Origin of the sequence: Paracoccus homiensis (assembly GCF_900111675.1) — a bacterium.
Taxonomy (GTDB): domain Bacteria; phylum Pseudomonadota; class Alphaproteobacteria; order Rhodobacterales; family Rhodobacteraceae; genus Paracoccus; species Paracoccus homiensis.
Window position 1 is genome coordinate 1 of the sequence record NZ_FOHO01000019.1, and the last position, 55225, is coordinate 55225.

Consider the following 55225-nt stretch of genomic DNA (forward strand, 5'->3'; position numbering starts at 1 on the left):
TGTGAAGGTGTTCTTCGAACTGAACGGCCAGCCGCGCTCGATCCGGGTGCCCAACCGCAAGGTCAAGGCCGAAACGGTGGCCCGCCCCAAGGCCGACCCGTCCAACCCCGCCCATATCGGCGCCCCGATGCCCGGCGTCGTGGCCTCGGTCGCGGTCACCCAGGGCCAGGCCGTGAAACAGGGCGACATGCTGCTGACCATCGAGGCCATGAAAATGGAAACCGGCATCCACGCCGACCGCGACGGAACCGTCAAAAAACTCCACGTCACCCCAGGCGCACAACTCGACGCAAAAGACCTCATGATCGAAATCGAGTGAAAGCTCTTCCCCCGGCGTCTTCGCCGCCGGGGGAACGGGCCGGGACGAGATGTCACATTCATCCCCACCCCTGCCGGCGCTAACATCTTTCAACCTATATATGTCGGCAGCGGGGCGCGCCCTGATTGCGCTGGTTGCGTCGCGGCCTGGGGCAGGGTGTGCCAAGCCGGGTGCAAGGGATCCGGGCAGGGCGTGGAAATCGCGGGCTTCTGGCGGTTTGCGGCATATTGCCGCCCGTTGACCCCGCAAGCCGTCAGGTCTAAACCGAGCCTAGCCAACCCGTCGCGGGTAGCCACGATACCCCGCGACCCATAAGGGGGTGTTGCCCGTGGAACCATTGTTGCAGGAATATCTGCCGATTCTCGTCTTTGCAGGGATGGCTTCGGCCCTTGCGCTGGTGTTGATTCTGGCCGCCGTGGTCGTTGCGGTGCGCAACCCCGATCCCGAAAAGGTCAGCGCCTATGAATGCGGCTTCAACGCGTTCGACGATGCGCGGATGAAATTCGATGTCAGATTCTATCTGGTCTCGATCCTGTTCATCATCTTCGACCTTGAAGTGGCCTTCCTGTTCCCCTGGGCGGTGAATTTCGCCGGGCTCAGCGATGTGGCCTTCTGGTCGATGATGTTCTTTCTGGGCGTTCTGACAGTCGGCTTTGCCTATGAATGGAAGAAGGGGGCGCTGGAATGGGCGTGATGACCGGGGCGAACACGGCCGGGGCCGATCGTGAGTTCGCAACCAAGGCCCTGAATGCGGAACTGCAGGACAAGGGGTTCCTGCTGACCACGACCGAGGACATCATCAACTGGGCCCGCAATGGCAGCCTGCACTGGATGACCTTCGGCCTTGCCTGCTGCGCGGTCGAGATGATGCAGGTGTCGATGCCGCGCTATGACGTGGAACGCTTTGGCACCGCGCCGCGGGCCAGCCCGCGCCAGTCGGACCTGATGATCGTCGCCGGCACGCTGACCAACAAGATGGCACCAGCGCTGCGCAAGGTCTATGACCAGATGCCCGAGCCGCGTTACGTCATCAGCATGGGCAGCTGCGCCAATGGCGGCGGGTATTACCATTACAGCTATTCGGTCGTGCGCGGCTGCGATCGGGTCGTACCGGTGGATATCTATGTTCCCGGCTGCCCGCCGACCGCCGAGGCGCTGCTTTACGGTATTCTGCAACTTCAGCGTCGCATCCGGCGCACCGGCACGCTGGTGAGGTAAGACATGGCTCTTTATCCCGATCTCGATGCGCTGGAACAGCTGGGCGAACATATCGGCTTTCGCCGCTCGGACGCGGTGCTGGACACCTCGATCGAATTCGAGGAACTGACGGTCAGTGCGACCCTGACCGGGATCATCGACCTGATCGAGTTTCTGCGCACCGATTCCAGCTGTCGTTTCTCGACCCTGGTTGACATCACCGCCGTCGATCACCCGGAACGCCCGGCGCGCTTCGATGTGGTCTGGCACTTCCTGTCGATGTATCAGAACCAGCGCGTCCGCGTGAAGGTCGCCATCCGCGAGGATGAGATCGTGCCCTCGCTGACAGGGATCTTTCCCAGCGCCAACTGGTTCGAACGCGAGATATTCGACATGTTCGGCATCATGTTCTCGGGGCATCCGGACCTGCGCCGCCTGCTGACCGATTACGGCTTTCGCGGCTTTCCGCTGCGCAAGGATTTCCCGACCACGGGCTATGTCGAGGTCCGCTATGACGAGGCCGAAAAACGCGTTGTCTATGAACCGGTGAAGCTGGTGCAGGAATACCGCCAGTTCGATTTCCTGTCTCCGTGGGAAGGTGCGAAATACGTGCTGCCCGGCGATGAGAAGAAGGACGCGCAATGAGCACATATGACGCCTCCTGCCTTTGCGGTGCCTGCAAGATGACGGTGCAGACCGACCCGCACCCCGAAGCCGGCGCATGCCATTGCGGCAAGTGCCGCAAATGGAGCGGCGGGATCTTTCTGGCGGTAGAGTGCAGCAAACCGGTCATCTTCAATGACGACGCGCCGATCGGCGTCTATGGGTCCTCGGAATGGGGCGAGCGGGTCTTTTGCAGGATCTGTGGCAGTTCGCTTGTCTGGCGTTCGCTCGATGGCGCGCATAGCGCCGTCGCCCTGCAGGCGTTCGATGATCCCGAAAGCATCCCCGTGACCACCGAGATCTTTACCGATTGCAAGCCGGGCAACTATGCTTTGTCCGGGCAGCTTTGCGGTATGACCGAGGCCGAATTCATGGCCCAGTTCACCCCGCAACAGGAGGGTTGATGATGGACGGCGATATCCGCAACAACCAGTATGATGATGGCAGCTTCGACGCCTTGACCGGCGAACAGCGCATCCGCAATTTCAACATCAACTTCGGTCCTCAGCACCCGGCGGCGCATGGTGTGCTGCGGATGGTGCTGGAACTGGATGGCGAGGTCGTGGAGCGCTGCGATCCCCATATCGGCCTGCTGCATCGCGGCACCGAAAAGCTGATGGAAAGCCGCACCTATCTGCAGAACCTGCCCTATCTGGATCGTCTGGATTACGTGGCACCGATGAACCAGGAACATGCCTGGTGCATGGCGATCGAAAAGCTGACCGGCACCGTCGTGCCGCGTCGCGCCAGCCTGATCCGGGTGCTGTATTCGGAAATCGGCAGGATCCTGAACCATCTGCTGAACGTGACCACACAGGCCATGGATGTCGGCGCGCTGACGCCGCCGCTGTGGGGCTTCGAGGAACGCGAAAAGCTGATGGTGTTCTATGAACGCGCCTGCGGGGCGCGTCTGCACGCCGCCTATTTCCGTCCCGGCGGCGTTCATCAGGATCTGCCGCCCGATCTGCTGGACGATATCGAGGCGTGGTGCGATCCGTTCCTGAAGGTCGTCGACGATCTGGATGGCCTGCTGACCGAAAACCGGATCTTCAAGCAGCGCAATGTCGATATCGGCATCGTCAAGGAACAGGATATTCTGGACTGGGGCTATTCCGGCGTGATGGTCCGTGGCTCGGGCCTGGCGTGGGATCTGCGGCGCAGCCAGCCCTATGAATGCTATGACGAATTCGAGTTTCAGGTCCCGGTCGGCAAGAACGGCGACTGCTACGATCGCTATCTGTGCCGCATGGAAGAGATGCGCCAGTCGGTCAGCATCATGCGTCAGGCGATCACCAAGCTGCGTGCGCCCGAAGGGCAGGGCGATGTTCTGGCCCGTGGCAAGCTGACCCCGCCCAAGCGTGGCGACATGAAGCGCGACATGGAAAGCCTGATCCATCACTTCAAACTGTATACCGAGGGTTTCAAGGTCCCCGCGGGCGAGGTCTATGCCGCGGTCGAGGCGCCCAAGGGCGAGTTCGGCGTCTATATGGTCAGCGACGGAACCAACAAACCCTACCGCGCCAAGCTGCGGGCGCCGGGTTTCCTGCACCTGCAATCCATCGACTGGATGGCCAAGGGGCACATGCTGGCAGATGTTTCGGCCATCATCGGCACCATGGATATCGTGTTCGGTGAGGTGGACCGCTGATGGTCTGTCGCGCGAACAACCGGGACGGGGGGACAAGGTGCTGTCTGGTCTGATCGCGCTGTTCGGTTGGATCGCGACGGCGGCGCTGGTCGCCGTTAGCCTGTTGCTGGCGTTCAATCGCCAGACCGGTCTGCGCCTTTTGCAGCACCGCGCCGATATGCTGCCGCAGGCCATGCTGGTCCGCTATGCGGGACTGGCCGTGCTTGCACTTGTGGCATCCTGGATCAATGCGCCGCGCGTCCTGTTCGGGATGCTGCTGGCGATGGCCGTGATCGGCCTTGGGGATGCCTTTATCTACCGCCGTGCGGGTCATCCGTTCTGGCTTCATCTGGCGGTCGGGGTCGCTGCGGCTTTCGCGGCGCTTCTGTCGCTTCTTGCGATGAACTGAGGGTTACATGCTTCGTCGTCTTTCACCCGTCCAGCCGGACAGCTTCCAGTTCTCGCCCGCGAACCTTGAATGGGCGCAGGCGCAGATGACCAAATATCCCGAAGGGCGTCAGCAATCGGCGATCATCCCGGTCCTTTGGCGCGCGCAGGAACAGGAAGGCTGGCTGTCGCGCCCGGCCATCGAATACTGCGCCGAACTTCTGGGCATGCCCTATATCCGGGCGCTGGAAGTGGCGACATTCTACTTTATGTTCCAGCTGCAACCGGTTGGTTCAATTGCAAATATCCAGATTTGTGGCACGACCAGCTGCATGATTTGCGGGGCCGAGGACCTGATCGAGGTCTGCAAGCGCAAGATCGCATCGACCCCGCATACCGTGTCGGCGGACGGCAAGTTCAGCTGGGAAGAGGTCGAATGTCTGGGCGCCTGTGCCAACGCGCCCATGGCGCAGATCGGCAAGGATTACTACGAAGATCTGACCCCGCAAAAGCTTGAGGCTTTGATCGATGCGATGTCGGCGGGTCAGGTGCCGTTGCCGGGTCCGCAGAATGGACGCTTTGCGTCCGAGCCGGCATCGGGGCTGACCTCGCTGGCCGACCTGAAAGGGCAGGGCGATGCCCTGAACGCCAGTGCGTCGCTGGCCAGGGAACATGGCGAAACGCTGAAACGGATCGACGGGACCGAGGCGCCGATCCTGACCAAATGGCTGCGCCAGCCACAGCCCGATGCCGCCCCGGATCAGCAAGAGGGTCAGAACGGCACGCCCGAGGAAGAGCCGCGTCCGGCCAGCGGCCAGCCCGCCGATGAAACCGGCGTGACCGAACAGGAGGCCGAGGCAAGCTCGGCCGCGCGACCGCGTTCTGATCGCGAACCTGCCGGATCCCGGGCCGCCGAGGCCGCAGCCGATGACGCCGCTGGGGCCCGCAAGGGTGACGCCGCCACAGGCGTCTCCGCGGATGCGGGCCGCCGTCCCGAGGGGCTCGATGCCCCGAGGGACGGCTCCGCCGACGATCTGAAGATGATCAAGGGAATCGGCCCCAAGCTGGAACAGATGCTGAATGGCATGGGCTTCTGGCATTTCGATCAGCTTGCCGGCTGGGGCAGCGAAGAGCTTGCCTGGGTTGACGAAAACCTGGAAGGTTTCAAGGGTCGGGCCACGCGCGACGAATGGGTCGCGCAGGCCAGGGTACTGTCCACCGGCGGCGAGACCGATTTCTCGCGCGATGCGGCGGCGGACGGGCGCTACGACGAAGAGGAGTGATCTGACACTCGGCGGAAGGGGGAAGTGACGGATGCCGAACGCTGACTGCACAAGAAACTGCTGGATCGCAGGGGGGCTTACCGGCCTGCTGGTCCTGATCTTCACCTCCGTGATCGGACCGCTGCGGTGGTTCGAGGGATTGGTTCTTGGTCTTGTCGCTTTCGGGATCATGGGCGCGTTTCTGGTGTGGCTGATCTGTCGGGGACGACCGGCCGAGGACGCCGCCGGCTGGCATCCGGCCCATCACGACACCACCCCTGCCGAGGATATGCAGTTGCAGCCACGTGGTATCCGGTCGCAGGCCGCGGAAGGGTTTCTGGGCGCGGCGCAATCGGCACCGACACCGCGCGTGGCACCTTCGGGCGATGCGCAGCCTGTGCCGCCCGCCTTGCGGACCGACTCGGGGCGCAATGACATCTATGGTGGTTCTGACGATGCCGGGCAGGCCGACGATCTGAAGCAGATCAAGGGCGTCGGCCCGAAACTGGAAGAGCTGCTGCACGACAATGGCGTCACCCGTTTTGACCAGATCGCGGGCTGGGGCGACGCCGAGATCGATCACTTTGCCGATCTGATCGGCCGCATGGGCGGGCGCATCCGCTCGGACGACTGGGTCGCGCAGGCCCGGGCCCTGGCACGGGGCGAAGACACCGAATTTTCGAAGCGCGTCGAGGAAGGCAGCGTATATTGATGAGCAGGCCCAATGCACAGGACAGCGCCCAGATGCGGCTGGCAGCGGTGGTGATCGCCGTCGCGATGGTCGCGTGGCTGGCCGTGCAATGGCTGGGTGCGCAATATGGCTGGGCGGGGAAATGGGCCTATCTGGCCGATCTTGCCGCAATCGGCGCTTTTGTCTGGTCGCTGCTTGTGACCTGGCGTATCTGGCGGCGCAGAAATGATGCGTAACGCCCGGATGATGAGGATCGAGAGTTAGATGCTGAAAGACCAGGATCGCATTTTTACCAACCTTTACGGCATGGGCGATCGCAGCCTGAATGGCGCGAAAAAGCGCGGCCATTGGGATGGCACCGCCGAGATCATCGGCCGCGGGCGTGACAAGATCATCGATCAGGTCAAGGCGTCCGGGCTGCGTGGCCGGGGTGGCGCGGGCTTTCCGACCGGTCTGAAATGGTCCTTCATGCCCAAGGAATCGGATGGCCGCCCGGCCTATCTGGTCATCAATGCCGACGAATCCGAACCCGCGACCTGCAAGGACCGCGAGATCATGCGTCACGATCCGCACACGCTGATCGAAGGGGCGCTGATCGCCAGTTTCGCGATGAACGCGCATGCCTGCTATATCTATCTGCGCGGCGAATATATCCGCGAACGCGAGGCGCTGCAGTCGGCCATCGACGAATGTTATGACGCGGGCCTTCTGGGCGCGAACGCGGCGGGGTCGGGCTGGGATTTCGACCTGTATCTGCACCATGGCGCAGGCGCCTATATCTGTGGCGAGGAAACGGCGCTTCTGGAAAGCCTTGAAGGCAAGAAGGGCATGCCGCGGATGAAGCCGCCCTTCCCGGCAGGGGCGGGTCTTTATGGCTGCCCGACCACGGTGAACAACGTCGAATCCATCGCTGTCGTTCCGACGATCCTGCGTCGCGGCGCCGAATGGTTCGCGGGCTTCGGCCGTCCCAACAATGCGGGCGTCAAGCTGTATGGCCTGACCGGGCATCTGAACAATCCCTGCGTCGTCGAAGAGGCCATGTCGATCAGCATGAAAGAGCTGATCGAAAAGCATGGCGGCGGCGTGCGCGGCGGCTGGAAAAACCTCAAGGCGGTGATTCCGGGCGGGGCATCCTGCCCGATTCTGACCGCCGAGCAGTGCGAAACCGCGATCATGGATTACGACGGGATGCGGGATCTGCGGTCCAGCTTTGGCACCGCCTGCATGATCGTGATGGACAAGGACACCGATGTCATCAAGGCCGTGTGGCGCCTGTCCAAATTCTTCAAGCATGAAAGCTGCGGGCAGTGTACGCCCTGCCGCGAAGGCACCGGCTGGATGATGCGGGTGATGGAACGTCTGGTCACCGGCGAAGCCGAGGTTGAGGAAATCGACATGCTGCTGGACGTCACCAAGCAGGTCGAGGGGCACACGATCTGCGCCCTTGGCGATGCCGCCGCATGGCCCATCCAGGGCCTGATCCGAAATTTCCGAGAAGAGATCGAGGACCGTATCAAGGCCAAGCGCACCGGCCGCATGGGCGCCATGGCCGCCGAATAAGGGGATATGCCGATGTCACGAATGACCCTTACGATCCTGCTTGTGACCGCCGGTCTGGGACTGGCGGCCTGCAGCAGCGGCGGGGATGATCGGGTGCCGCTGCTGCGGGCCGACAAGGTCTATATCGTGACCGGCGATGACCGGAACCCCGGCGATATCGTCGTGACGGGACGCGGTGGTGCCAGCCTGACACAGGCGGATGGTCCGGGCGCCGATGCAGCCTTCGCCGAATTCTGCCGCACGCAGGGCCACGAAGGCGGCACGCCGGGCAGTTACGTGACGAATGGGACCACGGGATATTGGCACTACAAGGCGTGCAGCGCATGAGCCTCACGGCTTTCTTACCCTGTGTTGCCGGGAAAACGCCCGGCGTCTGTGCTAGGGCTGGGCGCCCAAGCACAGGAAAGGGACCTGCCGTGACCGCACGCCGACTGATGATGATCGCCGCCCTGGCACTGACCGCGTCGCCCGCCGCCGCGCTAGAGCCGCTGAGCCAGGAAAAATACATCAACGACCGCCTTATCGCGGCCCGGATCGCCGATCGTATCCGCCGCGAATGCCCGACCATCGACGCCCGGCTGGTCTTTGCCTTCATGCAGGCCCGCAAGCTAAAAAGCTATGCTCAGGACAAGGGCTACAGCGAGGACCAGATCGAGGCCTTTCTGGACAGCAAGCCCGACAAGGCCCGCATCTATGCCGTGGCCGAGGATTACATGAGCCGCAATGGCGTGACGGCGGGCGATGCCGAAAGCTTTTGCCGCCTCGGGCGGGACGAAATCGCACGGAAGACGGTCACCGGATCGCTTCTGAGTGCCAAGTAAGGAATGCAGTGATGGCCGATTTGCGGACAATCAAGATTGATGACAACGAGATCGAAGTCGATCCCAATCTGACCCTGATTCAGGCCTGCGAGCAGGCCGGGATCGAAATTCCGCGTTTCTGCTATCACGAACGCCTGTCGATCGCGGGCAATTGCCGGATGTGTCTGGTCGAGGTCGTGGGCGGCCCGCCCAAACCCGCCGCGTCCTGCGCCATGCAGGTCAAGGATCTGCGCCCCGGACCCGAAGGCGCCCCGCCCGAGGTCCGCACCAACAGCCCGATGGTCAAGAAGGCCCGCGAGGGCGTGATGGAATTCCTGCTGATCAACCACCCGCTGGACTGCCCGATCTGCGATCAGGGCGGCGAGTGTGATCTGCAGGATCAGGCGATGGCCTATGGCGTGGATTTCAGCCGCTATCGCGAACCGAAACGCGCCGCCGAGGAGTTGAACCTTGGCCCGCTGGTCGAAACCCACATGACCCGCTGTATCAGCTGCACTCGCTGCGTGCGCTTCACCACCGAGGTCGCGGGCATCAGCCAGATGGGGCAGACCGGCCGTGGCGAGGACAGCGAGATCACCAGCTATCTCAACGAGACGCTGGCCTCGAACCTGCAAGGCAACATCATCGACCTGTGCCCGGTCGGCGCGCTGGTCAGCAAGCCCTATGCCTTTACCGCCCGCCCGTGGGAACTGACCAAGACCGAGACCATCGACGTGATGGACGCGCTTGGCAGCAATATCCGCGTGGACACCAAGGGCCGCGAAGTCATGCGCATCATGCCGCGCAACCATGACGGCGTGAACGAGGAATGGATCAGCGACAAGACGCGCTTCGTCTGGGACGGCCTGCGCCGTCAGCGTCTGGACAAGCCGTATATTCGCGAGAACGGCAAGCTGCGCCCCGCCACCTGGCCCGAGGCGCTGACCGCCGCCGCCCGCGCGATGACCGGCAAGAAGGTTGCGGGTCTGGTCGGCGATCTGGCCCCGGTCGAGGCCGCCTATAGCCTAAAGACCCTGATCGAGGGCATGGATGGCAAGGTCGAATGCCGCACTGATGGCGCGCGCCTGCCCATCGGCAATCGCAGCGCCTATGTCGGCACCGCCGCGATCGAGGATATCGACAGCGCCCAGTTCATTCAGCTGATCGGCACCAACCCGCGCGAAGAAGCGCCGGTGCTGAACGCCCGTCTGCGCAAGGCCTGGGCGCGTGGTGCCCAGATCGGTCTGGTGGGCGAGGCGGTCGATCTGACCTTTGATTACGCCCATGTCGGCACCGATCGCGCCGCGCTGGAAAGCCTGTCCGCCCGCGAGATCAGCGATGAGACACGCGAAGCGCCCTCGCTGGTGATCGTGGGGCAGGGTGCCATCCGCGAAGCCGATGGCGAGGCGGTTCTGGCCCATGCGATGAAACTGGCCGAAAACAGCAACTCGAAACTGCTGATCCTGCACAGCGCCGCGTCGCGCGTGGGGGCGATGGATGTCGGTGCCGTGACGGAAGGTGGCCTGACCGCCGCCATCGACGGGGCCGAGGTGATCTATAACCTTGGGGCCGACGAGGTCGAAATCGACGCCGGTGCCTTCGTGATTTATCAGGGCAGCCATGGCGACCGTGGCGCCCATCGCGCCGACATCATCCTGCCCGGTGCCTGCTATACCGAGGAAAACGGCCTGTTCGTGAATACCGAAGGCCGCCCGCAACTGGCGATGCGGGCCAATTTCGCGCCGGGCGAAGCCAAGGAAAACTGGGCCATCCTGCGCGCCCTGTCGGCGGAACTGGGCAGTCAGCTGCCTTGGGACAGCCTTGCACAATTGCGCGCCAGGCTGATCGCCGATGTCCCGCATCTGAAGCAGATCGACCAGGTGCCGCAGAACGCGTGGCAGCCGCTGGAATTGCGCGATATGGGCAAGGCGGGCTTCGTCAACCCGGTCAAGGATTTCTACCTGACCAACCCGATCGCACGGTCGTCGCCGCTGATGGGGGAATTGTCGCGGATGGCCGCGACGCGTCAGACCAGCGCAATCGCAGCGGAGTAAGCATTCATGCGGCCAGCCCTTTGCCAGCCCCTCAAGATCGGTGCCGTCCTGATTGGACTGGCGGCTCTGGCGGGCTGTGCGCAGGACGGTGCCGATGCGCGTCCGCCCGCGAAACCGGGTGAATTGACGGCGCGTGTCGCCAGCGGCGATGCGAATGCGCCGCTGACGCTGGCCCGTGTGTCCACCAAATCCGGCGAGATCCTGATTCTGGAACCCGACGGGCAGGTCACGACGATGAATCTCGACTCGCCCGAAGGGCAGGACGCCTTTGCCGTGACCGAGGCCGATCTGCTGGCCCTGAACGCCAATCTGGATCTGGACCTGTCGGGTCTGGTCGCCCCCAATGTCCTGCCACCGCGGGAAACCGCGCAGGACAAGGCGCTGAAGGAATTCGCGGCCCGTACACAGCCCGCCCTGCCGAACTGGCAGGACGATCTTGAATTGCGGGACGACATGTTCATCGGCAGCCGGGTCGTGCGGCTGGGCGAAGGCAAGGGCAAATCCGGCGATCTGGTTGAAGTGACGGCCAATCTGCGCGAGGGGGTGGACGCCGATATCGCCTTTTCGTATGCCACCTGCGCATTGGCCGGGTGGGCGAAGGCCGAAGGGGTCGATTACGGTCGGCATATCCGAACCCTGCAGAACACCCGCGATGGCAAGCTGCTGGTCGGCGCTGCGTTCACGATTTCGGACAGCAAGCCGTTGGGGCTGCGGGTGATGGAAACCAATGAGACCTTGCGCGAATGCAAGGCACGCGGCATTCCCGCGGCGTAACGAAGAGGGACAGGCGACATGTCTGAATTCTGGGGATCCACACTGGGCATCGCGATCATCCTGCTGGGGCAGGGGCTTGCGCTGATCGCCTTCGTGATGCTGTCGCTGATCTATCTGGTCTATGGCGACCGCAAGGTCTGGGCGGCGGTCCAGATGCGCCGTGGCCCGAACGTCGTGGGCCCCTGGGGGCTGTTGCAGACCTTCGCCGACGCGCTGAAATATGTCGTCAAGGAAATCGTGATTCCCGCCGGCGCGGACAAGTTCGTCTTCTTCCTTGCGCCTTTCCTGTCAATGACGCTTGCCCTGCTGGCTTTCGTGGCGATTCCCTTTGCGCCGGGCTGGGTGATGGCCGACATCAATGTGGGCATCCTGTTCATCTTCGCGGTATCCTCGCTTGAGGTGTATGGCGTGATCATGGGGGGCTGGGCGTCGAACTCGAAATACCCGTTCCTCGGCTCGCTGCGTTCGGCGGCACAGATGATTTCCTACGAGGTCAGCCTGGGTCTGATCATCATCGGCATCATCATCTCGACCGGGTCGATGAACCTGACCGCCATCGTCGAGGCGCAGCGCGGCGCGGGGCTGCTGTCGTGGTACTGGCTGCCGCATCTGCCGATGCTGGTGCTGTTTTTTGTCAGCGCATTGGCCGAAACGAACCGCCCGCCCTTCGACCTTCCCGAGGCGGAATCGGAACTGGTCGCGGGGTTCATGGTCGAATACTCCTCGACCCCCTACCTGCTGTTCATGGCGGGCGAATATATCGCCATGTGGCTGATGTGTGCGCTGATCAGCCTGCTGTTCTTCGGCGGCTGGCTGTCGCCCATCCCCGGCATTCCCGACGGCGCGCTGTGGATGTTCGTGAAGATGGCCTTCTGGTTCTTCATGTTCGCCATGGTCAAGGCCATCGTGCCGCGCTATCGCTATGACCAGTTGATGCGGATCGGCTGGAAGGTGTTCCTGCCACTGTCGCTGGCCTGGGTCGTGATCGTTGCCTTCCTTGCGAAATTCGAAGTGTTCGGGACCTTCTGGGCCCGTTGGGCGGGGATGTGATCGCAATGAGCTATTCCAACAAGATCGCCGAGCTGCTGGCCCGCGCCTCTGAAACCGACAAGGTCGAGTTCGCGCATTTCCTGGCCAACAACCTGGACAGCGACGATCACGCCCATGACAGCGCCAGGGTTCGCGAATATGTCGCGGCGTTCGACCGCTTCGCCGCACCCAAGCAAGGGGAGCAATTCTGATGGCCTTCGACATCGTCCGCGCCACCAAGTATTTCCTGATGATGGATTTCATCAAAGGGTTCGGCCTGGGCATGCGCTATTTCTTCGCGCCCAAGGCGACGCTGAACTACCCGCATGAAAAAGGTCCGCTAAGCCCCCGTTTTCGCGGTGAACATGCGCTGCGCCGCTATCCCAATGGCGAGGAACGCTGCATCGCCTGCAAACTGTGCGAGGCGATCTGCCCCGCACAGGCGATCACCATCGATGCCGAGCCGCGCGAAGATGGCAGTCGCCGCACCACGCGCTATGACATCGACATGACGAAATGCATCTATTGCGGGTTCTGCCAAGAGGCGTGCCCGGTCGATGCCATCGTCGAAGGCCCGAATTTCGAATTTGCCACCGAGACGCGCGAAGAACTGTTCTATGACAAGCAGAAACTGCTTGATAACGGCGCCCGCTGGGAAGCCGAGATCGCCCGCAACCTTGCCATCGACGCGCCTTACAGATGACCGATGCCTTCCAGAAGATGTTTCAGCAGATGCTGCAATCCGGGCAAGAGATGGCGCGCGCCTTCAACCCGGCGCTGGAACATGTGGACACCAAGGCCTTTGAAAAGCTGATCCCGACCATGCCGTCGGACATGCTGGAAATGTGGTTCGGCAAGACCTTCAACCGTGATGGTCTGGACGCGCGGACCCGGCTTCTGGTGACCCTGGCGGCGATGACGGTTCAGGGGGCCCATGCGGAACCGCAGCTGCGCATGACAATTCGCCACGCGATCGCGGCAGGGGCCACCCCGCGCGAAATCGCCGAGGTGATCTATCAGATGGGGATGTTCGGCGGCATCCCGGCGATGCAGAAGGCGCTGGAAATCGCCCAGGGCGTCTTTACCGAATCCGAGGGGAACGAGACCGAATGATCACCTTTGCATTCTACCTGTTCGCGATCTCTGTCTGCATTGCCGGCTTCATGGTCGTGATCTCGCGCAACCCGGTGCATTCGGTGTTGTGGCTGATCCTTGCCTTTCTGTCGGCGGCGGGGCTGTTCGTGTTGCAGGGCGCGGAATTCGTCGCGATGCTGCTGATCATCGTCTATGTCGGCGCGGTGGCGGTTCTGTTCCTGTTCGTCGTCATGATGCTGGATGTCGATTTCGCGGAACTGAAGGGCGAATTCGCCCGCTATCTGCCGCTTGGCGGGCTGATCGCGCTTGTGCTGCTGGCGCAGCTGGCGATCGGCTTTGGCGCCTGGGAAAGTGCCGAACAGGCCGAGGCGCTGCGTGCGGTGCCGATGACCGGCGAGGCGATGAATACCCATCTGATCGGTTCGGTTCTGTATGACCGCTATCTGCTGCCCTTCCAGTTGTCGGGCCTGATCCTGCTGGTGGCGATGATCGGCGCGATCACCCTGACCATGCGCCATCGCCGCGACATCAAGCGGCAGGACGTCGTGGCGCAGATGCATCGCGATCCGGCCAAGACGATGGAACTGCGGGACGTGAAGCCCGGTCAGGGGCTTTGATCGCCGCGGGCTGACCCGCGGTGGCCATACGGGATTGCGACGGCGGTTTCGGTGGCGAACGGATATTTCAACGGGTGAATGACCCGGAGGGACAAGGACGATGATTGGACTGACGCATTATCTGGTGGTGGGGGCGATCCTGTTCGTCACCGGCATTTTCGGGATCTTCGTGAACCGAAAGAACGTCATCGTCATCCTGATGTCGATCGAACTGATGCTGTTGGCGGTGAATATCAACTTCGTCGCCTTCTCGACGCATCTGGGCGATGTCGCGGGGCAGGTCTTTACCATGTTCGTGCTGACCGTGGCCGCGGCCGAGGCCGCGATCGGCCTGGCGATCCTGGTCGTATTCTTCCGCAACCGCGGCTCGATCGCGGTGGAAGATGTCAACGTGATGAAGGGGTAAGGGATCATGGCTTCTTTCATTCTCTTTGCCCCGCTGCTGGGCGCGATCATCGCCGGCTTCGGCTGGCGCGTGATCGGCGAACAGGCGGCACAATATCTGACGACCGGCATCCTGTTTCTTGCCGCCTTCTTCAGCTGGATCATCTTTCTGGGCTTCAGCGGCGACGTGCAGCACATCACCGTGTTCGACTGGGTGGTCTCGGGTGATTTCGCGGCGGAATGGGCGATCCGTCTGGATCGGTTGACCGCGATCATGCTGATCGTGGTGACGACCGTCTCGGCCTTGGTGCATCTGTATTCGATGGGCTACATGGCCCATGACGACAACTTCACCCATGACGAGAATTACAAGGCGCGCTTCTTCGCCTATCTGTCCTTCTTCACCTTCGCCATGCTGATGCTGGTGACCGCCGACAACCTGCTGCAGATGTTCTTCGGCTGGGAAGGGGTGGGCGTCGCGTCCTATCTGCTGATCGGCTTCTACTACAAGAAACAGTCGGCGGGCGCGGCGGCGATGAAGGCCTTCATCGTCAACCGTGTCGGCGATTTCGGATTTCTGCTGGGCATTTTCGGCCTGTTCTGGCTGACCGGCTCGATCCAGTTCGACGCGATCTTCCAGCAGGTGCCCGATCTGGCGCAAAGCCAGATGCATTTCCTGTGGCGCGACTGGAACGCGGCCGAGGTTCTGGCCTTCCTGCTGTTCATCGGCGCGATGGGTAAATCGGCGCAGCTTCTGCTGCACACATGGTTGCCCGACGCGATGGAGGGGCCGACGCCGGTGTCCGCCCTGATCCACGCCGCGACGATGGTGACGGCCGGCGTGTTCCTGGTCTGCCGGATGTCGCCCCTGTATGAATTCGCACCCGACGCCAAGACCTTCATCACCATCATCGGCGCGACCACGGCCTTCTTTGCCGCGACCGTCGGTCTGGTGCAGAACGACATCAAGCGCGTCATCGCCTATTCGACCTGCTCGCAGCTGGGCTACATGTTCGTCGCGGCGGGCGTCGGTGTCTATTCGGTCGCGATGTTCCACCTGCTGACCCACGCCTTTTTCAAGGCGATGCTGTTCCTTGGCGCCGGTTCGGTCATCCACGCGATGCACCACGAACAGGATATGCGCAATTACGGCGGGCTGCGCAAAAAGGTGCCGCTGACCTTCTGGGCGATGATGATCGGCACGCTGGCCATCACCGGCGTCGGCATTCCGCTGACCCATATCGGTTTTGCGGGCTTCCTGTCCAAGGATGCCGCCATCGAAAGCGCCTGGGCCGGGAACACCTATGCGTTCTGGATGCTGGTCATCGCCGCGGCCTTCACCAGCTTTTACAGCTGGCGTCTGATGTTCCTGACCTTCTTTGGCAAGCCGCGCGGCGATCATCACACGCATGAACATGCCCATGAAAGCCCGCGCGTCATGACCGTGCCGCTTGGCGTGCTGGCGGTCGGCGCCGTGTTTGCCGGGATGGTCTGGTATGGCCCGTTCTTCGGCAGCCACGACAAGGTCGCGCAGTTCTTCCACATGGGACATGGCGAGGCCCATGCCAGCGCGGATGCCGGTCACGGCACGGATGGTCACGCCGACGAAGCCCATGGCGAGGATGCCGCCCATGGCGATACGAACCATGGCGACGCGGGGCAGGGCGGTGAAGGTCACGGCCTGAATACCGATGTCCCGGCACCTGTCGGCGGTGCGATCTACATGCATCCCGACAACCACATCCTGGACGAGGCGCACCACGCCCCCAAATGGGTCAAGGCCTCGCCCTTCTTTGCGATGCTTGGCGGGCTTCTTCTGGCATGGATCTTCTATATCCGCAGTCCCGACGCCCCGCGCAAACTGGCCGAACAGCAGCCCGTCCTGTACCGCTTCTTGCTGAACAAGTGGTATTTCGACGAAATCTACAACTTCGTCTTCGTGCGTCCCGCCAATTGGCTGGGCCGCGCCCTGTGGACGCGTGGCGACGGAGCCGTTATCGACGGCGCCATCAACGGTGTGGCGATGGGAATCATCCCGCGCCTGACCCGCTTCGCCGGCAGGGTGCAGTCGGGCTATCTGTTCCACTATGCCTTCGCGATGGTGCTGGGCATCGTGGGCTTGCTGATCTGGGTGATGATGCGGAGCGCGCACTGACATGACGAACCTACTCTCGATCATCACGTTCCTGCCCATCGTCGCGGCGGCCATTCTGGCGCTGTTCCTGCGGGGCGAGGATGCGGCGGCGCAGAAGAATGCCAAATGGCTGGCGCTGATCGCGACCAGCGCGACCTTCCTGATCTCGCTGTTCCTGCTGACGGGCTTCAACCCTGCCGATACGGGGTTCCAGTTTGTCGAGGATCACGCATGGATCATGGGCCTGCGCTACAAGATGGGCGTGGACGGCATCTCGATCCTGTTCGTTCTGCTGACGACCTTCCTGATGCCGCTGACCATCCTGTCCACATGGGAGGTGAAGACCCGGGTCAAGGAATACATGATCGCCTTTCTGGTGCTGGAAGGGCTGATGATCGGCGTGTTCACCGCGCTGGATCTGTTCCTTTTCTACCTGTTCTTCGAGGCGGGCCTGATCCCGATGTTCCTGATCATCGGCATCTGGGGCGGGCAGAACCGCATCTATGCCGCGTTCAAGTTCTTTCTGTATACCTTCCTTGGATCGGTCCTGATGCTGGTGGCGATGGTCGCCATGGCCTGGACCGCGGGCACGACCGATATCGTGCAGCTGTTGCAGTTCGACTTCCCCTCGGAAACCACGCGGGTGCTGGGCTTTACCGTGATCGGCGGCATGCAGACGCTGCTGTTCCTGGCCTTCTTTGCCAGCTTCGCGGTCAAGATGCCGATGTGGCCGGTGCATACCTGGTTGCCGGATGCCCACGTTCAGGCGCCGACCGCAGGGTCGGTCGTGCTGGCCGCTGTTCTGCTGAAGATGGGCGGCTATGGCTTCCTGCGCTTCAGCCTGCCTATGTTCCCGGTCGCCTCGGATCTGTTCCAGCCGCTGGTTTTCTGGATGTCGGCCATCGCGATCGTCTACACCTCGTTGGTGGCGCTGGCACAAAGCGACATGAAGAAGCTGATCGCCTATTCGTCGGTCGCGCATATGGGCTATGTGACCATGGGCGTGTTTGCCGCGAACCAGCAAGGCGTCGATGGTGCGATCTTCCAGATGCTGAGCCACGGCTTCATCTCGGGCGCGCTGTTCCTGTGCGTCGGCGTCATCTATGACCGGATGCACACGCGCGAAATCGACGCCTATGGCGGTCTGGTCAACCGGATGCCGAAATACGCGCTGATCTTCATGTTCTTCACCATGGCCAATGTCGGTCTGCCGGGCACCTCGGGCTTTGTCGGGGAATTCCTGACGCTGCTGGGTGTGTTCAAGGCCAACACCTGGGTCGGCTTTGTCGCGGCGACCGGGGTGATCCTGTCGGCGGCCTATGCGCTGTGGCTGTATCGCCGGGTGACGCTGGGATCGTTGATCAAGGAAAGCCTGAAGACCATCACCGACATGACCCCGCGCGAAAAATGGATCTTCGCGCCGCTGGTCGCGATGACGCTGTTGCTGGGCGTCTATCCGCGACTGGTTACCGATGTCACCGGCCCTTCGGTCGAAGCCATGCTGGCCGGTGTCCATAACGCATTGCCGCATGAACCGGCAGACGGGCTGGCGCCGATGGCTGCCGCCGCTGCCGAAGCAAGCCATTGAGGAAAGCCAGATGACCGCGCTTGATTTCTCGACAATCCTGCCCGAGTTCCTGCTGGCGCTTTTTGCGATGGGGGCTTTGCTGGCTGGGGCCTATTTCGGCAAGGACGCGATTTCCAAGCCTATCCTGTGGATTTCCGTCGCGGCGCTACTGATCATCGGGCTGTTCGTCGGCTTTGCCGACCGCCCCGATCAGGCCGTGTTCAGCGGCATGTTCATCGACGACGCCTTTGCGCGCTTTGCCAAGGTCACGATCCTGATCTCTGCCGCCGCCGTTCTGGCGATGAGCGCCGAATATCTGCACCGGCAGGGCCTGTTGCGGTTTGAATATCCGATCCTGATCGTGCTGGCGTCGATCGGCATGATGATCATGGTGTCGGCGGGCGATCTGCTGTCGCTGTATATGGGGTTGGAACTGCAGTCGCTGGCCCTGTATGTCGTCGCGGCGATGCGTCGTGAAAGTGCCAAATCCTCAGAGGCCGGACTGAAATATTTCGTGCTGGGCGCGCTTAGCAGCGGTCTTCTGCTGTTCGGGGCATCGCTGGTCTACGGATTTGCCGGCACGACGAATTTCGCCGGGATCGTCAGCACGGTCAACGCGGGCGAATTGTCGATGGGCCTGCTGTTCGGCATGGTCTTCCTGATGGTGGGGCTTGCGTTCAAGGTGTCTGCGGTGCCCTTCCACATGTGGACGCCGGATGTCTACGAAGGCTCGCCCACGCCGGTAACGGCCTTCTTTGCGACCGCGCCCAAGGTCGCCGCGATGGCGCTGATCGCGCGGCTGCTGCATGGCGCATTCGGCACCGTGCCTGCCGATTGGGGGCAGATCGTCGCCGCGCTGGCGGTGCTGTCGATGTTCCTTGGGTCCATCGCCGGGATCGGGCAGACCAATATCAAGCGCCTGATGGCCTATTCCTCGATCGCGCATATGGGTTTTGCGCTGGTCGGTCTGGCCTCGGGGACGGCATTTGGCGTCCAGTCGATGCTGATGTATATGGCGATCTACGCGGTGATGAATGTCGGCACCTTTGCCTTCATCCTGTCGCTGGAACGCGATGGACGTCCGGTCACCGATCTGGCCAGCCTGAACCGCTTTGCCTCGGCCGAGCCGCTGAAGGCCTTTGCCGTGCTGTTCCTGATGTTCAGCCTTGCAGGCGTGCCGCCTTTCCTTGGCTTCTTTGCCAAGCTGGGCGTGCTGACCGCCGCGGTGAATGGCGGCATGGCATGGTTGGCGGTCATGGGCGTGATCGCTTCGGTCATCGGGGCGTTCTATTACCTGCGCATCGTCTATTACATGTTCTTCGGCGCCGAGACCGACGGCGTGGAAAGCCATATGAGCGCGGCGCAGTATTTGGCGCTGATCCTGCCCGCCGCCGTTCTTCTGATCGGTGCGGTGACCATGTGGGGCGTGGACGAAGCCGCCGCGACGGCCGCGCAATCGCTGGTCGGGCCTGAAATCACCGCAGCCGAGATGGGCGCCCAGGCCGGCGGCCCGCAGGTGTCGGGCGAAGCCCCGGCCGAGCCTTCTGGTGAGTGATCGGGGCGCATGGACCTGGCCCGAGGGCGTGGGGCGCCACGTCCTTGACCGGGTGGACAGCACCAATGCCGAAGCCTTTCGTCTGGCCCCGCATCTGTCGGGGCCGGCCTGGATCATGGCCCGCCGTCAAGAGGCGGGCCGTGGTCGTCGTGGCCGTGCCTGGACGGACCCACCGGGGAACTTCGCCGCGACGCTGCTGACGCGGCCAGCCAATGGGCCGGCGGCCGCCGCGCAACTGTCCTTCATCGCCGCGCTGGCAGTGCATGAGGCGCTGATCCGGTTATGCGGGCCGACGCTGCCCGTGGCGCTGAAATGGCCGAATGACGTGCTGCTGAATGGCGGCAAAATGTCGGGGATCTTGCTGGAAAGCACCGGGTCGGGCGGCCATGTGGCGGCCTTGGCGATCGGCATCGGAGTCAATCTGGCCGCCGCGCCCGATCTGGGTCAGCTGGAGCCGCAGGCGACGCGCCCGGTCAGCCTGAAAGGGGAAACCGGTCTTTCCGTCAGCCCCGACGATTTCCTGGACGCGCTGGCCGCCGCCTTTGACCAGTGGCAGCGCCAGTTCAACGCCTATGGCTTTTCCCCGATCCGCAACGCCTGGATGGCGCGGGCGGCCCGGTTGGGCGAGACATTGACCGCCCGCACCGGCAGCAGCGAGACCGTCGGTCGTTTCGAGGGCATCGACGAGACCGGCTCGCTGATCCTGACGACGCCCAGGGGCCGACAGGTCATTCCGGCGGCCGATATCTATTTCAGCGGGGCATAGCCATGCTTCTGTGCATTGATACCGGCAACACGAACACCGTGTTCTCGATCTGGGACGGCACGCGTTTTCTGGCGCATTGGCGGATCGCGACCGATCACCGCCGCACCGCGGATGAATATTTCGTCTGGTTGTCAACGCTGATCCAGTTGCAGAAATTCGAGCTGGAGATCGGTGCCTGCATCATCAGTTCGACCGCACCGCGGGTGGTGTTCAACCTGCGTGTGCTGTGCAATCGCTATTTCAACACCCGCCCGCTGGTCGTGGGCAAGCCCGATTGCCTGCTGCCGGTGCCGCCGCGCGTGGATGATGGCACCACGGTCGGGCCGGACCGTCTGGTCAATACCGTTGCCGCCTTTGACCGGCATGGGCCCGACCTGATCGTCGTGGATTTCGGCACGGCGACGACCTTCGATGTGGTCGATATCGACGGCGCCTATATCGGTGGCGTGATCTCGCCGGGGGTGAACCTGTCGCTGGAGGCGCTGCATATGGGCGCGGCCAGCCTGCCGCATGTCGATGTGACGATGCCCGCGAAGGTCATCGGCACCAATACGGTTGCCTGTATCCAGTCGGGGATCTTCTGGGGTTACACCGGACTGGTTCAGGGAATTGTCCAGCAGATCCGGGCCGAACGCGACCGCCCGATGAAGGTGATCGGAACCGGCGGGCTGGCCCCGCTGTTCGATCAAGGATTTGACGTCTTCGATGCGATCGAGGACGATCTGACGATGCATGGATTAAGATTGATACACGATTACAACAAGGAGATGGGCAATGGCTGACCGCCTGATCTATCTGCCGCTTGGCGGCGCGGGCGAAATCGGCATGAACGCCTATGTCTATGGCTATGGCGCGCCGGGCAAGGAACGACTGATCCTTGTCGATATGGGCGTGACCTTCGGCGATATGGATTCGACCCCGGGCATCGACCTGATCATGCCCGATCTGGTCTGGCTGCGGGAAAACAGCCATCGGCTGGAGGGCATCTTCATCACCCATGGTCACGAGGACCACCTGGGTGCGGTCGGCCATCTGTGGGAACAGCTGGGCGTGCCGATTTATGCCCGGCAGTTCACCGGCGCGCTGTGCCGTCTGAAGCTGGAAGAGATGGGCCATTCCGCCGATATCGTGCGGATCACCGGGCCGCGCCCCGAGGTGACGCAGCTGGGTCCGTTCAATGTGCAGTTCGTGCCGGTCAGCCACTCGATCCCCGAAAGTGCGGCGCTGGTGATCGACACGCCTGCCGGCCGGATCGTGCATACCGGCGATTTCAAGCTGGACGGAACGCCTGTGGTGGGCGACCCCTTCGACCCGATGACCTGGCACGACATCGCCAGCGAAGGGCGTGGGGTCAAGGTTCTGACCTGCGATTCCACCAACATCTTCTCGACCCACCCGGGCCGATCCGAGGCGTTGTTGGCCAACCCGATCCTTGAATGGGTCATGGCGCAGAAGAACATGGTCGTCGCGACCACCTTTGCCAGCAATATCGCGCGTCTGCGCACGCTGGCGGATGCCGCGATCGCGGCGGATCGCAAGGTCTGCCTTCTGGGGCGGGCGATGCGGCGCATGGTCTCGGTCGGGCTGGAAACCGGCGTGCTGACGGATTTTCCGGATACGATCGGCCCCGACGAAGCCGCGAACATGCCGCGCAACAAGGTCATGCTGCTGGTCACCGGCAGCCAGGGCGAGCGCCGCGCCGCCAGTGCGCAGCTGTCGCGCGGGCGCTATCTGGGTCTGTCCCTGAAAGAGGGCGACAGCTTCCTGTTCAGTTCGAAGACCATTCCGGGCAACGAACGCAGCGTCGGCCGCATCATGAATGCGCTGAGCGAGATGGGCGTCGATGTCTATGATGCGGATGACGGGCTGTATCACGTTTCGGGCCATGCCAATCGCCCCGATATCGAGGCGATGCACGATCTTCTGAAACCCGCGACCGTGATCCCGATGCATGGCGAACATCTGCATCTGCGCGAGCATGTGCTGCTGGCGCGGGCCAAGGGCATGACCGCCGAAATCGCGACGAATGGCACGATGCTGGACCTGACCGGCGAGACGCCGAAAATCGTCGACCAGATCGAAACCGGGCGGATCTATCTGGATGGCACGGTCAAGATCGGTGCCATGGACGGGGTCGTCCGCGACCGGATCCGCATGGCGCTGAACGGGCATGCGTTGGTCAGCGTCATCGTGGATGAGGAAGACAACGCCCTGCCGGATGCCTGGGTCGAGTTGATGGGCCTGCCCGGGCGGACACGCAACGGCGATGATCTGGGGCAACATATCGAGGGCGAACTGGCTGAATTCCTGGAAGGCGCCGACAATCGCACCGTGCGCGACGATCGCAAGATGGAAGAGGCGATCCGCAAGATAACCCGCCAGGTGGCCATGGAAGAGATCGGCAAGAAGCCCGAGGTGACGGTGATCATCAGCCGGCTGATGGCCGACTGATCCTTGCGTCCCGCGACGGCCGGGGGGCCAGCCCCCCGGACCCCCCGCCCATATCGCCCTATAAGCAGGCGAATCGAAGAGCCTTGGGATCTTGACCTGATGCCGGGCTTGCGGCAGATGCCTTCGCCATGAGCGACGATCAGAAATCAGCATTCGACCCGAACCCGCCCCGGCGCAACTTTTACGGCCGGCGCCACGGCAAGACCCTGCGCCAAAGCCAGAAGGGCTATCTGTCCGAGGATCTGGGCGATCTGCGGCCACGCGGGATCACCGTTCAGGACAATCCTGACCGCAAGCCGATCAACCCGGCCGATATTTTCGGCGATGACCGTCCGGTCTGGATGGAGGTCGGCTTTGGCGGTGGCGAGCATATGGTCCACATGGCCCATCGCTATCCCGAGATCGGGATCATCGGCTGCGAACCCTTCATCAACGGCGTCGCCATGCTGTTGGGCAAGATCCGCGCGGCTGGCGTGCAGAATGTCAGCGTGCATCCCGGCGATGCCCGCGACCTGATGGATGTGCTGCCCGAAGCCAGCCTGTCGCGCGCCTTTCTGATGTATCCCGATCCCTGGCCGAAGGCACGGCATCACCGGCGCCGTTTCGTCACGCCCGAACATCTGCTGCCGCTGGCCCGGGTGATGAAGCCGGGTGGCGAGTTCCGCGTCGCGACCGATATTCCCGACTATGTCCGCCAGACCCTGGAAGAGGTGCCGCCGGCGGGGTTCGACCTGATTTCGGAAACAGGCATGCCCTGGGATGACTGGATCAGCACGCGTTATGAACAGAAGGCGCTGCGCGAGGGCAGGGTGCCCCATTACGTGACCTTCCGCCGCAAGGCGTGAAAAAAGGCCCCTTGCGGGGCCTTTTCCTACTCGACAGTCACCGATTTCGCCAGATTGCGGGGCTGGTCCACATCGGTGCCCTTGGCCACGGCGGTATGATAGGCCAGATACTGCATCGGCACCGCGTAAAGGATCGGCTGGAACGCGCCGCCGCCGGTGGGCAGTTGCAGCGTCGCGTGCACGCCATCGCCGCCCGCGGCGATGCCCGCCTCGTCCGACAGCAGCAGGATCTGGCCGTGGCGGGCCATCACCTCTTGCATGTTCGAGATGGTCTTTTCAAACAGGTGGTCATGCGGGGCCAGAACGATCACCGGCACGTCGCGGTCGATCAGCGCGATGGGGCCGTGCTTCAATTCGCCCGAGGCATAACCCTCGGCGTGGATATAGCTGAGTTCCTTCAGCTTCAGCGCGCCTTCCAGCGCCACGGGATACAGCGCCCCGCGACCCAGATACAGCACATCCTGCGCCTGGCTCAGCCATTCGGACAGAACGCGGCAGCCGTCGGACAGGTTCAGCGATTGTTGCAGCAGACCCGGCACCTTGCGCAGATCGGACAGGTGCTGGGCCAGCCCCGCATCGTCCAGGCGCCCGCGATCATGCGCGGCCTTCAGGGCAAGGATCGCCAGAACGGTCAGCTGGCAGGTGAATGCCTTGGACGACGCCACGCTGACCTCGATTCCGGCCATCGTCGGCAAGGCGGCATCGCTGTCGCGGGCAATGGCCGAGGTGCCGACATTCACCAGCCCGACCGTGCGCGCGACCTTGGATTTCGCATAATGCAGCGCGGCCAGCGTATCGGCGGTTTCGCCCGACTGGCTGATCGCGATGAACCAGCTGTTGGGCGACAGGGGCGGTTCACGATAGCGGAATTCTGACGCGACATCGATATCGCAGGGCAGGCCCGCGATCTGTTCGAACCAGTATTTCGCGACATGGCCTGCCAGATGCGCCGTCCCGCACCCCACCAGAGAGATGCGGTCCACGGCGGTGAAATCCATCCCCTCGGGCAGAACGATCCGGTCATCCTTGACGTAATGGGACAGGACATCGCCGATGACGACGGGCTGTTCTGCGATTTCCTTGGCCATGAAGTGCCGGTATCCGCCACGGTCGATCGCGGTGGCCCCGATGTCGATGCGGCTTTGGGTGCGGATCACGGGCTGGCCGGTCAGGTCGAACACATCGACCCCGGCGCGGGTCAGGACGGCGTGATCGCCATCTTCCAGATAGGTTATGCGGTCGGTGAACGGCGCCAGCGCAACCGCGTCCGAGCCGATGAACATTTCGCCCTCACCGTGGCCGATTGCCAGCGGACTGCCCTTGCGGGCGGCGATCATCAGGTCGGCTTCGCCCTCGAACAGGAAGGCCAGGGCAAAGGCACCGTGCAGCCGGGCGAGGGTGGCGCGGGCGGCCTCGATCGGACTGTAGCCCTGATCCAGATGATAGCCGGTCCACAGGGCGACGGTTTCGGTGTCGGTCTGCGATTGCGGCTGGATGCCCAGACCGATCAGTTCCTGACGCAGCTCGCGGAAGTTCTCGATGATGCCGTTATGCACGACGGCGACGCGCCCATAGCGGTGGGGATGTGCGTTATCCTCGGTCGCGGCGCCGTGGGTTGCCCACCGGGTATGGCCGATCCCGGCATGGCCGCGCAGGGGTTCATGGACCAGCCGATCCGACAGGTTCACCAGCTTGCCGACGGCGCGGCGACGGTCCAGACGACCGCCATCATCGACGGTGGCGACGCCCGCGCTGTCATAGCCGCGATATTCCAGCCGACGCAGTGCATCGACCAGTTGGGGCGACACCTCATGCTTGCCCAGAATGCCGATAATGCCGCACATCAACGGTTCTCCTTCTTGGCGCGCAGGGCCTGCATCATGCGGATGGCGAGGCCGGGCTTGACGGTCTGACGGGCGCGGCCGATCGCCATTGCGCCATCGGGCACGTCCTGCGTGATGACCGAGCCCGAGCCGGTCATCGCCTCGGACCCGACGCGCACCGGTGCGACCAGCATGGTGTCGCTGCCGATGAAGGCGCGGGCCCCGATCTGCGTGCGGTGCTTCATCACGCCATCGTAATTGCAGGTGATGGTGCCCGCACCGATATTCGTATGCTCGCCGATATGGGCATCGCCAAGATAGGTCAGGTGGCCGACCTTCACGCCTTCGTCCAGCACGGCATTCTTGATCTCGACGAAATTGCCGACATGGGCATCGCCGCCCAGTTCCGCGCCGGGGCGCAGGCGGGCAAAGGGGCCGACCGTCGCCCCGGACGAGATATGGCAGCCTTCCAGATGGCAGAAGGGCAGGATCTCGGCGCCGGATTCGATGGTGACACCGGGGCCGAACACGACATTCTGCCCGATGATCGCATCGCGCCCGATGCAGGTGTCCAGCGAGAACCAGACCGTTGCCGGGTCCGACAGGGTGACGCCGTTGTCCAATGCCTCGCTGCGGGCGCGGGTCTGAAAGGCGGCCTCGGCAGCGGCCAGTTCGGCGCGGGTGTTGATGCCCAGGGTTTCTTCTTCGTCGCAGGTCACGACATCGGCGCTGCGTCCCTCGGCGCGGGCCAGTTCGACCAGATCGGTCAGGTAATATTCGCCCGAAGCGTTATCATTCGACAGCCGCACGACCAATTGCCGCAGCAGCGCCGCGTCCAGCGCCATCACGCCCGAATTGCACAGCGCGATCTGCCGGGTGGCGGTGTCGGCGTCCTTGAATTCGACGATCCGTTCCAGCCCGCGATCGGTGACGACCAGCCGGCCATAGCGGCCCGGATCCTCGGCCTCGAAGCCCAGCACGACCAGATCCGCGGTATGGCTGGCCAGCGCGGCCAGCGTGTCTTCGCCGATAAAGGGGGTGTCGCCGTAAAGCACGATCACCTTGCCCTCGAACCCTTCCAGATCGGGCAGGGCCTGACGCACGGCATGGCCGGTGCCAAGCTGTTCTTCCTGCAGGACGATGCGTGCATCCGGGTTCAGCCGTGCCACGGCCTTGCGGACCTGATCGGCCCCGTGACCGGCGACGACGATGACCTGATCGGGGTCCAGCGTGCGCGCCGCCGCCAGCGCGTGCCCGACCAGCGGTACACCGCCCAACCGATGCAGCACCTTCGGCAGATCGGACTGCATCCGACTGCCTTGCCCCGCTGCCAGGACCACCACAGCTATCGGATTATCTGACATGCCCGCCTCTTCGCCTGTTCAATTTCGTTGCTGCGCGTTCTAATCGGGGTCGGGCGCACAGGAAAGGGTCTGTGCCATCACCTTTGTTTTCGAAACATTACGTCAGGAGATTTCGGCATGGCAGGCACAGTGGTTTTCGATCTGGACGGCACGCTGGCCGACACCTCGGGCGATCTGATCGCGGCGGCCAATGCCTGCTTTCAGGCGCGCGGGCTGGGCGATCTGCTGGACCCGGTCGATGACGCGCTGATCGCCTTTCACGGCGGTCGGGCGATGCTGCGCGCGGGTTACGCGCGGATGCCCGCAGACATGCTGTTGCCGCCCGCCGCTGAGGACGAGGATTATCCCCGGCTGCTGGATCATTACGGTCAGAACATCGCCTGCCATACGCGGCTGTATCCGGGCGTGGAAACCGCGCTGGAAACCTTGGCGGGGGCAGGGCACAGGCTGGCCGTCTGCACCAACAAGCCCGAAGGGCTGGCCGAGGCCCTGTTGCGCGAACTGGGTATCCGGCAGGCTTTTGGCGCGATGATCGGGGCCGACACACTGCCGGTCCGCAAGCCCGATCCGCGCCCCTATCAGGCGGCGGTGCGGGCGGCCGGTGGCGAGGTGACGCGATCCTTCCTGATCGGCGACACCGAAACCGACCGCAAGACCGCAGCCGCGGCAGGCGTGCGCGTGGCGCTTGTCAGTTTCGGCCCCGAGGGGCAGGCGATCTCTCGTCTGGCCCCCGAGGCGTTGCTGCATCATTTCGATGAGCTGCCCGAACTGGCTCGGGACTGGCTGGCCTGATCGCGGGCCGCGCGCGCCAACAGCGCAAGGCCAAGCCCGGTCGCCGCCGCCATATCCTGCACCGAAATCCATTCCAGGGGGCCGTGGATGTTCTGCATCCCGGTGAACAGGTTGGGGCAGGGCACGCCCATTTCGGTCAGGCGCGACCCGTCCGTGCCGCCGCGGATGGGCACCGACACCGGATCAAGACCCAGATCGCGGCAAGCGTCGCGGGCCAGATCCACCGGCGTCATGTCCTGTTCCAGCCAATAGCGCATGTTGCGGTATTGCGGGCGGATGTCGCAGGTGATCCTGGCCCGTGGTTCGCTGATCTGAACCGCATCGCAGATGCCGCGCAGGATCTGGCGCTGCCGTTCCAGCCCGTCCAGTTCGAAATCGCGCAGGATCAGCCTGATCTTCATTTCGGATGATCCGCCGGTCATGTCGGTCGCGTGGATGAACCCGTCACGATCGGCCGCGACCTCTGGTGTCATCACGGTCTGCGGCAGCATGGCGATGATCTTGCTGGCGAGGGTGATCGCATTGACCATCTTGCCCTGCGCATAACCGGGATGGATCGAAACCCCGGTGACAGTCACCTCGGCCCCGTCGGCGGAAAAGCTTTCATATTCGATTTCGCCCAGACGACCACCATCGAAGGTAAAGGCGAAATCCGCGCCCAGATCGTCGGGCAGGCGCGGGTCGACGCCGCGACCGATTTCCTCATCCGGGGTAAAGGCGATGCGGACAGGCCCGTGCCGCAGATCGGGTTGGGTCAGAAGATGCTGCGACATCGTCATGATGATCGCGACGCCCGCCTTGTCATCGGCCCCCAGCAGCGTCGCCCCCGAGGCGGTGATGATGTCCTGCCCCTGCTTTTGCGCCAGATAGGGAAAGCGGTCGGGGTCCAGCGACAGGGCCGGATCGTCGGGATAGGTGATCACGCTGCCGTCGTAATCGACGATCACACGCGGCTTTACCCCGGCTGCTGCGAATTGCGGCGCGGTATCGACATGGGCCAGAAAACCGATGGTCGGTGCCGGAACAGTGCCGGGAATGGTGGCCAGAACGACGCCGTAATCCGTCAGCGTCACATCCGCCGCCCCCATCTGTTGCAGCTCGTCGCGCAGCAGATGCAGCATGTCGAACTGGCAGGCGGTGCTGGGCGCGCTGGCGCTGTCGGCATCGCTTTGGCTGTCGATGGCGGTGTAGCGCAGCAGGCGGTCCTGAAGCTGGGCGTCGAATTCGGTGCGCATGATGGGGTCCTGACTGGCAGATGAAAGACGGGCGCGGGGTGGCTTCCCCGCGCCCGTCAGATGTTCTGGATCGGCAAGATCACTCGGCTTCGTCGGCCGGTTTCGCGTTCAGATGGCCGTAATTCTGTGCGCCGATCGTGTCGAACAGTTCGATCTGGGTTTCGAGGAAGTCGATATGGCCTTCCTCATCCGCGATCAGATCCTCGAACAGGTTCTTGCTGACGTAATCGCCGACCTTGTCGCAGTGATCGCGCGCCTCGATATACAGGGTGCGGGCGTCATGTTCGCCGGCCAGATCGGCCTCCAGCGTTTCCTTCAGGTTCTGACCGATGCGCAGCGGGTCCAGCTTTTGCAGATTCGGATGGCCTTCCAGAAAGATGATGCGCTGAATCAGCCGGTCGGCGTGGTTCATCTCTTCGATGGATTCGGCGCGGGACTTGTTCGCGATACGCCCGTAGCCCCAATCCTCCTGAAGCCGGTAATGCAGCCAGTACTGGCTGACTGCGGTCAGTTCAGACCGCAGCGCGGCGTTTAGATACTCGATGACCTTGGCGTCGCCCTTCATGCGTCGGCTCCCCTGCAGATGTTGTTTTCGCGCGCAAAATCGGCGGCGCGATTCCCAGACTATCTGATTGACGCATGGTGTCCAGAAACAGCGGCATGCAACCGCCGCAATCGGCCCGCTTGCCAAGGGCGTGGTAGATCTTGCCGGGGGTGATGATCGTCCGGGGATCGGCGGCGCGCATCCAGTCGATGGCGGCGCGGATGTCGTGATCGGAAATCTGGGTGCAGTGGCAGACGATCATTGGGGCCTCCGGTTCCTGCCGCAAGACTTAGCAAAAGACTTGGAAAATGGAAACCTGATAAAAGTCGTGGGATTTCAATTGCGCGTGTCTGGCTTGACCAGAACGCGCGTCCGGCGCAGAAGCCAAGCCATGAAACTGACCGATTTCGATTTCGACCTGCCCGAACGCCTGATCGCGACGCGCCCTGCGCGGCCGCGCAGTTCCGCGCGCCTGCTTCTAGCCCAGAACGGCGGCATCGCGGACAGGCATGTTCATGACCTGCCGCAGATCTTGCAGCCCGGCGATCTGCTGGTGCTGAACGACACCAAGGTGATTCCCGCGCGTCTGAACGGGACGCGCAGTCGCCAGACCGGCCAGGGCGAGGTCACCGCCAGGATCGAGGTCACGCTGCTGGAACCCGCCGCCGATGGCTGGCAGGCGCTGGCAAAACCGCTGCGCAAGCTGCGCGAGGGCGAGGTGATCCGCTTTGGCGAGGCGCTGTCCGCCGAGGTTGTGCAGATCGGCGATGGCGGGCTGCGGCTGCGTTTCGACGCGACCGGCGATGCCTTTGACGCGGCGCTTCGGCAGGTCGGTGCGATGCCGCTGCCGCCCTATATCGCCAGCCTGCGCGCGCCTGATGAACAGGACCATCAGGATTACCAGACCGTCTGGGCCGAACGTCAGGGCGCGGTCGCCGCCCCCACGGCCAGCCTGCATTTCGATGCGCCGCTGCTGGATGCGCTGGCCGATCGCGGGGTCGAATTCGTCCATGTCACCCTGCATGTCGGTGCGGGCACCTTTCTGCCCGTCAAGGTCGAGGATGTGACGACCCACCGGATGCATGCCGAATGGGGCGAGGTCACCCCCGAGGCCGCCGCCCGGATCAACCGCGCCAAGGCCGAGGGGCGGCGTGTGATTCCCGTCGGCACCACCGCGTTGCGGCTGATCGAATCGGCGGCGACCGAGGATGGCCGGATGCAGGCCTTTGCCGACACGACCGACATCTTCATCTATCCCGGCTATCAATTCCGGGTGACCGACGGGCTGATGACGAATTTCCACCTGCCGAAATCGACCCTGCTGATGCTGGTCTCGGCGCTGATGGGCGTGCAGCGCATCAAGGATATCTACGATCACGCGCTGGACCGGGAATATCGCTTCTTCAGCTATGGCGACGCGTCGCTTCTGCTGCCCTGAGGTCGGATTCCGGCTGGCATCTGCGCGCCATCGGCACTAGGCCCGACATAATCGGCCCCGATCGAAACGACGACCAGACACGAGGTTCACATGACGTCCGTGGTGCGCACCACTTGGCCGCTGCTTCTTGGGATTCTGTTGCTGATGGTCGGCAACGGGATGCAAGGGACCCTGCTGGGGATCCGTGGCGGCATCGAAGGCATTCCGACCTTCCTGATGTCGATCGTCATGTCCGCCTATTTCGGCGGCTTCCTGTTGGGCAGCCTTGTCGTGCCGCGGATGATCCAAAGCGTGGGCCATGTGCGGGTCTTTGCGGCGCTGGGATCGCTGATTTCCGCCGTGCTGGTCCTTTACGCGGTCGCACCCGATTGGGTGTTCTGGGCCGCGATGCGCTTTGTCATCGGGTTTTCGTTCTGTGGTGTGTATATCACCGCGGAAAGCTGGCTGAATGCCAGCGCCACGAACGAGACGCGCGGACAGGCGCTGGCCGCCTATATGATCGTGCAGATGCTGGGCATCATCGTGGCGCAGTTCCTGCTGAACACGGGCGATCCCGCGGGGTTCCTGCTGTTCATCATCCCGTCGGTTCTCGTGTCGCTGTCCTTCACGCCGATCCTGCTGACGGCCCAGCAGGCCCCGGCATTCGAAACCATCAAGCGCATGTCCTTTGGCCGCCTGTACCGGGCATCGCCGTTGGGATGTATCGGGATCTTCCTGATGGGGGGCGTCTTTTCGGCGTTGTTCGGGATGTCCTCGGTCTGGGGTTCGGCCACGGGCATGAGTGTGCGCGATATCTCGGTCTTTGTGGCCGCGATCTATGTCGGCGGGCTGTTGCTGCAATTTCCCATCGGTTGGCTGTCGGACCGCTATGATCGCCGGAAACTGGTTCTGCTGCTGTCGGTCGTGGGCACCGTGGTCACCGCCGCCGCGGTCATGTTGCAGCCGGGCATTCTGGGCCTGATTCTGGTCGGGGCCATCGTGGGCGGTGTCGCCAACCCGGTCTATGCGCTGTTGCTGGCCTATACCAACGACTATCTGGATCAGTCGGACATGGCCGCCGCCTCGGCGGGGTTGCTGTTCATCAACGGGCTTGGCTCGATGGCGGGGCCGCTGATCACCGGCTGGTTGATGGGGCTGATCGGGCCGGATGGGTTCTGGGTCTATATGGGTGTCCTTCTGGCCGCGCTAAGCCTTTATGCCGGTTGGCGGATGACGCGCCGCCCCAGCCTGACCGTGGACGAGCAGGGCAGCTTTGCCGTCATCACCCCCAGCGCCACCGTTCTTGCGGTCGAGGCGGCGCTGGACGAGGCGCAGTCCTCATCCGATCCGGATGAGGCGGCAATCGACCCGACCGACCTTGACGGCGATGCGCCGGACGGTGAGGCTGACCCGGATGACACGCCGCCCGCCAACGGCTAGGCCACGGGACTGTCCCCTGCTTGCCGATGTCGGGCAGATGGTTTAACGCTGAACTATCTTCAGCAACCGGGGGATCCTATGGCCCAGAGTTTTGACATGGTGGTGATCGGCGCCGGACCTGGCGGCTATGTCGCCGCGATCCGGGGCGCGCAATTGGGCCTGAAAGTGGCCTGTATCGAACGCGAACATCTGGGCGGTATCTGCCTGAACTGGGGCTGCATCCCCACCAAGGCCCTGCTGCGCAGCGCCGAGGTCTTTCACCTGATGGAACGGGCCAAGGATTTCGGCCTCAGCGCCGACAAGATCGGCTACGATCTGGGCAAGGTCGTCGACCGTTCGCGCGGCGTGGCCAAACAGCTTAGCGGTGGCGTCGGCCATCTGCTGAAAAAGAACAAGGTCACGACCATCATGGGCGAGGCCAAGCTGACCGGCAAAGGCAAGATCACGGTCAAGACCGACAAGGGCAGCGAAGAAATCACCGCCAAGAACATCGTTCTGGCCACCGGTGCCCGCGCCCGCGAATTGCCGGGTCTGGAACCTGACGGCAAGCTGGTCTGGAACTACAAGCATGCGCTGAAGCCGCCGCATATGCCGAAAAAGCTGCTGGTCATCGGTTCGGGTGCCATCGGCATCGAATTCGCCAGCTTTTTCAACACGCTGGGGGCCGATACGACCGTGGTCGAGGTCATGGACCGCGTGTTGCCGGTCGAGGATGCCGAAATCAGCGCCTTTGCCAAGAAGCAGTTCGAAAAGCAGGGCATGAAGATCATGGAAAAGGCCGCGGTCAAGAAGCTGGACCGCAAGGGCCAGACCGTGACCGCCCATATCGAAAAGGACGGCAAGACCCAGACGATGGATTTCGATGCCGTGATCTCGGCCGTGGGGATCGTCGGCAATGTCGAGAATCTGGGTCTGGAAGAGCTGGGCGTGAAGATCGACCGCACGCATGTCGTGACCGATGAATATTGCCGCACGGGCGTCTATGGGCTGTTCGCCATCGGCGACGTGGCCGGCGCGCCCTGGCTGGCGCACAAGGCCAGCCATGAAGGCGTGATGGTCGCAGAGCTGGTCGCGGGCGGGCATCCGCATCCGATCAAGCCGGGCAGCATCGCGGGCTGCACCTATTGCCATCCGCAGGTCGCCTCGGTCGGGATGACCGAAGCCAAGGCCAAGGAAGCGGGCCACGAGATCAAGGTCGGCAAGTTCCCCTTCATCGGCAATGGCAAGGCGATCGCGCTTGGCGAATCCGAGGGGCTGGTCAAGACCATCTTCGACGCCAAGACCGGCGAATTGCTGGGCGCGCATATGGTTGGTGCCGAAGTGACCGAACTGATTCAGGGCTATGTCGTGGGCCGTCAGCTGGAAACGACGGAACAGGATCTGATGGAAACCGTGTTCCCGCACCCGACCCTGTCCGAGATGATGCACGAATCCGTGCTGGACGCCTATGGCCGTGCGATCCATTTCTGATCGCCGCGCCAGATAAGGCCGCGACAGGCAAGCATCAAACCCGCGAGGTCGCCTCGCGGGTTTTTTCGTGATCCGTCAGGGCGCGGGCGTCAGGCGGGTGATGCCGACGGCGGCCGCGCGCGCCAGGTCCGGGTCCAGCGACATGCGGACATATTCGCCCCGCCGCCACAGCCCCGCCAGATCGTCATAATGGCGCGAAAAAGGGTGGCCCGACTGGCCTGTGGCGATCACGAAGACCGAATTGTCGGGATCGGCCAGATCATAGACGCCGCGATAGCCCGCGCCTGTCACCGCCTCGTAGGGATCGGCGCCGCAGCCCAGCAGACCGCTTTCGGCGACGGTGAAGCTGCCACCGGAAACCGGCTGGGTCAGGTTCATGATCCAGCCAAGCCCGGCGACCTGTCCCAGGGCCGGGTGGTCCTGCTGGGCCTGATGCATGTCGCCCCAGCGCCAACTGGTCACATCGGGGCCGAAACGGTCGCCCAGTTCCAGCAATGCGCGATCAAGCGATTGCCGGGCGATGGTATCGCAATCCTCGGTCGGGGCGCTTTGAACGATGTCACACCACCGGCCCGCGCCATTCCGGTTGCGGAATACGGCCTCGATAAATCCGGGATAAAGGCGGCTGATATCATCGGCCAGCGGGCCCAGTTCGTCGCGGATCAGCCGATCCTGCAGGGCGCGCATCCATGCGGCATAGATCAGCGGCTCGGGCAGATGCTCGCTCATGTCGCCGTCCCATTCGGCCAATAGGCCAAGCGCATCCTGTCGCTGCCGTTCGGGGGTGCCCTTCGCGGCGGGCTCGCCGGTGAACCACAGATTCGCCCCCACGACCGGCAGCAGGGCGCGTGCAGCAGGGCTGACCACATCCAGCTGAACCGAGATGAAACTGTCGCGGCTATGCACCTCGCGGCCGTCCAGCAACCGGTCCAGACGGCCGCGACGGGGCATGGCGCCATCCTCGTCGGTGGCGATGATCATGGTGTCGGCAGATATGTCCTGCGTTGCGGCGGCGGTCGCGATGCCGGTCCAGCGGCCTTCGGGCAGCCATCCCGGCGTCGGCATGCTGCCCTTGGTCGGGCTATCGTCGGTGCGCTGGGGTAGGGCGCCCACGGTCAGCGCCTGCACGCCATCGGTATCGGCCAGCGTCACCTGCAGGGCGGGCGCCATGATCCGCGTCGCGGCCCGCGCGGCGTCATCGCGCGATGCCGCACGCATCAGCCCCATCAGCCCCGACATCGTCTGATCCTGTCCCGACAACCCGGTCCAGCGCAGCGCGGCGACATGGCCCAGGGGCACGACATCGGGCAGGCCGGGAACCAGATTGGACACGATCGGTCCATTTTCGGTTTCGCGCAGCACGATGGTCTGATCGGGCGCGTCCAGCACGCGGATCACCTCGGTCCGGGTGTCGAACTGCGTCCAGCCGCGCAGCCCGCGATAGCGGTCGGCATTTCCGGGCTGAACCTCTTCGATATACAGGTCCGAATCGTCGATACGCGCCGGGGTCACGCCCCATGCCAGTTGCGGGGTGCGGCCACTGAAGACGACGGGCATGCCGGGAATGGTGGCCCCGATCGCGCCGCCCGATTGCAGTTGCAGACGGGCCAAGTAATACAGCGATGGCACGGTCAGCGTGGTGTGCGGGTCGTTGGCCAGCAGGCTGCCATGCGCAGCGGTCCGGTCGGCGCCCGCGGCAAAGCTGTTGGCACCCATGCCTGCGCCGGGGCGCAGGAAGGCCGTCAGCGGCAGGGGCCCTTCCGGGTCGCGCCGCGCCTCGGGGACGGGCAGGCGCAGGCCGGGGAACTGATCGGCATAGCGGGGCTGATCCCCGGATCCCGGGATCGCGGGACCCAGAATTTCCGGGCCATGTTCGGGCCAGGCCAGCGACAGGCGCGCGCGAAACACCTCGGCTGCGGCGGCGTTCGTGGTACTGGCCGCCAGCAGTTTCAGGATGGCAAGGGAATCGGCGGGCTGCCAATAGGCGATCTGCTGCGGAAACAGGAAGAATTCCGGCGCGCCACGCCCCATCGCGCCTTCATTGACCTGCGCGATCCATTCATTGACCCCTGCGGAATAGGCGCGCAGCGCCTCTTGCGTTTCAGGGTCCTGCGCTTCCAGCGATTGCGCGCCATGGCGGAACAGGCCCAGCCGTCGCGCCAGATCATCGGCGGGCAGCGCCGCGGCGCCATAGACCTCGGCCAGCCGTCCCTGTGCCGCGCGGCGCAGCATCGTCATCTGGAACAACCGGTCCTGCGCATGGGCGACGCCAAGTGCAAAGAACACATCGTGGTCCGTCGCGCCGAAGATATGGGGCACATTCTCGGTCGAGCGGACGATCTCGACCGGGGCGGTCAGGCCGCGCATCGGGTAATCGGCGTTGTAGTCGGGCAGCGACCGGACGGCGAAATACCAGGCAAGGATCCCGGCGATTACCGAAAGGGCGATCAGGGCGACAGTCAGCCTGAGAAGCCAGCGGAAAAGTATCAGCATGAAAGAAGGTGGTCCATTCGGCGGCTTGATCCGGGCTGTCGTTGATTGACCCTTGGGCGCTTGACCATTCAACGCCAAGGTGTTGCTGTGCTGCATAAGCCAGCCGCTCGGGCATTTCAACGTCGCAGCGCCGCTATCGCAGCGACACGACCCGCGGAATTTTCAGCAGGAGGGATCATGGCAAAGACGGCGTTTCTGGGATTGGGCGTGATGGGTTATCCGATGGCGGGGCACCTGCAAGCCGCCGGGCATCAGGTCACGGTTTTCAACCGCACGGCGACCAAGGCCCGCGAATGGGCGGATCAGCATGGCGGCGGTCACGCCGCCACCCCGCGCGAGGCTGCGTCCGGTGCGGAATTCGTCATGGCCTGCGTCGGCAATGATGATGACCTGCGCTCGGTCTGTCTGGGCGAGGATGGGGCCTTTCAGGGCATGGCCAAGGGGGCGGTCTTTGTCGATCACACCACGGTCTCGGCGGCAGTGACGCGCGAATTGGCCCAGGCGGCCAAGGCTGCGGGCATCGGTTATGTCGATGCGCCGATTTCGGGCGGGCAGGCCGGGGCCGAGAACGGGCAGCTGTCGGTGATGTGCGGTGGCGAGCAGGCCGATTTCGACCGCGCCGCACCGGTGATCGACGCCTATGCCAAGATCTGTCGCCGGTTGGGCGATGTCGGCGCCGGGCAGATGACCAAGATGTGCAACCAGATCGCGATTGCCGGGCTGGTTCAGGCACTGTCTGAATCGCTGGCTTTTGCGCAGAAGGCCGGACTGGATGTCGAAAAGGTGGTCGAGGTCATCAGCCAGGGCGCGGCAGGCAGCTGGCAGATGGTCAATCGCCACAAGACCATGGACGCCGGGGAATTCGAACATGGCTTCGCCATCGACTGGATGCGCAAGGATCTGGGCATCTGTCTGGACGCCGCCGATGAGGTCGGTGCCTCGCTGCCGGTCACCGCGCTGGTCGATCAGTTCTACAAGGAAGTGCAGGGCATGGGCGGGGGACGCTGGGACACCTCGGCGCTGATCGCACGTCTGACCCGTCAGCCGGGCTGACGTGGGGTCGCTGCTTGTCACGGGACGGGCAGCCCCGCAATCTGAGCGGCACCAGGGAAGGGGAGGAATGATGGAAGGACTGATGATGCACCGCCCGCTGTTGCAGGGCGGGCTGCTGGATTTCGCGGCGGAAAGCTTTCCAGATGCGCAGGTCGTCTCGCGCCGGGTCGAGGGCGACACGACGCGCCACGGCTGGGCGCAATTGCGTGAACGCGCGGCGCAGCTGTCCTTCGCGCTGCGGGATATGGGGATCGGATCCGGCGACCGGGTCGCGACCCTGGCCTGGAACGGGCATCGCCATCTGGAACTGTATTACGCGGTTCCGGGGATCGGTGCGGTGTGCCACACGATCAATCCACGCCTGTCGGCCGAGCAGATGATCTATATCTGCCACCATGCGGGCGACAAGGTGCTGTTCACCGATCTGACCTTCGTGCCGTTGCTGGAAAAGTTGAAGGATCAACTGCCGCCGATGCGCTATGTGATCATGACCGATCGCGCGCATATGCCCGACAGCACCCTTGATGCGCTGTGCTACGAGGATGTGCTGCAAGGGCATCCGACCCGTCGCGACTGGGACGATCTGGACGAAAACACGGCATCGGGCATGTGCTATACCTCGGGGACGACGGGGGACCCCAAGGGTGTGGTCTATAGCCACCGGTCCAATGTTCTGCATGCGATGGCGACCTCGGCCGTGCTGGGTCCGGATCTGGGTCCGCAGCCGCGCATCCTGCCGGTCGTGCCGCTGTTTCATGTCAATGCCTGGGGGCTGCCGTTTTCCGGCCCGCTGATGGGGGCGAGCCTGATCATGCCAGGGCCGCATCTGGACGGCGCCAGCCTGTGGGATCTGTGTCAGGACGAAGCCGTCGAAAGCGCCTGGGGCGTGCCGACGATCTGGCAGGGGCTGTTCGCCGAGATCCGGAAGCGCGGGGCTAAGCCCGCGGCCCTGCGTCACATCGTTGTCGGCGGCAGCGCGATGCCGCGTAGCCTGACCGAGGGTTTCGAAAAGCTGGGCATCGACGTGAACCACGCATGGGGCATGACCGAAACCTCGCCCTTGGGCAGCCAGGGTTCGCTGACCCCGCGTCAGCGCGAATTGCCCTTTGATGACCGCATGACGCTGAAGGCCACGCAGGGGCGGCGTGTCTACGGGGTCGAGATGAAGATCGTCGACGAGAACGGTCAGCGCCAACCCCATGACGGAGTGGCGATGGGTGAGTTGCATGTGCGCGGCAATTTCGTCGCGGCGGGCTATTTCCAGAACGAGGACGCATCGCGCAAGGCGATGGATGCCGAAGGCTGGTTCTGCACGGGCGATGTCGCCTCGATCGACCGCGAAAACCGGCTGACGTTGCGCGACCGGTCCAAGGATCTGATCAAGTCGGGGGGCGAGTGGATCAGTTCGATCGATCTGGAAAACGCGGCGCTGGCCCATCCCAAGGTTGCGCAATGCGCGGTGATCGCGGTGCCGCATCCGAAATGGGACGAACGCCCGCTGTTGATCGTGAAGCCGCAATCGGACACGGATCGCCCGACACTGGATGATCTGTGCGCAGTGCTGGCGCCGCATTTCGCCAAATGGCAGATGCCTGACGACCTTGTCTTTGTCGAGGACATGCCGATGACCGCGACGGGCAAGATCAGCAAGCTGACCCTGCGCAAACGCTTTGGCGATCATGTGCTTCCGGATCTGAAATCCGCCTAAGGGGCTATGCGGGCAGGTCGGCCCACCAGACCGGCTCTGCCCGCAGCTTCTGCCAGGCTTTCTGCGATTGCTGCCGGGCCTTGGCCTCGATCCGGTCGGCGTCGTCGGGCAGGGCCATGCCGTCCTGGTGCTGCCGGGCCTTCATCACCTGAAGGTCGTTCACGATCCCCAGCGCGTCCTGCATCTTTGCCATGCGCTTCATCATGTGATCGGGCTTTTCGGTGAACAGCGTTCCGAAGAATTCGGTCAGATAGCGCATGTCCTTGGCGCGTTTGCGGAATTCATGCAGATCATCGGGCGACAGCCGGTTCAGATCAGCGCCAAAGCTTAGCAGTTCGGTCCATGCGACATGCAGCGCGCGCGAGGCGATGACACCGACCGGCCCCTGCGCCAGCCGTTGACGGCGGTCGCCGCGGATCGCGGTCCCGGTGTCATGCAGGATGGTCTCGATCTGCATTTTCAGGGACAGGCCGGTATCTTCAGCCAGATCGTCGCGCAGCGCCTGCCGCAATTCGGCTGCGGTGGCGGCGGCCTTGTCGGATTGCGGCTGGCCGGCCAGCGCCTCGGCATGGACATCGGCGTCACGCAGCGGTCCCAGCGCCTTGAAGCGGTCCTTCAGAAGCTTGCCGATCCTGCGCTGCGTTTTCGGTGACAGCATGTCGCCAAAGCCACGGATCAGCGTCCGCATGCGGCGCAGGGCAACGCGGGCCTGATGCACATGTTCGGGGTCATCCTCGGTCAGGATCGCGCCGCGATGGGTTTCGTGGATCGTCGCGCTTTCGCGCAACAGGCGCCGCAAGGCGTCCAGGGCTTGTGTATCGCGCCCGATCCCGGCGGATTTGGCCAGCTTGGCGGCTTTGGATTTCTTGGCCATCTTTCCTCCGGGCGCGACGCGGTGAAAACAGTTAATCCGGAATTGGGCGCTGGCGCCAGCCTGTCACAAGGTCAACTGTTCCAGTGCCTTGCGCTGATCGGCGGGCGTCGGGGTCGGGCGATGGGTGCGACTGTCCACGGTGACCAGCACGAAATGCGCCTGTGCGCTTTCGCGATCCTCGCCTTCGCGGAACAGGCCCATCTCCAACCGGATCGAGCTGTTGCCCATTGCCGCCACGCGCAATCCGACCTGCAACAGATCGGGATAGCTGACTTCGCTGAAATAGGTGCAGCCGTTTTCCACCACGACCTGAATCGGCGCGCCGCTGCGGTGGTTCAGCATCCCGCGCGCGCCAAGGCTGCGATTCATCGCCTCGTCGAACAGTTCGTGATAGGTGACGTTATAGAGATGCCCGAACTGGTCATTGTCGTTCCAGCGCGTCTGCAACGTCTGAAATTCGGCATAGGCATCGCGGCTGCGGGGGGATCTGCGCTCACTCATCGGTCGGATCGTCTTTCTTCTGCGTCTCGGACAGGACGAACAGGCGCAGGGCAGTGGCCAGTCCGACCTCGGGCGGGCGGGCGTGGTCGATGCGCCCGATCAGCGCCGCGCGGGTTTCCTGTCGCGCCCTGGCTGCCTGACCCAATGCCTGCCAGAACGCATCCTCCAGCGAAACCGAGGTGCGGTGTCCGTCGATGGTGACCGAGCGTTTGACGGGCGGCGTCATCCGCGGCAGGTCACTCATCTTTCTTGTGGGCCTGATGGATACGTTCGGCGCGGTCGGCTTCGGCCTGACGGGTCAGGCGTTCCGACCGCGCCTCGCCGAATCTGGCCGCATTGGCATCGCCCTTGGCGCGCTTGTCGTCGCGGGCACGCTGTTTGCGCGCCTGTCGCAGATTGACGATCCTGGTCATGACATTCCCCCCGGCAAGCTGATTGGGCGCAGCATGGCATTGAAACCCGCCCGGGTCCAAGTGCAGACGAAAAAGGCGCGGCAGAAACCCGCCGCGCCGCCGATCCTGCGAATGGAGGACGATCAGTCCTTGGGGCCGATCATGTCTTCCGGGCGGACGATGCGGTCGAAGGTTTCGCCATCGACGAAGCCAAGGGCGATCGCCTCTTCGCGCAGGGTGGTGCCGTTCTTGTGCGCGGTCTTGGCGACCTTGGTGGCATTGTCATAGCCGATGGTGGGGGCCAGCGCCGTGACCAGCATCAGCGATTCCTTCATCAGCTTTTCGATGCGGTCGGTATTGGCCTTGGTGCCGACGACCATGTTGTCGGTGAACGACCCGGCCGCATCGCCCAGCAGCTGCATCGATTGCAGCACGTTATAGGACATCATCGGGTTATAGACGTTCAGCTCGAAATGGCCCTGCGACCCGGCGATGCCGACGGCGGCGTCGTTGCCCATGACATGCGCACAGACCATGGTCAGGGCCTCGGCCTGGGTCGGGTTCACCTTGCCCGGCATGATGGACGATCCGGGCTCGTTCTCGGGCAGGATAAGCTCGCCCAGACCCGAACGCGGGCCGGAACCCAGCAGGCGCATGTCGTTGGCGATCTTGAACAGCGATGCCGCGACCGTCTTCAGCGCGCCCGAGAACATGACCATCGCGTCATGTGCGGCCAGCGCCTCGAACTTGTTCGGGGCGGTGACGAAGGGCAGGTCGGTGATCTTGGCGATTTCCGCCGCCACGGCGCTGTCCCAGCCCTTCTTGGTGTTCAGGCCGGTGCCGACGGCGGTGCCGCCCTGCGCCAGTTCATAGATGTCGGGCAGGCAGGCCTTGACCCGCTCGATCCCCTTGCGGACCTGATGGGCATAGCCGCCGAATTCCTGACCCAGGGTCAGGGGCGTCGCATCCTGCGTATGGGTGCGGCCGATCTTGATGATGTCCTTGAATTCGGCCGATTTCGCCTCAAGCGCGGAGGCCAGCTTTTCCAGACCGGGCAGCAGCGTGTCGCGGGCCATCATGCCGATGGCGACATGCATCGCGGTCGGGAAGGTGTCGTTCGAGGACTGGCCCATGTTGCAATGGTCATTGGGATGGACCGGATCCTTCGAACCCATCTCACCGCCCAGAATCTCGATCGCGCGGTTACTGACCACTTCGTTGGCATTCATGTTCGACTGGGTGCCCGAACCGGTCTGCCAGACGACCAGCGGGAAGTTGTCGTCGAACTTGCCCTCGAACACCTCGGTCGCGGCCTGTTCCATCGCGCCACCGATTTTGGCGTCGATGCGGCCCTCGGCCATGTTGATCCGGGCTGCGGCCAGCTTGATCGCGCCAAGCGCGCGGATGATTGCGACCGGCTGACGTTCCCAGCCGATGGGAAAGTTCATGATCGAACGCTGGGTCTGCGCGCCCCAATATTTGCTGGCGTCAACTTCCAGCGGGCCAAAGCTGTCGGTTTCGGTGCGGGTCTTGGTCATCGCAAAAGGCTCCGTCGCGGTTTCGCAGAGGTTCTAGCGGGCGCGGGCCGGGATGGCAATTCGTATGCAATGGTATGCTAACGCCAACATCGGCGTTAAAGTGCATTCAGCGCCGTCAATGCGGCGCGAACCCGGTCGGTTTCACCCTTTGGCAGTGGCAGGATCGGGCGTTGCGGCGCCGCATCCGCACGACCCAGCATCGCGGCGGCCAGATGCGCGACGCGCAGGCTGCCATGATCGCGAAACAGGTCCCACATCGGCGCAAAGGCGGCATCCTGCGCCGCCGCGCTGTCCGCATCGCCCGCCATTGCCGGTTTCGCCATCGCCATGAAACGATCCGGCACAAAGCCCGCGGCGACGCTGAAGAACGCATCCGCACCGGCCAACAGCGCGGGCCTTGCGCCCCAATCGGCGCTGTAACCGATCACGAAATCGCTTGGCAGGCGTGGGCGCAGGGCCGCGATCTCTGCCGCGAAATCGCCCGAGGCGGGCAGGGGCATCTTGACCGCCGCGATGGTCGGCAAAGCCCCCAGCCGCGCCAGCAGATCATGCGAGAACTGGAAATGCGTGGTCGAGGGGTTGTTGTAGATGCAGATCGGCAGATCGGTCGCCGCCGCGACGGCGCTGAAATGGGTGAACGCCTCGTTCTGGGTCAGCGGGGTATAGCTGACCGGTGCCAGCAGCAGCCCCGCCGCACCCTGCGCGGCGGCGTCGCGGGCCAGATCGACGGCGTGATCGGTGCGCAACGCGCCGACGCCGCAGATGACCGGCATACGGCCCCCGACGCAATCCATCGCCGCGCCCAGTGCCGCGCGACGCTGATCAGCCGACAGATAGGCATAGCTGCCCGTGCTGCCCAGAAATCCGATCGATTGCAGCCCCGCATCGCAAAGCGGTTCCAGGACCCGTGCCAATGCGTCGCGGTCGACATTGCCCTGCGGATCGCAGGGCGTGATCGGAAAGCCCGAGATGCCGCGGAACAGGGACATCGCGCGGCTTACTTGCGCCAGCGGTCCAGCTGCACGACCTCACCGCCGCCATTGGGCGAATCGTCGGGGCTGTCATCGTCGCTGATATCGTCCAGCAGGCCTTCGTCCAGTTCTTCGTCCTCATCCTCGTCATGGTCCTGCGTTTCAAACCGCAGGCCGAATTCGACCGAAGGGTCGACGAAGGTGCGCAGCGCATCGAACGGGATGCGCAGCGGCTCGGGCGAGTTGCCGAAATTCAGCGTGATGCCAAAGCCGTCCTCATCCACGGTCAGGTTATCGAACCAGTGCTGGATGACGATGGTCATTTCCTCGGGATAGCGGTCGCGCAGCCAATCGGCCATCTCGACCCCTTCGATGCGGGTGTCGAAGGTGATGAAGAAGTGATGCTCGCCGGGCAAGCCTTCGGTCGCGATGCTTTTCAGCACATCCGCGATCAGCCCCTGCATCGCCCGATGCATCATTCCGCCATAATCGATCCCTTGCCGGGTCATGCCGCCATCCTTCTGTCCTGACTGTCAGCATAGGCAACTGGACCGTGAATGAAAGGGGGGCAAGCCCCCTTGTTGCGAAGATTTCTGACGGCTTCGTGAGGGGCCAAAATCGTCGCGTCACTATGGTGCGGATGCAAAAATGGCCGCAGAACCATGTTCTTGCGGCCATCAGTTCATGTGTGGGGCCAAAGCCTAGCTTTTGGCGCGGCTTCCCTGCGGCTTGCGCGAGGGGCGGCGTGTGGGCCGTTTGTTGCCGCCGGTATTGGCGGGTTTGCCCCGGCCGCGCGACGGCTGACCCGAAGGGATGGGGCCGGTGGGCGCTTCGCCACCGACCACGCGGATCGAGGATTTCATCGCGCGTTCGATCGCACGCAACTCGCCGACCTCGGCAGGCGCGCAGAAGGCGATGGCATTGCCGTCGCGACCGGCGCGACCGGTCCGACCGATCCGGTGGACATAGTTTTCCGGCACGTTCGGCAGGTCATAGTTGTAGACATGCGCCACCTGCGGAATATCCAGACCCCGCGCGGCCACGTCGGTCGCGACCAGCACCTGCGTTTCGCCATCGCGGAACGCCTGCAGCGCCCGTTCGCGTTGGCCCTGGCTTTTGTTGCCGTGGATGGCCGCAACCGCGAAGCCCCATTTTTCCAACAGCTTCGACAGCTTTTCGCAGCCATGCTTGGTGCGGCCAAAGACCATCGCCAATTCGCCGGGATGTTTGGACAGGTATTCGGCCAGCAGCGTCGCCTTGTCGCCCTGATTGACGAAATGCACGCCCTGATCGATCTTCTTGGCGGCCTGACCCGGAGGGTTCACCGCGACCTTGATCGGATCGGTCAGATAGGTATCGGCCAGTTCCGACATCAGTTTCGGCATGGTCGCCGAGAACAGCAGCGTCTGGCGATCGCGCGGCAGGATCCTTGCGATCTTGCGCAGCGCGTGGATAAAGCCGATGTCCAGCATCTGGTCGGCCTCGTCCAGCACCAGATAGGTGGTCTGCGACAGGTCCACGGCGCGACGTTCGATCAGGTCGATCAGGCGGCCCGGCGTGGCGATCAGCACATCGACCCCGCGCGACAGGCGTTCGGTCTGCACATTGATCGAGGCGCCGCCGACGACGCGGTAGGACCGGATCGGCGTGCCTTCGGCATAGGCGTCGATATTGGTTGCGATCTGGGTGGCCAGTTCGCGCGTCGGCGCAAGGATCAGCGCACGACAGGTCTTGGGGTCGGGCTTCTTGCCGAACTTGATCAGGCGGGTCAGCATCGGCAGGCCGAAGGCCGCCGTCTTGCCGGTGCCGGTCTGCGCAAGGCCCAGCACGTCGCGCCCCTCGACGACCGAGGGGATCGCCTGGCTTTGGATCGGCGTCGGCTTGTTCAGGCCCATCGCGGCGATATTGGCGTTGATGCGCGCATCGATGCCCATATCCGCAAAGGGACCGGTGGGCAGCGGATCGCGCGCGGGGGCGCGGCGGCCCTCATTCGCGGCGCCCGAAAACGGCGCGCTGCGCGGCTTGCCCTTGCCACCACGGAAACCCCGGCGGCGATTGTTGTTCTGTTCCATCAATGACTTTCATGCCCCCGTCCCCCGTATCGGACGCAAAAGGCAGGGGCCGCGCATTCAGGGCGCGGCAGGACGCAAGGGTGCAGGCGCGATACGAGATGCCTGCAAGCCTCCCCGCGTGAATGGGAAACTGGGATGGGTGTCGGACCCGGCGCGACAAAACGCGGCTGCTCACGCGGCAGCGGGTGCTGACCCGACCCAGATGGGGCAGGGACGGTCCAAAGTCAAGCGCGATCGGCGCTGTCCATCCAGATCGTCACTGGACCGTCATTCAGCAGACGCACCTTCATCTCGGCGCCGAAACGACCGTTTTCGGTGGCGATGCCCTGCGACCGCAGACTGTCCGAGAAATATTCGTACAGACGGCGCCCGTCCTCGGGGGCGGCGGCGGTGGAAAAGCCGGGGCGGTTGCCGCTGCGGGTGTCGGCGGCCAGCGTGAACTGGCTGACCACCAAGGCGCCCCCGCCGATATCCAGCAGCGATCGGTTCATCTTGCCGTTTTCATCGTGGAAGATCCGCAGCTTGGCGATGCGCGCCGCCAGCTTGTCTGCCGCCGTTTCATCGTCGCCGCGCATGGCGCAGACAAGGATCAGCAGGCCCGGCCCGGTCTGGCCGACAATCTGGCCCTCGACCTCGACCGAGGCTTCGGTGACGCGCTGGATCAAGGCTCTCATCGGCGGTTCCACAGTCCGAACAGGATCATTCCGGCGGCCATAGACAGGAAAAACACCGCGAAGGGCAAGCCCCCAAAGCCAAGCGATGCCATCGCCGGTCCGGGGCACAGCCCGGCAATCCCCCAGCCCAGGCCGAACAGGACCGCGCCCGTCACCAGATTGCGGTCGATGACAGGGTTGGGCGGCGTCGGCAGGGCACGTCCGGTGAACGACACCGCGCGACGTGCGGCAATTCGCCAGGCCACGGCCATCGGCAGGATCGCGCCCGCCATCACGAAACCAAGTGTCGGGTCCCAGTCACCGAAAATATCCAGCCAGCCCTGCACCCTGGCCGGGTCGGTCATCCCCGAAATCAGAAGGCCCGCACCGAACAACGCGCCCGACATCGCCGCAAAGATCAGCCGCATCATGCCACCATCCCCAGCAGGCGCAGGATCAGCACCGCCACCGCGCCCGAGACCAGAAACACAAGCGTCGCCACGATGCCACGCAGCGACAATCGCGATATGCCGCAGACCCCGTGACCCGATGTACAGCCATTGCCCAGCCGGGTTCCGATCCCGACCAGCAGCCCGGCCAGCACCGTCAGTTCCAGACCCGCCACAGGGTGAGCGACATGGCCCAGCCCGACCGCGACCAGAAGCGCGGGCATGGCGATCAGCCCGGCGATGAAGGTCAGACGCTCGGCGCTGTTGCTGCGGCCGGTGCCGTCCAGAAGGCCGCCCAGGATGCCGCTGGCGCCCATGATCCGGCCGTTCAGCAACAAAAACAGCGCCGCCGCGCCGCCAATCATCAGCCCGCCGATCAGGCCGGCGATCCAGTCAGGTTCCATGCGGGGTTTCCTATATGAACACCCGCCTTACGTATTCCCGAAACGGAATATGTCAACTGCCCAGCATGATCCCGGTGACGACGATCATCAGCCCCAGCATCGAGGCGGCAAGCGCCCCCATGTTGACCGCCAACACGCCGCGCATCTTCTGCTTCAGCGTCTCGTCATCCAGACCCGCGCGACGGGCGCGCATGACGGTGGCGATGCACCAGATCAGGGCAGCCAGCCCGATCAGCGTCAGCAGGGCACCACCCCAGATCAGCATCTGAAATATGTCCATCGCGCTTTCCTTCCCTTCGCGGCATGACTGGTCCCGGCGGGCCTAGCGACGATTGCACCTTTCGGCAAGAGAGCCTAAACCCCGTCCGACACGACGCGAAGGTCGAAATCCAACTGGCAGGAACGCAGGAAAGACATGTCTGACAAAGGTGACTCCTACGCAGTGGCAGCCGATGAGCTGCGGCAGTTCGTTGAACAGATCGAACAGCTTGAAGCCGAGAAAAAGGACATCAGCGAGCAGATCAAAGAGGTCTATGCTGAAAGCAAGGCACGCGGTTACGACACCAAGGCCCTGCGCAGCATCATTTCGCTGCGCAAGCGCGACAAGGATGACATCGCCGAACAAGAGGCGATTCTGGATCTGTACAAGCAGGCGCTTGGCATGGCGTGATCCCGCGCCACGGCGCCTCTGCCCGTGGCAAATGCGGATCATTGAAAAGGCCCCGTCCCCGATCATCGGGCGGGGCCTTTTTCATGGCTGGGCCTGTTTGCGGAACGGGCCCCAGTCGGTCAGCACCTCGATTTCCTGATCCATCGCGTCGCGTTCCTCGTCCAGATACTGGGCGATGGCGCGCAGGAAGCCTTCGTCCTGAACCCAGTGCAGCGAGTGGATCTGGGTGGGCAGATAGCCGCGCGCAAGCTTGTGTTCCCCTTGCGCGCCTGCCTCGACCCGCGACAGGCCGCGCGCGATGGCGAAATCGATCGCCTGATGATAGCACAGTTCGAAATGCAGGAAGGCGTGATCCTGCACGCAGCCCCAATAGCGACCATAAAGCGCATCCGGCCCGATGAAGTTCAGCGCCCCGGCGATGGGCTCGCCGTCGATCTCGGCCAGAACCAGCAGCACATCGTCGCGCATATGCTGCTGCACCTCGTCGAAGAAGGCGCGGGTCAGATAGGGCTGGCCCCATTTGCGGCTGCCGGTATCCTGATAGAAGGCCCAGAATGCATCCCAGTGATGCGGTTTCAGATCGTCGCCGGTCAGGTGCCGGATCGTGCCGCCGAAATCCTGGGCCTTCTGCCTTTCCTTGCGCAGGGCCTTTCGCTTGCGCGACGACAGCGCGGCCAGAAAATCGTCATAGCTGGCGTAATCGCGGTTGAACCAGTGGAACTGCTGGGTGACGCGCGGAAGATAGCCCGCCGACGGGGCCAGTTTCGCCTCGGCCTCGGTGCAGAAGGTGACATGGACGCCCGACGCGCCCCCCTGCCGCGCGAACTGGGTCATCCCCGCCAGCAGCGATTGCCGCAGCGCCGGATCATGGGCCAGAAGCCGTGTCCCCGTCGCGGGTGTGAAGGGGACGGCGCATTGAAGTTTCGGATAATAGTCGCCGCCCGCGCGCATATAGGCCTGCGCCCAGGCGTGATCGAAGATATATTCGCCCTGACTGTGCGATTTCGCATAAAGCGGCGCCGCCCCGACGATCTGGTCATCGCGTTCCAGCGTGATGTGCAGAGGCTGCCAGCCGGTGCCCGGCCCGACCGAGCCGGACCGTTCCAGCGCATTCAGAAAGCGGTGGGACACAAAGGGATTGCCGTCGCCCAGCCCATCCCAGATCCCGGGATCGATATCGGCGATGGTGGGATGGGTTTTCAGGATCAGTGAGGCACTCATGCGTTTTAGGTAGGCCGTGTCGCGGGAATTTCCAGCGCCGCGGATGCGGTCCCGGTCGATTTCGGGGAATTGCCCCGCCGCGGCTGTGGCGGCGGGGCAATCAGCCTAGGTTTTCGCCTGATACCCTTCGAAGGTGATATTGTCGGCGATGCGACGGGCCTGATCTTCCTGATCTTGACTGCGAATGGTCCAGCACAGGATCGGCACACCCTGCGCCTTCAGTGCGTCGATGCGCGGATTGGTCAGATCGGATCTGTCATGCGAGACGAAGCAGGCCCCCGCATCGTCGAAATCCGCGATGGCGGCCAGCCTTTCGCGCACCTCTTGCGGCACACCGGCCCAATCCTTTTCCGCAAAGCCGCAGGTCGTCAGCCCGACCGGAATTTCGGGCATGACCGCGCCGAATGCCTTGGCGACATGCGGGTTGAAGGACATCACCGCGACCGGGCCTTCATAGCCTTTCAGCGTCTGCGCCACGCGGTCGTGCAGATCGCCGATATTGTCGCCCAGACGGCCATCGGGATCCTTGATCTCGATCAGCAGGGGCACCTGTCCGGCCACAAGGTCCAGCAGCGCGGCCAATTCGGGGATCGTTTCAGAGCCACCGGCCAGACGCCGGGTCGACAGTTCCTGAACCGACAGCGTCCTGATGAAGCTGCCATCGCCCGCAAGCCGCGACAGGTCATAGTCGTGAAAGACCATCGGCGTGCCATCCAGCGCAGGCTGGATGTCGATTTCGATCCCGTAACCCGCCTCAATGGCCGCGCGTGCCGCCGCCAGCGAGTTTTCGGGTATGCCGTCCCCATGCAGCCCGCGATGGGCGATCGGGGTGGTGGTAAAGACCGCGGGCAGGGCGGGCATCAGGCGACCTCGAACACGGCTTCGATTTCGACGGCGACGCCGAATGGCAGCGACGGTGCCGACACCGCGGCGCGGCTGTGGCGCCCGGCATCGCCGAACACTTCGACCATCAGGTCCGAACAGCCATTGATGACCTTGGGCTGGTCGGTGAAATCGGGGGTCGAGTTCACGAAACCGGTCAGCTTGACCACACGCGCAACCCGGTCCAGATCGCCAATGGCGGCCTTGACCTGCGCGATCAGCGACAGGCCGCAACGGCGGGCCGCGGCGGCGCCTTCCTCGACCGAGACATTCTCGCCCAGCTTGCCGGTGATCAGGCCGTTTTCATCGGCGCTGATCTGACCCGACACGAAGATCAGGTTGCCGCTTTGGGCAAAGGGCACATAGTTGGCGGCAGGCGCGGGGGCGTCGGGCAGGGTGATGCCTTTTTCGGCAAGGGTCGCTTCGATGCTCATGATGTCCTCATCGGTTGTGATAGCGTCGGAATTCGGCCAGCGTCACCCGCCAGCGGTCAAGAATGTCGTAGAAATTGTTCCGCCCGATGCCGTCATCGGTCAGGCTGACATCCATTTCCACGACGACATCGCCCGACCTGTCGGCATAGGTCTTGGCAAAGCGGAAATCGCGGTTCCAGGAATTCAGGCGGCGCGGATCGGGGGGCGGCTGCCCGTCGAACAGGGCCACGAACTGGATCGAGCCGCAGGGCCCCGGCGCGCATTCATAGAAATAGATGCTGAACCGGGTGCCGTCGATCTGGCTGCGGATCTGCGGATCGCCGAACTGGTCGATGCTGCGCTGAACGGCAAAGCCGCGTTCCTGCATCAGGATCTCGATCACATCGGCATCGCCGGGCACCTGCGCGGCGGCCCCGAAGGCGGTCAATGAGGCCAAGCATAGGCTGGCGACGATACTGCGCATTCCGCCCCTTGTGTCCCAAGCATCGGATTCGGGGGCAACCTAACGCGGGGATCGTCAGGCGACCAGAGCCTCGGCGCGTTTCAGATCGACGCTGACCAACTGGCTGACGCCCTGTTCGACCATCGTCACCCCGAACAGCCGGTCCATCCGCGACATGGTCACGGCATGATGGGTGATGATCAGAAAGCGCGTTTCGGTGCGGCGGGTCATTTCGTCCAGCAGGTCGCAGAAACGGCTGACATTGGCGTCATCCAGCGGTGCGTCGACCTCGTCCAGGACGCAGATCGGCGCGGGGTTGGCCAGAAACACCGCAAAGATCAGCGCCAGCGCGGTCAGCGTCTGTTCGCCGCCCGACAACAGGCTGAGCGTCGACAGCTTCTTGCCCGGTGGCTGGCACATGATTTCTAGCCCGGCCTCCAGCGGATCGTCGGATTCGACCAGAACCAGTCGCGCCTCGCCCCCGCCGAACAGCGTGGTGAACAGCGTGGTGAAATTGGCGTTCACCGTATCGAAAGCGGCAAGCAGCCTTTCGCGGCCCTCGCGGTTCAGGCTGCCGATCCCTGCGCGCAGCTTGCGGATCGCCTCTTCCAGATCGGTTTTCTCGGTCTGCAGGCGGTCGCGTTCCTGTTCCAGTTCGCGCTTGTCCTCATCGGCGCGCAGATTGACCGCGCCCAGGCTGTCGCGCTGGCTGCGCAGCCGCGCGATACGATCTTCCAGCGACTGGATCGGCGTGTCGGTATCGGCATCGCCCAAGGTGGCGTGCAGGGCCTGGGGCGTGCCTTCGGTTTCTTCAAGGATCCGGGCACGGGCGGCCTTTTCGCCATCGCGCGCGGCTTCGGCGCGGGCCTCGCGCGCGGCGCGGGTTTCGCGGGCCTCCGAGGCGTGGCGTTCGGCGTCGCGTTCGGCATGGGCGGCGCTGCGGGCGACCTCGTCGGCCGAGGCCAGTGCGGCACGGGCCTGTGACAGCCGATCCTGTGCACCGGCATCACGTTCGGCCAGTTCCTCGCGGCGTTCGGCAAGGATTTCGGGCTGGGCTTCGGCCTCTTCCAGTTCATCGGCGGTGGCGTCGCGGCGCTGGACCAACTCGGCGGCGCGGCTGCCGGCCTGATCCAGACGCAGTCGCCAGCCGGATTCCTCCTTGGCGATTTCCTGAAGCCGCTTCGTGCGCGCGTTTCCTTCGCGCCGCAATTCGTCCAGACCGGCGCGGCGGGTCATGGTGGCGATCCGCGCGGCCTCGACCCCGGTGCGGGCATGTTCGACGGCCTGCGCGGCATCCCCGCGATCCGGCAGGTCGGCAAGCGCGCGTTCGGCCTGCGACAGACGGGCCTTGGCGTCGGCGGCATCGGCCCCGTGGCGCGACAATTCGGCCTCGGCGGATTCGACGCGGCTGCTGGCCATGGCCAGTTCGGATTCCGCACGGGTGGCGGCCCGCGCAGCCTCGGACAGCAGGCGTTCGGCCTCGCGGCGGGCATCACGGGCGGATTTTTCGCGGCCCGAGGCCTGCGACAGCGCGTCCTTGGCCAGATCATGCGCCTCGATCGCATGGGCCGCACGGGCCTGCGAGGTTTCGACCTGCGCGGTGATGTCCTTCAGCTGGTTGACCTTCTGCAGATGCAGCGCGGCGGCGGATGACGCATCCCCCGCCATCACCCGCATCCCGTCCCAGCGGAACAGATCGCCTTCGCGCGTCACGACCCGCTGACCGGGGGCCAGATCGGGTTGCAGCCCCGCGCCTTCGGCGGCGTCATCGACCAGCCCGACCTGTGACAGCCGGCGGGCCAGAACGGCGGGCGCATCGACATGCGGGCCAAGGGGGCGGGCCTTGCCGGGCAGGGGGCGGGCGGCATCGAATCCGGGCAATTCGCACCAGCCGCTGCCGTCATCCTGCACCAGCCCCGCGCGCAGATCATCGCCAAGCGCGGCGCCAAAGGCCACCTCGTAGCCCTTGGCGACGATGACCAGATCCAGCACCGATCTGCCGCCGGACTGACCGCGTTCGACCAGACGTTGCAGGGCGGCCATTTCGGCGGTCAGCGCGGCTGCCTCGCCCTCGACCTCTGATCGTGCGGCGCGGGCGATGGCCTCGGCTGCCTCGGCTTCGCTGCGGCTGTGTTCGGCGTCGGCCAGGGCCTCTTCGGCAGCTTCGGCGCGATCGCGGGCGGCGTCCTGCGCCTCTTCGGCGCTGCGCAGGGCGGTTTCGGCTTCGGTGCCGGCGGCACTGGCGCGGGTCAGGGTTTCGCGGGCCTGCGTCGCCGCGCGTTCGGCGCGGTCCAGCATGCCGCGCAGGTCGCTTGCCAGACGTTCCGCCGATTGGTGACGGGCCGCCAGGCGCGCGGCCTCGTCGGTCAGTTCGGTCAGGCGCGTTTCAACCTCGCGCAGTGCCTCGGCGGCCTCATCGGCGGCGGCGGCGGCGGCATCAATCCGCGCCTCATGGCCCTGACCGGCCTTGTCCAGTTCGGTCCGTTCCCAGACCAGCCGTTCGATCACTTCGCCCGCATCGTGGTTCAGCGCCTGTTCGCGGTCGATGTCGCGGTCCAGCTGCGCGATCCGCGCCCCCAGCGCCCGGACCTGTTCGTCGGCCCGCGTTTCGGCCTCGGCCAGCGCTTCGCGTTCGACGGTGATGCGGGACTGGATCGCGGCTGCGATCTGTTCCTCTTCGCGCAGGGGGGGCAGGGCCTCTTCCGCGGCCTCGCGTCGCGCGGTTGCCTGCCGCGAGGCGACCTCGGCCTCGGCCGCCGCTTTCAGCGCCTCGGAAAGGCTTTGGGCGGCGGCAAGGCGCGCGGCCTCGGCCTCGGACCAGCGGCGATACAGCAGCAGCCCTTCGGCCAACCGCAGCGTCGCCCCGATCTCGCGGTATTTGGCGGCGGCGCGGGCCTGACGCGCCAGACTGGCGGCCTGCGACGACAGTTGATCCAGCGTGTCATCGACCCGCGTGAGGTTCGTTTCGGCGCCGTTCAGCTTCAGCTCGGCCTCGTGGCGGCGCTGATACAGGCCGCTGATGCCTGCGGCCTCTTCCAGAATGCGGCGCCGGTTCTTGGGCTTGGCATTGATCAACTCGCTGATCTGTCCCTGACGCACCAGCGCGGGCGAATGCGCCCCGGTCGAGGCATCGGCGAACAGCATCTGCACATCGCGCGCGCGCACATCCTTGCCCGCGATCTTGTAGGCGCTGCCCGCGTCGCGCGTAATGCGGCGGGTGATGTCGAAATTGTCCTGATCGTTGAACCCGGCCGGGGCCAGCCGGTCACGATTATCGACCGTCAGCGCGACTTCGGCGTGGCTTTTGGCGTTGCGGCGCGAGGTGCCGGCAAAGATCACATCCTCCATCCCCTCGCCACGCATGGCGGTGGGGCGGTTTTCGCCCATGACCCAGCGCAATGCCTCCAGCAGGTTCGACTTGCCACAGCCATTTGGGCCGACCACGCCCGTCAGCCCCTCGCGGATCACCAGATCGGTCGGATCGACAAAGCTTTTAAATCCGTTCAGGCGCAGCCGGTCAAAGCGCACATGGTCCCCCAGAATCGTATTTGGTCTGGGATTGTCCCTGCCGTGCCGGGTCAAGTCAACCAAAACCCCATATCTGGCCTATTGGCGCGACTTATCCACAAGATCGGCGCAATGATGCCAGATATCGCTTGCCCCTTGGCGCGTACTTGCCGGTGGCGCTATGATCTGCGGATGATCGCCACGCTTGCCCTGATCCTGACCTTGCAACTGGCCGGAGAAATCGCCGCCCGCGCCCTGTCGCTGCCCTTGCCGGGGCCGGTGGTCGGCTTGATCCTGCTGGTCCTGACCTGCCTGATCCGGCCCAGCCTTGTCGACCGGATCCGCCCGGCGACGCAGGGCCTGTTGCAACATCTGTCACTGTTCTTCGTTCCGGCCGGGGTAGGGATCGTGGCGCACCTTCCCTTGTTGGGCCAGCATGGCGTGGGGCTGGCCGTCGCGATTGCGGGATCGACCCTGCTGGCGATTGCGGTCGGGGCGCTGGCCTTTACCTGGGTGGCGCGGCTGTTGAACACACCAGCGGACGAGGGCGGTGATGACTGATCCCGTGCTGATCTGGTCCTACCTGTCGCAAGGCCCGCTGTTGTGGCTGACGGCGACCCTGGCGGCGTATCTTCTGGGCGATGCGGCGTTTCGGGCCAGTCGCCGGCAAAGCTGGGCGAACCCGGTACTGATTGCGATCATTCTTCTGGCGTTGCTGCTTGGGGTGACCGGCACCGATTACGCGACCTATTTCGAGGGGGCGCAGTTCGTGCATTTCATGCTGGGTCCGGCGACCGTGGCGCTGGGGCTGCCGCTATATGACAATCTGCGCCGGGTGCGCAGCGCGTTCTGGCCCATGCTGGCGGCGCTGCTGGCGGGGTCCAGCGTAGGGGTCATCTCGGTCCTGATGATCGCGAAGGCGTTTGGCATTCAGGGGGCGGTGCTGGCCTCGCTGGCGCCGAAATCCACCACCGCACCGGTCGCCATCGGCATCGCCGAACGTATGGGCGGCCAGCCCACCCTGACCGCCGCGCTGGTCCTTCTGACCGGGATTTTCGGGGCAATCGTGGTGACGCCCTTGCTGAACGCGCTGCGCATC

60 protein-coding genes (1 of these 60 cut by a window edge) are annotated in these 55225 nt (G+C 64.0%); 37 read left to right on the forward strand and 23 right to left on the reverse strand.

The genetic code is table 11. From position 1 onward, the window contains the following. The 28 genes from BMX67_RS16930 to trmB form a co-directional block, all read left to right on the forward strand. Nucleotides 1-319 (forward strand): biotin/lipoyl-containing protein (locus tag BMX67_RS16930; RefSeq protein WP_139206557.1); only part of this gene is annotated, 319 nt, incomplete at its 5' end. A gap of 328 nt (nucleotides 320-647) precedes the next feature. After that, complete coding sequence (locus BMX67_RS16935; RefSeq protein ID WP_090737505.1) at nucleotides 648-1013, forward strand: NADH-quinone oxidoreductase subunit A; 366 nt, start codon at nucleotides 648-650, stop codon at nucleotides 1011-1013. Continuing rightward, a complete protein-coding gene (locus BMX67_RS16940; RefSeq protein ID WP_090737616.1) occupies nucleotides 1013-1537 on the forward strand; it encodes a NuoB/complex I 20 kDa subunit family protein in 525 nt (174 codons plus the stop codon). Before BMX67_RS16935 ends, BMX67_RS16940 begins: the two co-directional genes overlap by 1 nt. A 3-nt stretch (nucleotides 1538-1540) precedes the next feature. Beyond that, the gene (locus BMX67_RS16945) at nucleotides 1541-2161 is read left to right on the forward strand and encodes an NADH-quinone oxidoreductase subunit C (RefSeq protein WP_090737507.1); all 621 of its coding nucleotides are present in this window, start codon (nucleotides 1541-1543) and stop codon (nucleotides 2159-2161) included. Next, nucleotides 2158-2583 (forward strand): GFA family protein, encoded by a 426-nt coding sequence (locus BMX67_RS16950; RefSeq protein WP_090737509.1) that lies wholly within the window; start codon nucleotides 2158-2160, stop codon nucleotides 2581-2583. The genes BMX67_RS16945 and BMX67_RS16950 overlap by 4 nt, the downstream gene beginning before the upstream one ends. Beyond that, nucleotides 2583-3827 carry an NADH-quinone oxidoreductase subunit D gene (locus BMX67_RS16955; RefSeq protein ID WP_090737511.1) on the forward strand — a complete coding sequence of 415 codons (1245 nt, stop codon included), beginning with the start codon at nucleotides 2583-2585 and terminating at the stop codon, nucleotides 3825-3827. The genes BMX67_RS16950 and BMX67_RS16955 overlap by 1 nt, the downstream gene beginning before the upstream one ends. A gap of 37 nt (nucleotides 3828-3864) precedes the next feature. After that, entirely contained in the window at nucleotides 3865-4215 is a 351-nt protein-coding gene (locus BMX67_RS16960; protein ID WP_090737513.1) for a hypothetical protein, read from the forward strand. A 7-nt stretch (nucleotides 4216-4222) separates the two neighbouring features. After that, nucleotides 4223-5476, forward strand: a complete 1254-nt coding sequence (locus BMX67_RS16965; protein ID WP_090737514.1) for an NADH-quinone oxidoreductase subunit E — start codon at nucleotides 4223-4225, stop codon at nucleotides 5474-5476. A 31-nt stretch (nucleotides 5477-5507) separates the two neighbouring features. Then, nucleotides 5508-6167, forward strand: coding sequence for a hypothetical protein (locus tag BMX67_RS16970; protein ID WP_090737516.1), 660 nt, complete (start codon nucleotides 5508-5510; stop codon nucleotides 6165-6167). Beyond that, nucleotides 6167-6382 (forward strand): DUF5337 family protein, encoded by a 216-nt coding sequence (locus BMX67_RS16975; RefSeq protein WP_090737518.1) that lies wholly within the window; start codon nucleotides 6167-6169, stop codon nucleotides 6380-6382. Before BMX67_RS16970 ends, BMX67_RS16975 begins: the two co-directional genes overlap by 1 nt. A 28-nt stretch (nucleotides 6383-6410) precedes the next feature. Next, on the forward strand, nucleotides 6411-7706 hold the full coding sequence (nuoF, locus tag BMX67_RS16980; RefSeq protein WP_090737519.1) for an NADH-quinone oxidoreductase subunit NuoF: 1296 nt from the start codon (nucleotides 6411-6413) through the stop codon (nucleotides 7704-7706). A gap of 21 nt (nucleotides 7707-7727) precedes the next feature. Next, nucleotides 7728-8033, forward strand: a complete 306-nt coding sequence (locus BMX67_RS16985; RefSeq protein ID WP_090737521.1) for a hypothetical protein — start codon at nucleotides 7728-7730, stop codon at nucleotides 8031-8033. Nucleotides 8034-8122: 89 nt separating this feature from the next. Next, nucleotides 8123-8527, forward strand: a complete 405-nt coding sequence (locus BMX67_RS16990) for a DUF5333 domain-containing protein (RefSeq protein ID WP_245739505.1) — start codon at nucleotides 8123-8125, stop codon at nucleotides 8525-8527. 11 nt (nucleotides 8528-8538) lie between these two features. Continuing rightward, nucleotides 8539-10560 carry an NADH-quinone oxidoreductase subunit NuoG gene (gene nuoG, locus BMX67_RS16995; RefSeq protein WP_090737525.1) on the forward strand — a complete coding sequence of 674 codons (2022 nt, stop codon included), beginning with the start codon at nucleotides 8539-8541 and terminating at the stop codon, nucleotides 10558-10560. Nucleotides 10561-10566: 6 nt separating this feature from the next. Next, nucleotides 10567-11334 (forward strand): hypothetical protein, encoded by a 768-nt coding sequence (locus tag BMX67_RS17000; protein WP_090737527.1) that lies wholly within the window; start codon nucleotides 10567-10569, stop codon nucleotides 11332-11334. A gap of 18 nt (nucleotides 11335-11352) precedes the next feature. Next, nucleotides 11353-12384: an NADH-quinone oxidoreductase subunit NuoH gene (gene nuoH, locus BMX67_RS17005; RefSeq protein ID WP_090737529.1), complete on the forward strand. Its 1032-nt coding sequence runs from the start codon at nucleotides 11353-11355 to the stop codon at nucleotides 12382-12384. 5 nt (nucleotides 12385-12389) lie between these two features. After that, on the forward strand, nucleotides 12390-12575 hold the full coding sequence (locus BMX67_RS17010; RefSeq protein WP_090737531.1) for a hypothetical protein: 186 nt from the start codon (nucleotides 12390-12392) through the stop codon (nucleotides 12573-12575). Then, nucleotides 12575-13066, forward strand: coding sequence for an NADH-quinone oxidoreductase subunit NuoI (nuoI, locus tag BMX67_RS17015; RefSeq protein ID WP_090737533.1), 492 nt, complete (start codon nucleotides 12575-12577; stop codon nucleotides 13064-13066). Before BMX67_RS17010 ends, nuoI begins: the two co-directional genes overlap by 1 nt. Then, complete coding sequence (locus BMX67_RS17020) at nucleotides 13063-13476, forward strand: carboxymuconolactone decarboxylase family protein (protein ID WP_090737535.1); 414 nt, start codon at nucleotides 13063-13065, stop codon at nucleotides 13474-13476. Before nuoI ends, BMX67_RS17020 begins: the two co-directional genes overlap by 4 nt. Beyond that, nucleotides 13473-14075 carry an NADH-quinone oxidoreductase subunit J gene (locus tag BMX67_RS17025; protein ID WP_090737537.1) on the forward strand — a complete coding sequence of 201 codons (603 nt, stop codon included), beginning with the start codon at nucleotides 13473-13475 and terminating at the stop codon, nucleotides 14073-14075. The genes BMX67_RS17020 and BMX67_RS17025 overlap by 4 nt, the downstream gene beginning before the upstream one ends. 100 nt (nucleotides 14076-14175) lie before the next feature. Beyond that, nucleotides 14176-14481 (forward strand): NADH-quinone oxidoreductase subunit NuoK, encoded by a 306-nt coding sequence (nuoK, locus tag BMX67_RS17030; RefSeq protein WP_090737539.1) that lies wholly within the window; start codon nucleotides 14176-14178, stop codon nucleotides 14479-14481. Between the two features lie 6 nt (nucleotides 14482-14487). Then, on the forward strand, nucleotides 14488-16614 hold the full coding sequence (gene nuoL, locus BMX67_RS17035) for an NADH-quinone oxidoreductase subunit L (protein ID WP_090737541.1): 2127 nt from the start codon (nucleotides 14488-14490) through the stop codon (nucleotides 16612-16614). 1 nt (nucleotide 16615) lies between these two features. Beyond that, nucleotides 16616-18181, forward strand: coding sequence for an NADH-quinone oxidoreductase subunit M (locus tag BMX67_RS17040; RefSeq protein WP_090737543.1), 1566 nt, complete (start codon nucleotides 16616-16618; stop codon nucleotides 18179-18181). 10 nt (nucleotides 18182-18191) lie between these two features. Further along, the gene (gene nuoN, locus BMX67_RS17045; RefSeq protein WP_090737618.1) at nucleotides 18192-19715 is read left to right on the forward strand and encodes an NADH-quinone oxidoreductase subunit NuoN; all 1524 of its coding nucleotides are present in this window, start codon (nucleotides 18192-18194) and stop codon (nucleotides 19713-19715) included. After that, complete coding sequence (locus tag BMX67_RS17050) at nucleotides 19708-20481, forward strand: biotin--[acetyl-CoA-carboxylase] ligase (protein WP_090737545.1); 774 nt, start codon at nucleotides 19708-19710, stop codon at nucleotides 20479-20481. The genes nuoN and BMX67_RS17050 overlap by 8 nt, the downstream gene beginning before the upstream one ends. Nucleotides 20482-20483: 2 nt before the next feature. Continuing rightward, nucleotides 20484-21263, forward strand: a complete 780-nt coding sequence (locus BMX67_RS17055) for a type III pantothenate kinase (protein ID WP_090737547.1) — start codon at nucleotides 20484-20486, stop codon at nucleotides 21261-21263. Further along, entirely contained in the window at nucleotides 21256-22932 is a 1677-nt protein-coding gene (locus BMX67_RS17060) for a ribonuclease J (RefSeq protein ID WP_090737549.1), read from the forward strand. The genes BMX67_RS17055 and BMX67_RS17060 overlap by 8 nt, the downstream gene beginning before the upstream one ends. 128 nt (nucleotides 22933-23060) lie before the next feature. Further along, nucleotides 23061-23777 carry a tRNA (guanosine(46)-N7)-methyltransferase TrmB gene (gene trmB, locus BMX67_RS17065; protein ID WP_090737551.1) on the forward strand — a complete coding sequence of 239 codons (717 nt, stop codon included), beginning with the start codon at nucleotides 23061-23063 and terminating at the stop codon, nucleotides 23775-23777. Between the two features lie 26 nt (nucleotides 23778-23803). Here the strand turns inward: trmB and glmS are convergent, their stop codons facing one another. Together glmS and glmU are read right to left on the reverse strand one after the other, a co-directional pair. Further along, complete coding sequence (gene glmS, locus BMX67_RS17070; protein WP_090737554.1) at nucleotides 23804-25621, reverse strand: glutamine--fructose-6-phosphate transaminase (isomerizing); 1818 nt, start codon at nucleotides 25619-25621, stop codon at nucleotides 23804-23806. Continuing rightward, nucleotides 25621-26964, reverse strand: coding sequence for a bifunctional UDP-N-acetylglucosamine diphosphorylase/glucosamine-1-phosphate N-acetyltransferase GlmU (gene glmU / locus BMX67_RS17075; RefSeq protein ID WP_090737555.1), 1344 nt, complete (start codon nucleotides 26962-26964; stop codon nucleotides 25621-25623). Before glmU ends, glmS begins: the two co-directional genes overlap by 1 nt. 117 nt (nucleotides 26965-27081) lie before the next feature. On the opposite strand from glmU, the gene BMX67_RS17080 reads away from it, so the two are divergent. Then, nucleotides 27082-27756 carry an HAD-IA family hydrolase gene (locus tag BMX67_RS17080; protein ID WP_090737557.1) on the forward strand — a complete coding sequence of 225 codons (675 nt, stop codon included), beginning with the start codon at nucleotides 27082-27084 and terminating at the stop codon, nucleotides 27754-27756. Here the strand turns inward: BMX67_RS17080 and pepT are convergent. The 3 genes from pepT to BMX67_RS17095 all read right to left on the reverse strand — a co-directional run bounded on the left by pepT (nucleotide 27711) and on the right by BMX67_RS17095 (nucleotide 29797). Beyond that, nucleotides 27711-28991 (reverse strand): peptidase T, encoded by a 1281-nt coding sequence (pepT, locus tag BMX67_RS17085; protein ID WP_090737559.1) that lies wholly within the window; start codon nucleotides 28989-28991, stop codon nucleotides 27711-27713. The two genes, BMX67_RS17080 and pepT, sit on opposite strands and share 46 nt — an antisense overlap. Before the next feature lie 79 nt (nucleotides 28992-29070). Beyond that, nucleotides 29071-29556, reverse strand: coding sequence for a bacterioferritin (gene bfr, locus BMX67_RS17090; RefSeq protein WP_090737561.1), 486 nt, complete (start codon nucleotides 29554-29556; stop codon nucleotides 29071-29073). Beyond that, nucleotides 29504-29797 carry a (2Fe-2S)-binding protein gene (locus BMX67_RS17095; protein ID WP_090737563.1) on the reverse strand — a complete coding sequence of 98 codons (294 nt, stop codon included), beginning with the start codon at nucleotides 29795-29797 and terminating at the stop codon, nucleotides 29504-29506. Before BMX67_RS17095 ends, bfr begins: the two co-directional genes overlap by 53 nt. Before the next feature lie 129 nt (nucleotides 29798-29926). On the opposite strand from BMX67_RS17095, the gene queA reads away from it, so the two are divergent. From queA to lpdA, 3 genes are all read left to right on the forward strand, one after another. Beyond that, the gene (gene queA / locus BMX67_RS17100) at nucleotides 29927-30973 is read left to right on the forward strand and encodes a tRNA preQ1(34) S-adenosylmethionine ribosyltransferase-isomerase QueA (RefSeq protein ID WP_090737565.1); all 1047 of its coding nucleotides are present in this window, start codon (nucleotides 29927-29929) and stop codon (nucleotides 30971-30973) included. Nucleotides 30974-31063: 90 nt separating this feature from the next. Continuing rightward, on the forward strand, nucleotides 31064-32392 hold the full coding sequence (locus BMX67_RS17105) for an MFS transporter (protein WP_090737567.1): 1329 nt from the start codon (nucleotides 31064-31066) through the stop codon (nucleotides 32390-32392). A gap of 78 nt (nucleotides 32393-32470) precedes the next feature. Beyond that, complete coding sequence (gene lpdA, locus BMX67_RS17110; protein WP_090737570.1) at nucleotides 32471-33862, forward strand: dihydrolipoyl dehydrogenase; 1392 nt, start codon at nucleotides 32471-32473, stop codon at nucleotides 33860-33862. A gap of 75 nt (nucleotides 33863-33937) precedes the next feature. Here the strand turns inward: lpdA and BMX67_RS17115 are convergent, their stop codons facing one another. Further along, nucleotides 33938-36355 (reverse strand): penicillin acylase family protein, encoded by a 2418-nt coding sequence (locus BMX67_RS17115; RefSeq protein ID WP_090737572.1) that lies wholly within the window; start codon nucleotides 36353-36355, stop codon nucleotides 33938-33940. A 177-nt stretch (nucleotides 36356-36532) separates the two neighbouring features. Here BMX67_RS17115 and BMX67_RS17120 point away from each other — a divergent pair, with 177 nt between their 5' ends. Further along, nucleotides 36533-37408: an NAD(P)-dependent oxidoreductase gene (locus BMX67_RS17120; RefSeq protein WP_090737574.1), complete on the forward strand. Its 876-nt coding sequence runs from the start codon at nucleotides 36533-36535 to the stop codon at nucleotides 37406-37408. A gap of 70 nt (nucleotides 37409-37478) precedes the next feature. Beyond that, a complete protein-coding gene (locus tag BMX67_RS17125) occupies nucleotides 37479-39116 on the forward strand; it encodes a long-chain fatty acid--CoA ligase (RefSeq protein ID WP_090737620.1) in 1638 nt (545 codons plus the stop codon). Between the two features lie 4 nt (nucleotides 39117-39120). Here BMX67_RS17125 and BMX67_RS17130 read toward each other — a convergent pair whose 3' ends face one another. The 12 genes from BMX67_RS17130 to BMX67_RS17185 form a co-directional block, all read right to left on the reverse strand. Continuing rightward, a complete protein-coding gene (locus BMX67_RS17130) occupies nucleotides 39121-39990 on the reverse strand; it encodes a CHAD domain-containing protein (RefSeq protein ID WP_090737576.1) in 870 nt (289 codons plus the stop codon). 63 nt (nucleotides 39991-40053) lie between these two features. Continuing rightward, nucleotides 40054-40491 carry an acyl-CoA thioesterase gene (locus tag BMX67_RS17135; RefSeq protein WP_090737578.1) on the reverse strand — a complete coding sequence of 146 codons (438 nt, stop codon included), beginning with the start codon at nucleotides 40489-40491 and terminating at the stop codon, nucleotides 40054-40056. Continuing rightward, nucleotides 40484-40735 carry a ribbon-helix-helix domain-containing protein gene (locus BMX67_RS17140; RefSeq protein ID WP_090737580.1) on the reverse strand — a complete coding sequence of 84 codons (252 nt, stop codon included), beginning with the start codon at nucleotides 40733-40735 and terminating at the stop codon, nucleotides 40484-40486. The genes BMX67_RS17135 and BMX67_RS17140 overlap by 8 nt, the downstream gene beginning before the upstream one ends. Next, nucleotides 40728-40904 carry a DUF4169 family protein gene (locus BMX67_RS17145; RefSeq protein ID WP_090737582.1) on the reverse strand — a complete coding sequence of 59 codons (177 nt, stop codon included), beginning with the start codon at nucleotides 40902-40904 and terminating at the stop codon, nucleotides 40728-40730. The genes BMX67_RS17140 and BMX67_RS17145 overlap by 8 nt, the downstream gene beginning before the upstream one ends. Nucleotides 40905-41026: 122 nt before the next feature. Next, nucleotides 41027-42421: a class II fumarate hydratase gene (fumC, locus tag BMX67_RS17150; RefSeq protein WP_090737584.1), complete on the reverse strand. Its 1395-nt coding sequence runs from the start codon at nucleotides 42419-42421 to the stop codon at nucleotides 41027-41029. Nucleotides 42422-42516: 95 nt separating this feature from the next. Continuing rightward, on the reverse strand, nucleotides 42517-43410 hold the full coding sequence (locus BMX67_RS17155; protein WP_090737585.1) for a dihydrodipicolinate synthase family protein: 894 nt from the start codon (nucleotides 43408-43410) through the stop codon (nucleotides 42517-42519). Between the two features lie 8 nt (nucleotides 43411-43418). After that, complete coding sequence (locus tag BMX67_RS17160; protein WP_090737587.1) at nucleotides 43419-43901, reverse strand: SspB family protein; 483 nt, start codon at nucleotides 43899-43901, stop codon at nucleotides 43419-43421. A 192-nt stretch (nucleotides 43902-44093) separates the two neighbouring features. Beyond that, the gene (locus BMX67_RS17165) at nucleotides 44094-45326 is read right to left on the reverse strand and encodes a DEAD/DEAH box helicase (RefSeq protein WP_245739507.1); all 1233 of its coding nucleotides are present in this window, start codon (nucleotides 45324-45326) and stop codon (nucleotides 44094-44096) included. Nucleotides 45327-45688: 362 nt separating this feature from the next. After that, the gene (dtd, locus tag BMX67_RS17170; protein ID WP_090737591.1) at nucleotides 45689-46138 is read right to left on the reverse strand and encodes a D-aminoacyl-tRNA deacylase; all 450 of its coding nucleotides are present in this window, start codon (nucleotides 46136-46138) and stop codon (nucleotides 45689-45691) included. After that, nucleotides 46135-46548: a DUF6691 family protein gene (locus tag BMX67_RS17175; RefSeq protein ID WP_245739506.1), complete on the reverse strand. Its 414-nt coding sequence runs from the start codon at nucleotides 46546-46548 to the stop codon at nucleotides 46135-46137. Before BMX67_RS17175 ends, dtd begins: the two co-directional genes overlap by 4 nt. Continuing rightward, on the reverse strand, nucleotides 46545-46970 hold the full coding sequence (locus BMX67_RS17180; RefSeq protein ID WP_090737596.1) for a YeeE/YedE family protein: 426 nt from the start codon (nucleotides 46968-46970) through the stop codon (nucleotides 46545-46547). Before BMX67_RS17180 ends, BMX67_RS17175 begins: the two co-directional genes overlap by 4 nt. 52 nt (nucleotides 46971-47022) lie before the next feature. Further along, on the reverse strand, nucleotides 47023-47250 hold the full coding sequence (locus tag BMX67_RS17185; RefSeq protein ID WP_175479956.1) for a hypothetical protein: 228 nt from the start codon (nucleotides 47248-47250) through the stop codon (nucleotides 47023-47025). Nucleotides 47251-47385: 135 nt separating this feature from the next. Between BMX67_RS17185 and BMX67_RS17190 the strand changes: the two genes are divergently transcribed. Beyond that, a complete protein-coding gene (locus BMX67_RS17190) occupies nucleotides 47386-47640 on the forward strand; it encodes a DUF2312 domain-containing protein (protein WP_090737598.1) in 255 nt (84 codons plus the stop codon). Nucleotides 47641-47721: 81 nt separating this feature from the next. On the opposite strand, the gene BMX67_RS17195 is transcribed toward BMX67_RS17190, so the two are convergent. The 5 genes from BMX67_RS17195 to BMX67_RS17215 form a co-directional block, all read right to left on the reverse strand. Next, nucleotides 47722-48861: a GNAT family N-acetyltransferase gene (locus BMX67_RS17195; protein WP_090737601.1), complete on the reverse strand. Its 1140-nt coding sequence runs from the start codon at nucleotides 48859-48861 to the stop codon at nucleotides 47722-47724. Between the two features lie 105 nt (nucleotides 48862-48966). Then, complete coding sequence (locus tag BMX67_RS17200; protein WP_090737603.1) at nucleotides 48967-49722, reverse strand: glycerophosphodiester phosphodiesterase family protein; 756 nt, start codon at nucleotides 49720-49722, stop codon at nucleotides 48967-48969. Beyond that, a complete protein-coding gene (locus tag BMX67_RS17205; RefSeq protein WP_090737605.1) occupies nucleotides 49722-50177 on the reverse strand; it encodes a RidA family protein in 456 nt (151 codons plus the stop codon). Before BMX67_RS17205 ends, BMX67_RS17200 begins: the two co-directional genes overlap by 1 nt. A 7-nt stretch (nucleotides 50178-50184) precedes the next feature. Further along, nucleotides 50185-50640: a YbjN domain-containing protein gene (locus BMX67_RS17210; protein ID WP_090737607.1), complete on the reverse strand. Its 456-nt coding sequence runs from the start codon at nucleotides 50638-50640 to the stop codon at nucleotides 50185-50187. Nucleotides 50641-50694: 54 nt separating this feature from the next. Next, nucleotides 50695-54147 (reverse strand): chromosome segregation SMC family protein, encoded by a 3453-nt coding sequence (locus BMX67_RS17215; RefSeq protein WP_090737609.1) that lies wholly within the window; start codon nucleotides 54145-54147, stop codon nucleotides 50695-50697. 171 nt (nucleotides 54148-54318) lie between these two features. On the opposite strand from BMX67_RS17215, the gene BMX67_RS17220 reads away from it, so the two are divergent. Both BMX67_RS17220 and BMX67_RS17225 read left to right on the forward strand, forming a co-directional pair. Next, nucleotides 54319-54687: a CidA/LrgA family protein gene (locus tag BMX67_RS17220; RefSeq protein WP_090737624.1), complete on the forward strand. Its 369-nt coding sequence runs from the start codon at nucleotides 54319-54321 to the stop codon at nucleotides 54685-54687. Next, on the forward strand, nucleotides 54680-55225 hold the 5' portion of the coding sequence (locus tag BMX67_RS17225) for an LrgB family protein (RefSeq protein ID WP_090737610.1). Its footprint extends 171 nt past the window's final position; only the first 546 of its 717 coding nucleotides appear in the window; its start codon is at nucleotides 54680-54682; its stop codon lies beyond the right edge, outside the window. The genes BMX67_RS17220 and BMX67_RS17225 overlap by 8 nt, the downstream gene beginning before the upstream one ends.

Coding starts and splice junctions, on each gene's coding strand:
- BMX67_RS16940 (WP_090737616.1), top strand. CDS start 1,013: ATGACCGGGGCGAACACGGCCGGGGCCGATCGTGAGTTCGCAACCAAG.
- BMX67_RS16945 (WP_090737507.1), top strand. CDS start 1,541: ATGGCTCTTTATCCCGATCTCGATGCGCTGGAACAGCTGGGCGAACAT.
- BMX67_RS16950 (WP_090737509.1), top strand. CDS start 2,158: ATGAGCACATATGACGCCTCCTGCCTTTGCGGTGCCTGCAAGATGACG.
- BMX67_RS16955 (WP_090737511.1), top strand. CDS start 2,583: ATGATGGACGGCGATATCCGCAACAACCAGTATGATGATGGCAGCTTC.
- BMX67_RS16965 (WP_090737514.1), top strand. CDS start 4,223: ATGCTTCGTCGTCTTTCACCCGTCCAGCCGGACAGCTTCCAGTTCTCG.
- BMX67_RS16970 (WP_090737516.1), top strand. CDS start 5,508: ATGCCGAACGCTGACTGCACAAGAAACTGCTGGATCGCAGGGGGGCTT.
- BMX67_RS16975 (WP_090737518.1), top strand. CDS start 6,167: ATGAGCAGGCCCAATGCACAGGACAGCGCCCAGATGCGGCTGGCAGCG.
- nuoF (WP_090737519.1), top strand. CDS start 6,411: ATGCTGAAAGACCAGGATCGCATTTTTACCAACCTTTACGGCATGGGC.
- BMX67_RS16985 (WP_090737521.1), top strand. CDS start 7,728: ATGACCCTTACGATCCTGCTTGTGACCGCCGGTCTGGGACTGGCGGCC.
- nuoG (WP_090737525.1), top strand. CDS start 8,539: ATGGCCGATTTGCGGACAATCAAGATTGATGACAACGAGATCGAAGTC.
- BMX67_RS17000 (WP_090737527.1), top strand. CDS start 10,567: ATGCGGCCAGCCCTTTGCCAGCCCCTCAAGATCGGTGCCGTCCTGATT.
- nuoH (WP_090737529.1), top strand. CDS start 11,353: ATGTCTGAATTCTGGGGATCCACACTGGGCATCGCGATCATCCTGCTG.
- BMX67_RS17010 (WP_090737531.1), top strand. CDS start 12,390: ATGAGCTATTCCAACAAGATCGCCGAGCTGCTGGCCCGCGCCTCTGAA.
- nuoI (WP_090737533.1), top strand. CDS start 12,575: ATGGCCTTCGACATCGTCCGCGCCACCAAGTATTTCCTGATGATGGAT.
- BMX67_RS17020 (WP_090737535.1), top strand. CDS start 13,063: ATGACCGATGCCTTCCAGAAGATGTTTCAGCAGATGCTGCAATCCGGG.
- BMX67_RS17025 (WP_090737537.1), top strand. CDS start 13,473: ATGATCACCTTTGCATTCTACCTGTTCGCGATCTCTGTCTGCATTGCC.
- nuoK (WP_090737539.1), top strand. CDS start 14,176: ATGATTGGACTGACGCATTATCTGGTGGTGGGGGCGATCCTGTTCGTC.
- nuoL (WP_090737541.1), top strand. CDS start 14,488: ATGGCTTCTTTCATTCTCTTTGCCCCGCTGCTGGGCGCGATCATCGCC.
- BMX67_RS17040 (WP_090737543.1), top strand. CDS start 16,616: ATGACGAACCTACTCTCGATCATCACGTTCCTGCCCATCGTCGCGGCG.
- nuoN (WP_090737618.1), top strand. CDS start 18,192: ATGACCGCGCTTGATTTCTCGACAATCCTGCCCGAGTTCCTGCTGGCG.
- BMX67_RS17055 (WP_090737547.1), top strand. CDS start 20,484: ATGCTTCTGTGCATTGATACCGGCAACACGAACACCGTGTTCTCGATC.
- BMX67_RS17060 (WP_090737549.1), top strand. CDS start 21,256: ATGGCTGACCGCCTGATCTATCTGCCGCTTGGCGGCGCGGGCGAAATC.
- trmB (WP_090737551.1), top strand. CDS start 23,061: ATGAGCGACGATCAGAAATCAGCATTCGACCCGAACCCGCCCCGGCGC.
- glmS (WP_090737554.1), bottom strand. CDS start 25,621: ATGTGCGGCATTATCGGCATTCTGGGCAAGCATGAGGTGTCGCCCCAA.
- glmU (WP_090737555.1), bottom strand. CDS start 26,964: ATGTCAGATAATCCGATAGCTGTGGTGGTCCTGGCAGCGGGGCAAGGC.
- BMX67_RS17080 (WP_090737557.1), top strand. CDS start 27,082: ATGGCAGGCACAGTGGTTTTCGATCTGGACGGCACGCTGGCCGACACC.
- pepT (WP_090737559.1), bottom strand. CDS start 28,991: ATGCGCACCGAATTCGACGCCCAGCTTCAGGACCGCCTGCTGCGCTAC.
- bfr (WP_090737561.1), bottom strand. CDS start 29,556: ATGAAGGGCGACGCCAAGGTCATCGAGTATCTAAACGCCGCGCTGCGG.
- BMX67_RS17095 (WP_090737563.1), bottom strand. CDS start 29,797: ATGATCGTCTGCCACTGCACCCAGATTTCCGATCACGACATCCGCGCC.
- queA (WP_090737565.1), top strand. CDS start 29,927: ATGAAACTGACCGATTTCGATTTCGACCTGCCCGAACGCCTGATCGCG.
- BMX67_RS17105 (WP_090737567.1), top strand. CDS start 31,064: ATGACGTCCGTGGTGCGCACCACTTGGCCGCTGCTTCTTGGGATTCTG.
- lpdA (WP_090737570.1), top strand. CDS start 32,471: ATGGCCCAGAGTTTTGACATGGTGGTGATCGGCGCCGGACCTGGCGGC.
- BMX67_RS17115 (WP_090737572.1), bottom strand. CDS start 36,355: ATGCTGATACTTTTCCGCTGGCTTCTCAGGCTGACTGTCGCCCTGATC.
- BMX67_RS17120 (WP_090737574.1), top strand. CDS start 36,533: ATGGCAAAGACGGCGTTTCTGGGATTGGGCGTGATGGGTTATCCGATG.
- BMX67_RS17125 (WP_090737620.1), top strand. CDS start 37,479: ATGGAAGGACTGATGATGCACCGCCCGCTGTTGCAGGGCGGGCTGCTG.
- BMX67_RS17130 (WP_090737576.1), bottom strand. CDS start 39,990: ATGGCCAAGAAATCCAAAGCCGCCAAGCTGGCCAAATCCGCCGGGATC.
- BMX67_RS17135 (WP_090737578.1), bottom strand. CDS start 40,491: ATGAGTGAGCGCAGATCCCCCCGCAGCCGCGATGCCTATGCCGAATTT.
- BMX67_RS17140 (WP_090737580.1), bottom strand. CDS start 40,735: ATGAGTGACCTGCCGCGGATGACGCCGCCCGTCAAACGCTCGGTCACC.
- BMX67_RS17145 (WP_090737582.1), bottom strand. CDS start 40,904: ATGACCAGGATCGTCAATCTGCGACAGGCGCGCAAACAGCGTGCCCGC.
- fumC (WP_090737584.1), bottom strand. CDS start 42,421: ATGACCAAGACCCGCACCGAAACCGACAGCTTTGGCCCGCTGGAAGTT.
- BMX67_RS17155 (WP_090737585.1), bottom strand. CDS start 43,410: ATGTCCCTGTTCCGCGGCATCTCGGGCTTTCCGATCACGCCCTGCGAT.
- BMX67_RS17160 (WP_090737587.1), bottom strand. CDS start 43,901: ATGACCCGGCAAGGGATCGATTATGGCGGAATGATGCATCGGGCGATG.
- BMX67_RS17165 (WP_245739507.1), bottom strand. CDS start 45,326: ATGGGCATCGATGCGCGCATCAACGCCAATATCGCCGCGATGGGCCTG.
- dtd (WP_090737591.1), bottom strand. CDS start 46,138: ATGAGAGCCTTGATCCAGCGCGTCACCGAAGCCTCGGTCGAGGTCGAG.
- BMX67_RS17175 (WP_245739506.1), bottom strand. CDS start 46,548: ATGATGCGGCTGATCTTTGCGGCGATGTCGGGCGCGTTGTTCGGTGCG.
- BMX67_RS17180 (WP_090737596.1), bottom strand. CDS start 46,970: ATGGAACCTGACTGGATCGCCGGCCTGATCGGCGGGCTGATGATTGGC.
- BMX67_RS17185 (WP_175479956.1), bottom strand. CDS start 47,250: ATGGACATATTTCAGATGCTGATCTGGGGTGGTGCCCTGCTGACGCTG.
- BMX67_RS17190 (WP_090737598.1), top strand. CDS start 47,386: ATGTCTGACAAAGGTGACTCCTACGCAGTGGCAGCCGATGAGCTGCGG.
- BMX67_RS17195 (WP_090737601.1), bottom strand. CDS start 48,861: ATGAGTGCCTCACTGATCCTGAAAACCCATCCCACCATCGCCGATATC.
- BMX67_RS17200 (WP_090737603.1), bottom strand. CDS start 49,722: ATGCCCGCCCTGCCCGCGGTCTTTACCACCACCCCGATCGCCCATCGC.
- BMX67_RS17205 (WP_090737605.1), bottom strand. CDS start 50,177: ATGAGCATCGAAGCGACCCTTGCCGAAAAAGGCATCACCCTGCCCGAC.
- BMX67_RS17210 (WP_090737607.1), bottom strand. CDS start 50,640: ATGCGCAGTATCGTCGCCAGCCTATGCTTGGCCTCATTGACCGCCTTC.
- BMX67_RS17220 (WP_090737624.1), top strand. CDS start 54,319: ATGATCGCCACGCTTGCCCTGATCCTGACCTTGCAACTGGCCGGAGAA.